Below are 52548 nucleotides of genomic sequence, written 5' to 3'. Positions count from 1 at the left end.
GGGAAAACTTACTTGGCTTCTTGTTCATCGCTCCATTCTCTCAAGAGTTGGAGCCTCCACCAAATCCGGTGTGGTTCAACCTGAGCGTCTGGGTCGCGCTTTGCATCGTCGCGGGCATCCTGCTCGGCCAAGCACTACCAAGCGCTTTTCAGGCGATCGGCCGCCTGCAATATGCCCACGTCAATCTGCCGGTCGGACTGCTGATCTGGGTGATGATCGTACCGATGCTGGTGAAGGTCGATTTCGGCGCACTCCACGAGGTGCGCCAGCACATCAAGGGCATTGGCGTCACGCTTGTCGTGAACTGGCTCGTCAAGCCGTTCACGATGGCGTTTCTCGCGTGGCTTTTCGTCAAACACCTGTTCGCGCCGATGCTGCCCGCCGCGCAGCTCGACAGCTATGTGGCCGGGCTGATCCTTCTAGCCGCAGCGCCCTGCACGGCGATGGTGTTCGTCTGGAGCCGCCTGACGGGCGGCGATCCGCTCTTTACGCTTTCGCAGGTCGCCCTCAACGACAGCATCATGGTGGTCGCGTTCGCGCCACTCGTCGGGCTGCTGCTTGGCATCTCGGCGATCACGGTGCCGTGGGCGACGCTGCTCACGTCGGTCGCGCTTTACATCGTTATCCCCGTGATCCTCGCGCAGCTCCTGCGCAAGGCGCTGCTCTTGCGCGGCGAGGCGGTATTCGAAGCGGCGATGGCAAAGATCGGCCCCTGGTCGATCGCGGCGCTGCTCGCTACGCTGGTGATGCTGTTTGCCTTCCAGGGCGAGGCTATTCTGAAGCAGCCGCTCGTGATCGTGCTGCTCGCCGTGCCGATCCTGATTCAGGTGTTCTTCAATTCAGCGCTGGCGTACTGTCTCAATCGCGCGGTCGGCGAGAAGCACAACATCGCCTGCCCTTCTGCGCTGATCGGCGCGTCGAACTTCTTCGAACTGGCCGTCGCAACAGCCATCGGCCTGTTTGGTTTCAATTCCGGCGCGGCGCTCGCGACGGTCGTGGGCGTGCTGATCGAAGTGCCGGTCATGTTGCTCGTAGTGCGCATCGTCAACCGCTCGAAGAACTGGTACGAGTGTGCCTGAACGTTACGGGAAACAACGCAATGAGCGAAGTCACCATCTATCACAACCCGGACTGCGGCACCTCGCGTACCACGCTTGCGATGATCCGTAACATGGGTATCGAACCCGTCGTCATCGAATATCTTAAGAACCCGCCGTCGCGCGAGAAGCTCGTTGAACTGATCGCGAAATCGGGGCTGAGCGTGCATGAGGTACTGCGCGAGAAAGGCGCGCCCTACGCTGAGCTGCACCTGGACAACCCGGCGCTGACAGATGACCAGTTGCTTGACGCGATGATGGTGCACCCCATTCTCATCAACCGGCCTTTCGTGGTGACGCCGATGGGCGTGCGTCTGTGCCGTCCGTCCGAGCTCGTGCTCGACATCCTGCCCGATGCGCAACGCGGTGCTTTCACGAAGGAAGACGGGGGAGGCAGTGCTCGATGCGGAGGGTAAACGTGTCCGCTCCGATAACTGATTTCGCGACGCAGCTGCCGCAAGTCGATGCGGCGTTGTTCCGCATACCGGATATTCAGCGCCTTCAGGCAACGAAATCCTCCGCGCATGCGCCCCGCATCCTGCTGCTCTATGGTTCGCTGCGAGAGCGCTCGTTCAGCCGCCTGCTAAGCGAAGAAGCCGCGCGTCTGCTCACGGCGATGGGCGTCGAGGCTCGCACCTTCAACCCAAGCGGTCTGCCGCTACCCGACGATGCGCCCGACACGCATCCCAAGGTGGCTGAACTGCGCGAACTGGTGCTGTGGTCTGAAGGCATGGTCTGGTGCTCGCCCGAGCGCCACGGCGCGATGACCGGCATCATGAAAGCGCAGGTCGACTGGATTCCGCTATCGGTCGGCGCGGTGCGGCCAACGCAGGGCAAGACGCTCGCGGTGATGCAGATCAGCGGCGGCTCGCAGTCGTTCAACGCCGTCAATCAGATGCGCCTGCTCGGGCGCTGGATGCGCATGCTGACCATCCCGAACCAGTCATCGGTGGCCAAGGCGTTCATGGAGTTCGACGAAGCTGGCCGCATGAAACCGTCGGCCTATTTCGATCGCGTCGTGGATGTGATGGAAGAACTGGTGAAGTTCACTTTGCTCACGCGCGATATCGGGCCGTACCTGGTCGATCGCTACAGCGAGCGTAAGGAAAGCGCAGAGGAACTAATGAAACGCGTGAACCAGACCAGTATTTGAACGGCACCTTTGGCCGTGGTCGAGTGTAGAGCAGCCATTCCACAGTTCAATGTCGATGTCCGGAATTGGCCGAGGCCGTGTGAAAACCCGCATCGAACGCACCGCGCGACAAACACGGGCCGCCAGATCGCCGCGTACGGGCTTCGAAGCGGTTCCGGAGGGGTAAAGCGACCCCCGAAAACCGGATAGTTTCGAGTTTTCACACGGCCTCGGCCGGAAGCGGACGGCTGGTGCCGGGCCTGCTCCGTCAACTGCTTCCGAAAACCCGCCGGCCCATCACCGTCTCGCTCATCACGCATTGGCTGAGCGTGAAGTTCGAACTGCCTGTGGCTAGAGGAAATCCGACCGCGTGCCGACTACTGTCTACGGCTTTGAGTTGTTGCGCGTCGCGGCCTGCCCGCGCCCCGCGAAGCTTCCGGTCGGCGTGCCGGTCCGCCTTTTCAAGAACGGGAACGACGTCGTGCCCGATGTGCCGCCGGGCTGGCAGCACGCCGCGCAGTTCACACGCATCGGCGCGCCGGCGCTGCCGTTTCCCAACGTCGAAGATCACGCGATCGAGCGCGTGATCGCTGCGCTCGCGCCGGTGCCGTGCGGGGTAGCGGCCGGAGGTTCAGGGAGGCGCAACAGAAAAGTCGGCCCTACGATTGATTGGGATATGAGGCATATCAAGATGCCCTGGGCTCATGACGGCAAAAATTTCTAACTGAAAGCAACCGCCGTCGGCCGAACCGCCGTCGGCCGAACCGCCGTCGGCCGAACCGCCGTCGGCCGAACCGCCGTCGGCCGAACCGCCGTCGGCCACTATTGCCTAGGCGGCCGAATGCGCTTGTCAGTTTTTTTCTTCCAGCCCTCCATTTTCTCTCTCTTTTGGAAACGAATCCCTCTGGCCTCGTACTGCTTAAAAAGCAGGTGGCTTGCATTCGCTGCCGATTGCACGGAAATGACGACTCTCAAGGCGGTGGAAGGAGTGATCGTTATCTTGCTTTCTGTTTTCAGTAGCCCGGTATTTTCCTCGACAATGAGCCGGCAATCTGTAGTCGATAGTTACGGAAGCTGCACATGGCGTGATAATGGTGATGGCTCGACCACTGTATCCTTGGTTATTAATTTTAAAGCTGCAACTGCTGAGAATATGGGTGGTGGGGGTGACTTTCGTTCGAGAACCATCATGATAAGAGGATATGATAAAAATCAAAAGATCCATGATGGTGGGCAAACGGGTTTTCCGGTCGTAAATGCTTTGAATGGAATTTCATCGAATTACGGATTAAACATCGCCTATGGTGAATGGCCAGGGACGGTTTTATATAGAGACGGGGGAGACGCCCGTGATGGTGCTTGGCACAACCCAAATGCGTTCTCCGCTGCCGTCAGCGTCACCTTTCACGGAAAGAAATGGCGAGCCGTGAGCGTGACGGCGGGCAACAAGGGATATTTGCTTGCAGCCTATGATGACACATTTGCGGAGGAGCAAACGGGTGCGGCATATTTATATCCCGAGTCCGATGGCGCTAGTTGTCAGGTTGTAGATCCGATCGATCCACCCAAACCTCCAGTGACGATTCGCATGTTCGCGCCGGACTGGGATTTGGGAGAATTACCGATGCAATATGGAGAAAAGAAATTCACGACACTCATCGATCAGCTGTGTTTTACTTATTCGGGGTTGAGTGGCGATGGTGTCGATGTGATAGTCGATGCTGATAGCAAGAATGGCGTCGTTGAAAACCAGTACCAACTGAAAAATCTGTCGGATCTTCGCAGATTGTCCCGTATCGTCTAGTGCTCGATGACGGAGCGACAGAATTCAGCCTGCCTAATCTGACGAAGTCAACCATACAATTAAATGCGTCAGGTAGGACTTGTTTTTCTCCAACTTTCAAAACATTTGTCAGACCATTTTTGAAGAAGGGCGATTATAGCGATGTATTGACCTTCACTGTTGTCGCCCCAACCTGAGGGGCGCTGCAGAGATGTCAGCCATGTTCGGCGACGACACCGAGGGCGGTCGGCGAGAAGCCGACATTCCGCGCGGCGTGGCGCGCCGGCCAGCAGTGTTTGATCCTCGCAGCATGGACCTACGAGCTGAACTGGGAACCGGGGAAGCATGTCCGCTTCCGGATCGGGGTGTCCAGTGCTCGAGGAAGACGGCCGCTGATACCGTCCAGCCTTTTGGGGGTGAATTTATGGGTAGCCTTTTTCGGAAATGCTGTCATCCTTACCTAGCAAGGCCCATGCGCCGGTCAATAGAGTCAGCTGTCGACGTGATTCGCGTGCTGCATCAACGTATGGATGTAGACCGGCATCTGTAGCGGACGGTTGGTACCGTCGTGTTGCTTCTTCGCCGTGGCTGGCCACCGCCCCCTGATCTTCCGCCAAGCTGTTGTTTCGCGGATTGGCTAGCAATGCAGACTGCCCGGGTGTGGACCTCGTCGTCCGTCTGCCAGACACAGAACGCGGCACGGACGGCGCTGCCGCGCGTGTTCCGCCGACACTGAAACGAACTTAGCACTGGAATTTCCCTCTCGCAGGATACTGCTTCCGGAGAGATGGCGCCGTTCTGCCGAAGGGGCCACAGAGCGGCTACAAGATCCACTGGAAGCCGTCGGTAGTCGATGTTATCCGCAAGCATCTCAGTTCGTCGGCGGCGAGCGCGTAGCGAGTATGGCACGGAAGGGATGGCGCTAGCGGTTATAGCGGCCCAAACACGCGCGCGAGCCGCGTGCCTGGCGCTTCGGATGCGATATCGGCCAGAGACGGCATGCAGGTCGATGTCCCTAGCCTCAGCACGAAGATTTTCAGGAGGAATCGTGGCACCGGCGACGGGACACCGTGCGTGGTGCCGTCAATCCGGTGCCTCCTCCGACGACCATGCGAAAACTCCTTCTCTTGCTAACCGACGTGGTCACCTGATCCCGACGGCCGATCGTGAGCACCTAGCGGCGATATCTTTTGCCTCCCGGCAATTTTCCGTACAATTGACGTAGCCGGCAATTTTCCGTACAGTACCTGAAGGAGGTAACAATCATGGCTACTACTCGCTTTGAAGCGCGCGTCGAGGCTGATGTGCTCTCAGTGATCCGTCGGGCCGCCGAAATCCAGGGGCGCACGATGTCGGACTTCGTCGTTTCCGCCGCGCGCGAAGCCGCGCAACGCGCCATTTCCGAGGCCGAAGTGATTCGCCTGTCGGTAGCGGATTCGGAACGCTTTGCCACGGCCATTCTGTCGCCGGCCAAGCCGACGGATGCCCTGCAGCGCGCGCTCGATCGTCACGACCACCTGTTGCGTGACGAATGACTGATGTGCCGTTGACGGTGGCCGTGCTTGACACGGCCCATGACCGAACCCAGTTTGAATGTGGCACGCCGGCACTTGATCGCTACCTACGCGAGACCGTCTCGCAGGACGTCAAGCGCCGTGTGGCTGCCTGCTTTGTGATGCTTGACCGAGAGGTGGTGGTGGGCTATTACACGCTGTCGGCCGCCAGCATTGCACTGGCCGAGTTGCCGCGCGAAGTGACACGCAAGCTGCCACGCTATCCGGCGATCCCGGCGGTGCGAATGGGCCGGCTGGCGGTCGATGGCCGATATCGGGGCAGGGGGCTGGGTGGGGCGTTGCTGGTGAATGCCTTGCGCCGGTCCGCGAGCTCGGAGATTCCCGCCGTCGCGTTGACTGTCGACGCGAAGGATGAGGGCGCCGCGGCGTTCTATCGGCACTTCGGCTTTCAGCCCCTCACGCACGATCCGTTGGCCTTGTTTTTGCCGCTGGCGACGGTGAAGTAGCGGTGGTCTTGCCCCACGTTTCGGTATCGGCCCGGCTGCGGCCGAGTTTTTCTGACACGCCATCAATGCCGATAACTCTCCTTAACGACATACCACGTGGGAAAGAGCGGGCGGGAGCGATGGCGAAGGGTTGCCACGAAGTACCCACAGGAGGACTTCCGGGATAAACCGCGAGCACAATGACGCGGAACGCCGCGCGCTGCCTGGTTGCCCTGCATCCGCACCGCTGCTGCATATTGATATATACGTGTACAGCATTGCTATCGAGCCGCGCGAGGGTGATCGCGCAGCGTAAACCCCATCGAGCAGTTGTCAGACACGTCGACGAACGAGTGCGCGCACCAGCTCGATGTGAGCGGTGGCATCGACGTACATCCCGGCGGCACGGGAGCCCGCCATCGTCGCAATTCTCGGGCGGCCGACTACGAAGAGCGCAATCGCGACGTTTCAGCGTGCGGTTGCCGCTCACGATACGGCGGCTTCGCGCGCGGCGGCCGTCGACGCGAAGTTCACGAAGGAGCGGATGGGTCATGAGGCTGACAATCGCCGTTACCGGGCTGGTCTCGTTGCCGGCACTGAGCGGCTGCGCATCGCCGTCTCGAGCTGTTCTGCAACCAGTCCCAACGGTGTGTCCGCAACTGCCGGCACCGCCGGCGTGGGCGATGGTGCCACCGCCGTCGCAGAGCTCGACCGAGCGACTGCGGAACGCATTTTCGCCGTCGCCGGCGATGACCAGCGGGAAATCGACAAATTGAAGGCGCTGCAGGACTACGTCTGCGCGATACGACCCGGCACCCTCGGGTGCGATAGCCGGTAACGTGGGATCTTCAAAGCTCGGCGTTTTTTGGCGACAGTGGTTAGATGCCCCGCGAGTCGAGTGGCGATCTCCGCGTCACGATCCGTGCCGAGGAGTGCAATATTTTCGAGCCTCCAAATGCCGGCCTCGCGTGCCCTGCACGCCGCCGCGACGAGGTCGCGCTGCACGCGCGCGATGTCCGGCGCCACTCATTTCGGACGGCATCTTCCATAGGTCCGGGTTGCCGAACGCCAGCGAGGAGGGCGCGATGATGGGCCAGCCGTGCGGCGCATCGTCGGCAAGATGGTCGTCGCCTTCCAGGGGCGATTCGCGCTCGCCTCGCGCTGGATGCCGGGCACCGCGTCGTTGGCCTTGATCGCCGCCACCGCCGGCTTCAGCGCCGCCGCCTGCAGGTCGTTCCATAGCCCGGAGTCGCCCCACGTCAGCCGACCTTCCGGCGACACGGTCGTCATCTCGACGCAGACCAGCCCCGCGCCACCCGCCGCCAGTTGCGCCAGGTGAGCGTGATGCCAAGTCCGCCGAAGTGGATTTGCGCCGCGCGTCGCGCGTGGCGTCGGTGGATCTGAAGACACCGCCGAGTTCCAGGCGCTGATGGCCACCAGCATGCGGCTGATGAAAGCCTTTATTGCCGAGGCGGTCGGACACGGAGCCCCGGATGATCCCGACGGCGTAGTGAGGTTCGTCGTGTTGCTGACCACCAGCTTCGCCGAGCGCACCACCGGCGAAGGCACCTCCGGCGCCGAGCTGGTGCGGCAGGCCGACCGATTCACCGACATGCTGGTCGCGCGCTTCGGGATTCGTTAGCGCGGGGCAAGCCGTGCCGGTGCCGATGCCCGGCATGGGTCGTGCGTCGCTTTTGGCGTTGGTTCGTCGGGTGGGGTGCGGGCAACCCATGGCTGGTGATTTTCCACCCATGGTGGCTTGTTCCGGATGAACCCCGGGGCGCCCGGGTGGACGCGGCGGTGCGCGGCATGGGCGAGAGGCGGGCTGGGTTCGAAACAACCCTGCCCCAGACGGTCCGCCGCGCGCCGCGCGCCGCGCGTTCCTGCGGAGCCGAGGACATGCGGGCGGTTCGACGATGGCATGACGCTTGCTTGAACTGCGGATGGAGGACGTACCGAGGCGGCCATTCGCCGTCCTCCTTGAATCACACCGAATGAAGCGAATTGAGACTACTGCGAGGGGAACCATGCCACCGAACGACTATGCCAGTAACGAACATCGTGCCGCGATAGATTTTCTGTCCGCCCGGAATCCGACAGGGCGACGCAATTCGATCCAACAGGCGAATGTGATCCACCCTGCGCGGACGATGGATGCGATGGCGCCAGCCAACGCCTTCTCGTCGGCCGATTTCGAGAACATGCGGGATCCGCGCGGCTCGATCCACGCCGCCAGCCTGATCAGCAGGATGCATCCAACGCAGGAGCAGATCTGGAATCCGAACATGGGACAGGGGCGTCACCAGATCCGAACCGGGCGGAACTTCAGTGTGCCGGATCGCGACAATCCCGGCCACACGTTCAACATTCGCATCCACACCAACGACAACACGTTGCAAAATCGCGACGCGAACGCGTTCTCGCATGCGGTGGTGCGGATCGAGCGCACCATCGACGGTCGCATGTTGATGGGCGGCGAGTCCCACGTCGCCGCGGTCGGTGCCAACGCCTGGCTGAGCCCGCACAACCACAACGACGCGAACATCAACGCCGCCCATATTCCGGCCAACATCTTCCGTCCGATCCGCGGCCCGCAACGGGGATGACGGCCGGCGGCGAGAATGCCGTGTGAAAGGACCCGGCCGCCCGATGATGCCGGCGCGCCGGGAACGCGGCACGATGCCGGCTGACCGGCCTCCCTCCGCCGGCCGCAAGCCTCGAGCGATGTGGCATCCATTTGTTGTCAGGCGGCTCGCGGGCGCCGCCGCCGCATCCGTGGCCGCCGCTGCGCATCCGCATTTCTGGATCTGCTACTCGGCGCATCTGCAGATGCAGGGCGACACCGTTACCGCGATCGACGAAAGCTGGCGCTTTTCCGAAGGCTTTCCGGTCCAGCTGGTCAGCATCGACACCTTGCCCGACGGCGGCCCGCTCGATGCGAAGCAGACCGTGATCTTCCGTGCTCGGGCGTTTGCCTCGCTGGCTCCGGCGCATGACTTCACCCACCTGTTCGTCGACGGCCAGGCCCAGCCGCTCGGCAATACCACCGGCTTTCGCGTGGCGATCGAGCGCGGCAAGCTGGTCTACACGTTCCGCCTGCCGCTCGGCAAGCCGATCGCGATCGGTGCCCGCAAGGTCTCGCTCGGCACCTGGCACGAGTCGCTCTTCATCGACTACGAACCCGACGGCGCCGGTGCCGTGACGCGATGAGATCTGGCTGGGTTATTCATCCCCAAGCCGGTGCAGGTGGAGACATGCAGAGAGGTAATCGACATCGCCTGTCCTGGCTCATCTCCTGAACGGAATGCATTGCCGGCGGTTGTCGCCACCTCCCGCCTCCCGTAAGCATCGCTGTCACGTCGTGTCGAGCGACATGGGCTGGGCGAGCGCGAATCCGGTCCCCGACGGCCTTCAGCTCGCCATCGCTCTGCATTCGCGGCAAACCGCATCGGCCGCCTGGTTGCGGTCCACGCACGGCTTCGGTGCTCGGCGCCCTGGTCGGTCCCAACATCAGCCAAGGGCTGCCGACATTGCCTGCATGGCCATCCATGCGAGGCAGGACTTCCGGCCATCAGCCGGCCTGGCACGGGTACCATTCAGTGGTTTTCGCGTCCGTATCGTGCGATGTCGAGGAGAGCCGCGACCCCTGGGCGAAGACCACGCAGTTTTTTTCAACGCGACTGACGACTGAAAAGATTTGACCATGCGAATTCCTCCGTTGAAGGCCATCATTGCTTTCGAGAGCATTGCACGCACCAAGAGCGTCAACCGTGCAGCTGAAGAGCTCGGCCTCACGGCTTCCGCGGTCAGCCATCAGTTGAGCAATCTCGAGTCGACGATCGGCCAATCCCTGTTTCAACGGACAGGACGCGGTCTCGTCCTGACGCCCACCGGCGAGCGCTATCTTGCGGATGTCACGGGGTCGCTGGCCGACCTCAGCCGGGCAACGGAGCGGGCTTCGAGCCGCAAGGAAGTCGACATTCTGCGCGTGCATTCGAGCCCGAGTTTCGGCCTGATGTGGCTGCTGCCGCGGCTGTCCTCGTTTCAGGAGGCGAACGGCGACGTTCAGTTGAACGTCGCCTGTTCCTACGAGAACGTATCGTTTTCGAACGGCTATTACGACATCGACATTCGCCACGGTTATGGAGAATGGAGCAACCTCGAGGTTCGCACGGTTCGGGGTGAATTCATCGCTCCGCTCGCGTCGCCGGGATACCTTGAACGGCACCCGGTCAGGACTCCCGAAGACCTTCTGGAGCAGCGGCTGGTTTATTCGGAGACGCCGCTCGTGCAATGGCGGCAGTGGTTCGGACGGGCCGGGGTGTCCGGTGCGAACAAGACGTTCGATTTTTCGTTCGACCGCTCCTACATGTCGATTGAAACCGCATCCCTCGGGCTCGGCATCGCGCTCGAAAGCGTGATGATGGCTTCGCAGAAGCTCAAGGACGGTGCGCTCGTGCAGGTCTTCGACGATAGCCAATCAGTCGAGGTAGGGGCCCATCACCTCGTTTATCCGAGCCAAAATGCCGAATTGCCTCGGGTTGCAAAGTTCCTGTCCTGGATCGAGGCGGAAATCGAACGCTGCAAGCCGGGATCTCAGGGATAACCCGGGGCTGAAAATTTCTCAGCTACGGTTGAAGGGAACTGCGTTGATGCGGGGCTCGCCGGCGGACACACTTCGCCTGCATCCAGACCATCAACGGAGACATCCACATGTTGCTCGAGAATCAAGTCGTCATCGTCACGGGCGCGGCATCGCCACGCGGCATCGGCAAGGCGACGGCAAAGGCCATGGCGGCACACGGCGCACGCATCGCGATTCTGGACCTGGACCAGGCAGATGCGCAGCGCGCGGCACGGGACCTTGGCGAAGGACATCTCGGTCTCGCGTGCGACGTGACCGACAAGGAGGCCTGCGTTGCCGCCGCGGACGCTGTCGCCGCTCAATACGGCCGAATCGACGCATTGGTCAACAACGCGGGCATTACGCAGCCGATCAAGACGCTGGAAATCTCCAGGAGCAATTTCGACGCGGTTGTCGGTGTCAGCCTGCTCGGCACGCTGTACATGTCGCAAGCGGTCATTCCGCACATGAAAAAGCAGCAGCGGGGCAGCATCGTATGCATGTCTTCGGTTTCCGCGCAACGCGGCGGCGGCATCTTCGGCGGCCCCCACTACAGCGCGGCAAAGGCGGGCGTGCTCGGCCTCGCGAAGGCCATGGCCCGTGAATTCGGCGCCGACCGTATCCGCGTGAACGCCATTACGCCGGGCCTTATCCAGACCGACATCACGGGCGACAAGCTGAGGCCCGAGATGCGCGCGGACATCATCAAGGGCATTCCGCTCGGGCGCCTCGGCGAGGCAAGCGACATCGCGCATGCCTGCCTGTTCCTGGCAAGCGACCTCTCCACGTATTTGACCGGCATTACGCTCGACGTCAACGGCGGCATGCTGATTCACTGACGTGGCGTCCACGGTCGCTTCCGACCTTGCACAAGCATACGGCGCACCTGGATCAACCGGGGCGTCATGCCGCCAAAGCGGCCCAGAGACATGGGGCCGGGCCCGTCGCGCCGACGGGCCCGGCTGACCGGAGACATTCCATGAAATCCAGACTGGCCACACCGGGAATCGGTGCCGACCTACCGGCCTCCCGCGATACAAGCAATTTCGAGGCGAGAACTTACGCGCGAGTCGCTCGGCGCCTGATTCCCTTTCTGATGCTGTGTTACCTCGGCGCGTATCTCGACCGCGTGAACGTGGGCTTCGCAAAGCTGCAGATGCTCAACGACCTGCGCTTCTCCGAGACCATTTACGGCATCGGTGCCGGCATCTTCTTCCTCGGCTACTTTCTCTTCGAAGTCCCGAGCAACCTGATTCTGCATAAAGTGGGCGCGCGAAACTGGCTTGCCCGAATCATGCTGACCTGGGCGGTCATTTCGGCGAGCTTTGTCTTCGTGAAGACGCCGACCACGTTTTACGTGCTGCGGTTCCTGCTCGGTGTCGCTGAAGCGGGGTTCGCCCCGGGCGTGATTCTCTACCTGACCTACTGGTTCCCGGCGGCCCGGCGCGCCAAAGCGCTGTCGCTGTTCTTCATGGCCATTCCTATGGCTGGCATCCTAGGCGGCCCGCTTTCGGGCTGGATCATGCACGCCTTCCAGGGCGCCCAGGGGCTTGCGGGATGGAAATGGCTCTTCATGCTCGAGGCACTGCCCTCGTTGCTCCTTGGCGTCGCGATTTTGCTGTATCTCGACAACGATATCGCCGGCGCCAAATGGCTGTCGGACGACGAAAAGGCGCTGCTGAGGCGCAACGTGGAAAACGACCGTACCGCCACCACCGAACACGTGTCCATGCGTGAGTTCGTCCGCGACCGCCGTCTCTGGCTGATGGCCGGAATCTATTTCTGCGTGGTGCTGGGGCAATACGGTCTCACTTTCTGGCTGCCGACAATCATCCGCCGCACCGGTGTCGCCGATCCGCTCTGGGTGGGCGGGCTGACCGCGATTCCCTACCTGTGCGCGATCATCGCGTTGCCGATCCTTGGAGGCAGCGCCGACAGGCGTCGCGAGCGCCGCCTGCACCTGGCGATCCCGATGCTGCTCTCCGCCGCCGCGTTCGCCGCGCTGCCGATGCTGGGCAGCGTGTGGGCGTCGATTCTCTGCGTGAGCATCGCCGCGGCCGGCATCCTCGCCTCGTCCTCCATGTTTTGGGCGCTGCCGACCGCCGTTCTCAGCGGCATGTCCGCGGCGGCCGGCATTGCCGCGGTCAACTGTTTCGCAAACCTGGCCGGTTTTTTCTCGCCCGCGATCGTCGGATGGCTGAATGACCTCACCGGCAAGGCAACGGCGGGCCTCATCTTCATTTCGACGGCCGTCGTGCTGGGCGCGGCGCTGGTGTTCTTCGTGCCCGCCAAGACGGTCAATCGCTGAACCCACTTTTTCAAGGAGACGAGCCAATGAGCACCACCGTCATCGAGGACGTGTCCCTCGCCGAGCGCGCTTACCGCATCCGCCGCAACGCCCTGCTGATGGGGGAAGTGCAGGGCCAGGGCTATATCGGCCAGGCACTCGACATCGCCGACGTTCTCGCCGTGTCGTATTTCGGCGCCATGCATTACCGGCCGACCGAACCCGACTGGGAAGGCCGCGACCGCTTCCTTTTGTCGAACGGCCACTACGCGATCGCGCTCTACGCTGCGCTGTTCGAAGCTGGCATCCTTCCCGAAGAAGAACTGGAGACCTACGGCAGCGACGACAGCCGTCTGCCGATGTCAGGGATGGCCAGCTACACCCCGGGGATGGAAATGTCCGGCGGCTCGCTCGGCCAGGGATTGACGATTGCCGTGGGCCGGTGTCTCGGACTCAAGCGCAAAGGCAGCGGGTCGTTCGTGTACACGCTGTTCTCGGACGGTGAGCTCGACGAAGGCGCCGTCTGGGAAGGTCTGCTCTCGGCGGCGCACTGGAAGCTGGACAACCTGATCGCGATGGTCGACGTAAACAACCAGCAGGCCGACGGGCCGTCGACGCAAATCATGGCGTTCGAGCCGCTCGTCCCGAAGCTCGAAGCGTTCGGGTGGTACGTGCAACGCGTGAACGGAAACGACATCAATGCCGTGAAGGCGGCCTTCGACAACGCCCGCGACTTGACGGAGCCGAAGCCCCGAATCATTGTGTGCGACACGAAGATGGGCTGTGGCGTGCCTTTCCTCGAGCAACGCGAAAAAAACCACTTCATCCGGGTCGACGCTCATGAATGGAAGCTGGCGCTGGATGCACTCGATGAAACTTTTGCAGGGAGCCAGGCATGAATTCGATCGTCGATAAAAAGCCACGCCTGAAGACTTCGGCGATGATCGCGTCCATCGCCGGCGAAGGGCAGCTCACCCGGTCCGCGCCGTTCGGTCATGCACTCGTCGAATTGGCTCGCGCGAAGGCGAATGTGATCGGCATGACGGCCGATCTGGGCAAGTACACGGACCTCCACGTGTTCGCGAAGGCGTTCCCGGAGCGGTACTACCAGATGGGCATGGCCGAACAACTGCTGATGGGGGCGGCCGCCGGTTTCGCTCACGAAGGTGCGCAGCCGTTCGTCACCACCTATGCGGTGTTCGCGACGCGACGGGCCTACGACTTCATTCATCAAACCATCGCCGAGGACAATCTCGACGTCAAAATCGTCTGTGCCCTGCCGGGCCTGACGACGGGATACGGGCCGAGCCACCAGGCCGCGGAAGACCTGGCGCTCATGCGGGCCATGCCGAACATGACGGTGATCGATCCGTGCGATGCCCTCGACATCGAGCAGATGGTGCCGGCCATCGCGGCGCACAAGGGGCCGGTGTATGCACGCCTTCTGCGGGGCAACGTGCCCGCGGTGCTCGACGAGTACGGTTATCGGTTCGAACTCGGCAAAGCCAGGATGCTGCGTGATGGCAACGACGTCCTCATCGTGTCGTCCGGCATCATGACCATGCGTGCGCTGGAAACCGCGAAAGCGCTGGCGTCGGACCGGGTGGACGTTGCGGTGCTGCACGTCCCGACCATCAAGCCGCTCGATACGGAGACCGTGATCCGCGAGGCGAAGCGGACCGGCCGCATGGTCGTCGTCGCCGAGAACCACACAGTCATCGGCGGCTTGGGGGAGGCTGTCGCAACGACCCTCCTGAGCGCCGGTGTCTCATGTACCTTCAAACAGGTGGCGCTGCCCGACGAATTCCTCGACGCGGGAGCGTTGCCGACGCTTCACGACCGCTATGGCATTTCAACGAACGTGATGGCCGCCAACATCAAACGGTGGCTGGCCTAGACGTTCGCGCATCGGCCGGCGCCCGCCATGGAAATGGCGGGCGCCGGCCGGTGGCAGCGCTCCAGGCGCCGCGTGCTCGGCGTGTCACGCGGCGCTCGGCTCGTCCCGCGATTCATCCTCCGCGTCATCTTCCTCCCCAAGCAGCGGCCATTCCAGCCCCACCAACTCCAGCATCGCCCGGATCGCATCCGACGCGTGCTTCATGTCCGACCCGCCCATTTGCCCATGGGAATACCCCGGGAACGTCTGGCATCCCGAATCGGTGAGTTCAAAGATGAACCGGGCGCTGTCCTCGGGAACGATACCGTCGCCCACCGCGGCTTTCCCCGCGCTGATGAACGGATCGGCCATCAGGTGATGGGGATCGGGCCGATACGTGAAGGCCGGTTTGTCGCCGTCGTTGGCAAGCGTCGGCTTCCCCGTGCCCACGAAGCAGTGATACGGAATCGGCGTGTCGTCCGGCGACGTCACCGTGAGCGTCGAGAAGAACGCCTGCGCCTCCTTGAGGCTTTCCGGGCTGAACTTGAAAAGGGAGAGCGCCGTCATGAACGGTGCCGTGGGCTCCGCGGTGTAGAAATCCAGCGCATGGCCGTTGCCGTCCTGGATGAACGGATGCCCGGGCGGGGGCAGCAACTCGTAGGTGGACGGAAACGCCGGCTTGTCGACCACCGACTGCACGTAGTTGACGTACTTCATCAGTTCCACGTCGGCGATCTGCTGCCCGAGCATCGCGCTCAACGCGAGCGGCGCGCCATAGTGCGGCGTCGCCAGCGTGATGAGCGCCTGGGCCTTGTCGAACCACGGCGCGGACTTCGATGCGGGATCCTCGAGCAGGCCGCGGCTCACCAGCCCGCCCATGCTGTGCCCGACGATATACAGCTTGTAGGTCTGGCCGGCGCTCGTGTAGACGTGGTCGAGTTCGGTGAGCGCCGCGCCAAGCCGCTTCGCCGAATCGCGGTTGTTTTGCCGCCAGTCGTAGGGGCAATGGTAGAAGACCTTCGGCAGCGGCTTGTCGAGCGGCTTCGTATCGCTTTCCAGCGGCGTGCAGCTCGATGAAATCGCGCTCGTGAAGCCCATCTTGTGCTGCATGAAATGGATCAGCTGGCCGTAGCACGACAGGTTTTCCGGCCCGATCCGGAAGTGGGAGACGATGTCTCCGACCGGCAGCGTCGCCTGGTCGGCCACCTCCTTGCACCGCTCGTCATCCCTGAAGACGTGAACGAGTTCCAGCGCATCGGGCCAGGCCCGCTTCTTGTTGCTGGCAAGGTTCAGTTCCGATGCGGACGTGCCGGGCACGAAGGCGATGACGATGTTATCGGTGGTTTGCATGGCGTTTCTTGAGGGTGGGAGGGTACGGCGATGCCGGCGTGTCCGCCGCCATGCCTGCATGACGAAGCACGTGGCCGGCCTGCGGATTCGTGTCGACGGGAACGGACGGGGCGTTGCCGAACCGGCATGGCGCATCCGTCAATCGCGTCGGCCCCGGTGGCAGCGGCGTTCACGAAGATGGACGAAAGGCATGGACTTCCCCGTTGGCTGGCATGGATGAATTTTCATGGCGGTAACACGATGCATGGCTGGCGATTGAAGGCTTTCGCCATGGCCGGGCACAAGGATGCCTGATCTATTTTTCAATACTATCGTGACATAAAGATAGACAGAATAAAAACGATTCGTTTATTCCGGTAATGGATTGAATTGCTTTTGCATCGACAAGGGCATTCACCGGCGAACGCGATGCCCGCGTCCGCCGCCACGTAACGTCAGGCCGGCCATCCCGGCGGCGCCCCGGGCAGGGCAGTCGTCCGCATTCCTCCGCGCCATGCCTCTGTGGAAACCCTTAGGTTAACCAAAACTTATGTCGGGGGCCGTAGTTCGTATTAGGTAGTCCTCTACAAAGCCCTTACATTGACATCCCACTTACCCATGGTCCGGTGCGTGCAAGACCTCACGCGCCAGGCCCCCGGCTCATGCCAGCCGGAGACAAGATTCGAGACATGGTTTGAACGGCGCGGCACGTCTGTCGATATCACGTCAAAGACTGGTTTCAAACGAGTGGGTTTCTTTATCCAGCTTTCAAGGAATACCGTGATGCGACTTTCCATTCAATCGCGCCTCGCATTGACGATGGGCCTGCTGTCGGTCCTGCTGCTTGCCGTCGGCCTGTTCGGCATCGTGGGCATGACGTACAGCAACGACAACAATCTCGATACCTATACGAACAAGCTGCCGAGCGCCAACTTCATCGGCGAGGCGGAGCTGAGCCTGCAGCGCGAGCGCACGGCGCTGCTGCGTGGCGCGATCGACACCTCGTCGGACACCAACATCCACGATACGGTCGAACACGAGAAGGCGTTTCGCGCGATGGCGCGCAAGGCGCTCGACGGCTACATGAAGCTGCCGCAATCGGCGCGCGAAGCCGAGCTGGCGCGCGACCTGATGGCGAAGCGCACGGCGATGGATGCGGGACTCGACACGTTCGCGCAGGCACTGGTCTCGAAGGACGCGCCGCGCATCATGCAGGCCGCGCTCGAGAACAACACGCTGTACGGCAAGTATCACGAGAGCAGCGCGAAGCTGCGCGAGCTGCAGGTGAAGGAGGCGCGCGAGGAATTCGAAACGGAGCAGCACTGGTTCGGCGTGCTGCGCGTGGTCACGTTCGCGTCGCTGGCGCTGGGCCTGCTGACCGCGATCGGGAGCTTCCTGAGCCTGCGTCGCGCGATCTCGCAGCCGCTGGGTATCGCGCTTGCGCATTTCGACCGCATCGCGCAGGGCGATCTCACGCACACGGTGGCGGTGAACTCGCACGATGAAATGGGCGCGCTGCTGCGCGGCATCGCCGACATGCAGGAGCGCTTGCGCCGGACCGTGCGCGACCTGCGCCAGGGCAGCGAGGCGATCGCGCTGGCCACCAGCGAGGTGGCGGCCGGCAACCAGGATCTCTCCGCGCGCACGGAGGCGCAGGCGGCCTCGCTCGAGGAAACGGCGGCGAGCATGGAAGAACTGACGTCGACCGTCCGCCACAACACCGACAACGCGCAGCAGGCGCGGCAGCTCGCATCCACGGCGCGCGACGTGACGGTGGCCGGCAGCCGGCAGGTGGCGGAAGTGGTGCAGACCATGGCGGGCATCAGCGAGAGCGCGGTCAGGATCGCCGACATCACCGGCGTGATCGAGGGCATCGCGTTCCAGACCAACATCCTCGCGCTGAACGCGGCGGTGGAGGCGGCGCGCGCCGGCGAGAACGGCCGCGGCTTCGCGGTGGTGGCCTCGGAAGTGCGGTCGCTGGCGCAGCGCTCCAGCACGGCCGCGAAGGAGATCAAGGACTTGATCGGCACCTCGGTCGAGCGCGTGCGCGTGGGCAACGAACTCGTCGTGCGCAACGGCAACACGATGGACGAGATCAACGAGTCGATCCAGCGCGTCTACGACATCGTCGGCGAAATTGCCGAGGCATCGCACGAGCAGAGTCGCGGCATCGAGCAGGTGAACCAGGCGATTTCGCAGATGGACGGCGTCACGCAGCAGAACGCGGCGCTCGTCGAGCAGGCCGCCGCCGCGGCGCTGTCGCTCGATGAGCAGACCGGCCGCCTGCGCGAGATCGTGAACGGCTTCCGCATCGATCGCGCGGGGAGCAGCGCGCCGGCGGCGTTCGTGCCGCTGGCGGGGCTGGCGTTGGCGGGCTGAGACGATGCGCATGGCGCGCGCGTGCTCGACGCGGCGCTGGCGCAAGCGGCTTCGGATCGGCCGCCGCCGCGCGAGCGCACGGCGCCGCTGCCGTGGCAACGCCCGATCCGTTTCGCCGACGATACCGGCATCGTCACCATGCCGTGCGTGATGGACGATCGCGTCGTCGCGCATCCGGCCTTGCGGCACCCGGCGCTCGAACGGCCGGTCGCGTTTCGCGGCGGCGTGGCGCTGGTGCCGCTGCCCGATCGGCTGCGCGAGGCGACCCATCCGCTCGCATTGGTCACGTCGCTCGGCGACGCGATCGGCATGGCGAAGGCGCAGCCGCTGATGGACTGGCTCTGGCGCACGGGGCTCCTCGATCCGGTGGAGCCGGCCGTGTCAGCCGCTCCGGCTGCGTCGCGCGCCGCCTGACGCAGGCGCTCCCGGGCTTCGCTTACTTCGAAGCCTGAATGATCACGCCGGGCTGCGCCGACGCCTCCTGCTGATACTGAAGGGCCGACGCGCGTCGCTGCGCGATCACGCGCTCGGCCGCTTCCATGTTCCGGTGCAGCCGGCCTTCGTAGCCGAACGGGTTGTAGCCGGCCTGTTCCAGTTCGACGATCTGCGCCCGCACTTCGGCGCGCGTGACGGGCTGGTTCGACTCGGCGAACGCGAGCGTGGGGGCGGCGATCAGCGCGGCAAGCGTGGCGGCGCTGACGATGGCGCGGCGGGCGGTGTAGGTGGCGAAAGTCATCGCGATCCTCGGTGGCAAGTGTCTGATGCCGAAGTCTGAGGGTTTACGTGATGAGGGTAAATGCCGGGGTCGCCGAATTAATGCCGGTGCCGGGAAACTTATCACCTCGCGCTCATGACTTCACGCCGCGCCGGGCAGCGCCTGCCCGACCAGATGCGCGAAGGCGCGGGCCGCCGTCGGGCGCGGCTCGCGGGTTGTCCGGAGATACCGGGGCAAATTCGGCGGGGCGGCGAATAAAAAAACAAACGCCGGTCCGAAACCTCGCGGGTGAGGCATAAACTGGTGTCGATGCGGCCGCGCATGGCTCATATGGCCCACGTCACGGGGCTCACGGCTTTCGGCCGCGGGCCACGACGAAGCCGGGCGGGCTGGCCCCAAGCGACCGGCTGCGTTCGGTGACGCGGGTGGAACCACGAGGCCGGCGCCGCGGCGTCCGGCGGTGCCGCCGGCCGCCTCGATCGGGGCGTGGCCCGTCGCGCCGGCGGGATGCCGGCACGCGTCCCGAGTCGCGCCTCAACCCACCAGAGCGCAAGTCCCTATGAATCTACGCAGCGTTGATCTGAACCTGCTGGTCGTGCTCGATGCGTTGCTGACCGAAAAGCACGTGACGCGGGCCGCGACGAAGATCGGGCTGAGCCAGTCGGCCATGAGCAGCGCGCTCGGGCGCCTGCGAACGCTGCTGCAGGACGATCTGCTGATCCGCAACGCGTCGGGCATGGAGCCCACGCCGCGCGCGCTGGAGCTGGAGGAGCCGCTGCGCCAGCTGCTGCGCCAGGCCGAGCGGCTGATCAAGTCGAGCAGTTCGTTCGATCCCGCCACCAGCACCCAGCACTATCGGCTGCGCATGTCGGACGTGCTCGAATATCTGCTGATGCCGGCCCTGCTCGAACAGCTCGGGCAACTGGCGCCGCAGGTGACGATCGACGTCGTGCATCTACCGCCGCGCCAGACCGTGACGGCGCTCGACGCGGACGACATCGACCTCGCGGTGAGCATGGATCTGGAGCACACCGGAGCGGTGCGCTCGACGCCGCTGTTCGAGGATCGCATGGTGTGCGTGCTGGCGCGCGAGCACCCGCATGCTGGCGACGAGATGACGATGGAGCTGTTTCTCGCGCTGCCGCATCTCAAGGTGTCGATCAGCTCGACCGACGGCCGCTACGTGGATGCCGCGCTGGCGCGGATGCAGCGCGCGCGGAACGTGGCGCTGAACGTGCCGCACTGGCTCGTGGTTCCGCACCTGCTGCGCCATTCCTCGATGATCGCGGTGATGTCCGGGCGGCTGGCCGCGCGCTTCGCGCAGGACGGGCTCGTGATCAAGGCGCTGCCGTTCGAATCGACGCGGTTCCATTGGTCGATGTACTGGCACCGGCGCCACGACAGCGTCCCCGCGCAGGCGTGGATGCGGGAGCGGATCCGCGCGGCGGCCAGCGGGCTGGCGCCGCGCGAGCCGGATCCGACTCCGGCCCTCACCCGCGCCATGTCGGCAGGCGGGTGAGGGCGAGGGGCTGCGGCTTGACGCATCGATCCTTTACTCGTCGATCACCGCCGGGCCGGTCACGACGCTTTGCACCGGCGAGAACGACGCGCCGAGCGCCTCGAACTGGGTGAGGAACTCGGGAAACGAGCAGATCACATCCTGGAAGCCGTCGAGGTGGCACGGCCGCCGGAACTTCAGCGAGGCGACGAACAGCGACATGAAGTTGCGATGGTCGCCGCAACTGGTGAGGATCTCGCCGCCTTCGTAATCGCTTCTGCCACGCGTGACGAAGCCGTCGATATCGCCCTGGCGGTTCCAGAGCAGCTTGATGTCGGCGCCGAGCTTGCTGGCCTCGGTCACCATCGACTCGATGCGCGACGACTTGTGGAGCCGCGTGACCGAGCCGCCCACCACGCGGAATTCGCCCTCCACGAACAGGCTCAGCGCGACCAGCGTCGGGATGATGTTCGGACCGTCGCTGACGTCCACCTCGTGCCGGCCGGACAGCCTGGCGTGAACGCTCGACACCAGCAGCTCCTGCGCGTTGTCGTCGTGCATCACCTTCACGCCGAGCGCCTGCACCACGTCGATGAAGATCTGCTCGCCCTGCAGCGTGTCGCTGGTGATGCCGCGGATCACGTACTCGCCGGGGAACACCGTGCAGGCGAACAGCAGGTACGACAGCGAGGTGTAGTCGGCGTTGATCCGCGAATCGAACGCGACGTACTCGCCCGGGCGCACGGAGAAGTGGCTGAACCGATCGTCCACCTCGATGTCGATCGAGGCGCGGCGCAGGAAGTCGACGGTCTGCGCGATGTAGGACTTCGACAGCACCGGCTCGCTCTGGTGGATCGTCATGGGCTGGTCCGACAGCGGCGCGAGGAACAGCAGCGCGGTGACGAACTGCGAGCTGACGTCGCCGGGCAGCTCGGCGTGCGTGCGCGAGATCCGCTGCCCCCAGTTGATCACGGGTGCCTTGCCGGCGTCGCCGATGTGCTGGATGTTCGCGCCGAGCGAGTCGAGCGCGTCGAACAGCGGCTTCATGACCCGGCGGCGCAGCGTGTGATCGCCGGTCAGGATGGTGGGCGAGCGGCGCGTGCAGGTGATGGCCGACAGCGTGCGGAACACCAGTCCCGAGCCCTTCGCGTCGATCACGAGGGTGTCGTTGGTGAACTGGCCGCCCACGCCGTCGATTTCAAGGAAGCCGTCGTGCTCGCTGATGCGCGCGCCGAGCTGCCGGCAGGCCTGCTTCATCGTATCGGTTTCGAGGCAGCGCAAGTCGTTGTGAATGCGCGAGCGGCCGGTGGCCAGGCTCGCGGTGACGATGGCGCGCTGGGTCTCCGGCTTCGACGCCGGCACGGACATCACGGGCTTCAGATGCGATGCGGGATTCACTCTCAGGTACATGATGACCTCGGTTGTCTGGATGGGGCGGGGATCGGCAATCGGCGCATCACGCGACCGCGTAGCCTGCTGACTTCATGTCCGACATCTGCTTGTTCAGGTGCGAGCCTTCCTGCACTTCGTAGAGCGAACCAAAATCGCGCTCCGCGATCGGCAGGCGATGCAGGCCGGCTTCCACGCGCGCCATGCGGGACGGCTGCCCGCGCAGCAGCCGCACGCCCGGCTCGTTGTGGGCTGCGTGCGGGCCGAAGTAGATCGGGAACGAATCGGCCGCGCGGTAGGCCGGCAGGAACGTGCGGCGCGGCAGGTTCGAGGTGTTGCGCGCCGACGCATGCAGGGTCAGGCAGTGCAGGAACAGCACGCCGCCGGACTTGACCTCCACCTCCACGGCGTCGGCCTCCACGACGTCCTGCACGGTACCGCGGAAGAAGCCGTCGATCTCATGCGAGCGAAGCCCGCGGCGGTGCGAGCCCGGAATCACGCGGAGGCAGCCGTTCTCGCGGTTCGCGTCGTCGAGGAAGATCAGCGCCGTGAGCAGATCCGAGTTGGTGTGAGGGTAATAGGAAAAATCCTGATGCCACTTCACGATGCTGCCCACCTTCGGCCCCTTCATGTTGATCTTGCTGTAGTGGAACATCACGTCGTCGCCGATCAGCTGCTGGATGCTGTCGAGCAGATCGGGGTCGGCGGCCAGCCGCTCGAACACGTCGTGCTTCTGGGTCGGCGACCAGATGCGCCGGACCGTCGAGCCGTCCTGCGGCTCCATCTCGAACGCCTTGCCGAGATTGCTCGGGTCGAGCAGCTCGTCGATCGCACGGATCGCCTCGGCGACCTTCGTCGCATCGAACACATCGTCCACCACCACGAAACCATGGTGGGCATAGAACCTGGCTTGTTGAGCAGAAATCATCACCTCTCCTTGATCGAGAAAAAAGGAAAACGAATGCCGAATTGCGTGCTGGCGCCGGTTTCGGATGGCGGGTGGCCGTCATCCCGGCGCGTGGTTGTCGCCGCTGACATGAGCGCTGCGCTGAATGAAACGAATTGCCGGTAATGCGGTGGCCGTGATTCCGAATGGCCTGTTAATCAGCATGACGAAATGATTCGATGAAAATTATCCGGATCTGTTTGCAACAAAAATGGAATGCGCCGATGAAGTTGGGGCGTGCGGAAACAAAGCCGGACAGCGTTTCGTTCAACCGTGGACGCTGCTTGCTGCACCGCGAGATCCAAGCATAAGCAGCCGTTTCGCGGATTTGAAGTTGATAATTAAAATGCCGATATCTGTCTGGTAAATGTCAATCAGGCTGAGTCGATCCGCTGCGCCATGCCTGATTTTTGAATAATGGGCAAGGGTGATGCGGCGTGATCCGGATGGGTGTCGCCTGCTTTGAATTCGATTGTCAATTTAAAAAAATCGCAATCTAAAATTTTATTTTTAGATATCGGAGGATTCGATGTTTGATTGGAATCCGGCCGCCGGAGGCGGCAATGAATGGCGCCGCGGCCGGGCCGCGCGTCAGGCTTGCTGCCGATACGGCAGCAAGCGGAAGCAACTGACCACGGTGCCCAGCAGCGCGAAGCCGCTGCCGGCCCACAGCGCGACGATCGGGCCATGCGGGCCGGCCACGTGGAAGCACAGGGCGACCAGCGCGGCGCCGAGCGTCTGCCCGAGCAGGCGCGCCGTGGCGACGATGCCGCTGGCCGCGCCGCTGCGTTCGGGCGGTGCGCTGCCCATCAGCGCCTTGAGATTGGGCGCCTGGAAGAAGCCGAAGCCAGCGCCGCACAGCACCATGCGCCAGACCAGCGCGAACGTCGACGGCGCGGGCGGCAGCGTGGCCAGCGACGCCATGCCGATCGACAGCGTCAGCAGCCCGATGGTGCCGAGCACGCCGGCCGGATAGCGATCGGAAAGGCGCCCGGCGATGGGTGCCATGATCGCCACCACGGCGGGCCACGGCGTCATCAGGAAGCCGGTGGCGACCTGGCTGTTGCCAAGCCCGATCTGCAGGAAGAATGGCAGCGAGACGAACGCGAAGCCCTGCGTGGTGAACGAGCAGACCGAGGTCAGCGCGGACAGCGAGAACACCGGGCGGCGGAACAGGTCGACCGCCAGCATCGGCGCCGGGTGGCCGGCCTGGCGCCTCAGCAGCGCATAGCCGCTCAGCGCGGCCACGCCCCATTCGGCGATGACGGCGCGCGTCACGCCGCCGTGCGCGACGGTACCGAGGCCGAGTATCAGGAGTGCGAAGAAAATCGCGCAGAGCAGCGCGGCGGCCATGTCGAAACCGTGCCGGGCGCGGTGCGTGGCCGGCAGCGTGCCGGCCGCCATCAGGACGGACGCCAGCCCCACCGGCACGTTGACGAGGAACAGCCAGTGCCACGACGCCACGGACAGGATCGCCGACGCCACGGTCGGGCCGACCGTGAACGACACGGCCACCACCAGCGCGTTCAATCCGAGGCCGCGCCCGAGCAGCCGCGCCGGATAGGAGAAGCGGATCAGCGCGGTGTTGACGCTCATGATGGCGGCCGCCCCGACGCCCTGCAGCGCGCGCGCCGTGGCCAGCGTGGGCAGCGACCACGCGAGGCCGCAGGCCAGCGAACTGGCGGTGAACAACGCGAGGCCGGCGATATACACGCGCCGGTGGCCGGCGATCTCGCCGAGCGAGGCGAACGGCAGCAACGTCGCGACCATCGCCAGCTGGTACGCGTTGACCACCCAGATCACGGAGGAATGATCGGCCCCGATGCTGGCCGCGATGGTGGGCAGGGCGGTGTTGGTGATGGCGGTGTCGAGCGTGGCCATCGCGACCGCCAGGGAAATGGCGATCAGCGCCGCGATCCGTTGGTGGGTCGGCAAGCCGTCCTGGTAGGGGAGGCGGAGCGACTGCAAGTCGTTGGCGGACATGGCGCGAGATGCGAAGAGGGAGAGCGGGTACTCTCGCACTGCATCATGAATTAATCCAATGGATGTTTGAAATGATTATATTCATCGTGTGGATGATGAATCGGGCTGGCCATGCCGAGGTGGGGTGTCGGTATCGATGCTTTCATTTTTCTTCGCGCATGCCGACGATTGCATGGCGCATCCGAAGCCGGCGGTGCGGCGGCCCGGCGTGGCAGCCGGCCGGCAACGGGCCGCGTGGCGGATATTGAGTGCGTTTCTTTTGGAGTTTGCGAGGACATTTTACTTCCGCGCATCAATGGCGTGGCCCGCTCATTTCGAACATGAAAATACTTTCGATTTCATCAAAAAAAGTTTGACGGACCCAATATTTGGTTGCATTCTCCCTGCCAATCCAAAGCCGGTGGCTGGATTTCAAGAAATCCTACAAAAAGCCGACGATATATTTAAATTCAATTTCACGAAAGGCACATGCAGTCTCAGGTGGTGGCCGCAGCAGGTTTTTCGATGGAGGCGATCATATCAATATGATTGGCAGTCCTGTATTCGTTGGGCGGCATGTGGACCAAGGAAGACCGCGCAGGGGGGATTTCATGCGGCGCGTTTCGAGAATAATGATTCGGATTGCAGACCAATATTGTTTTAGAAAAAGATTGATGACATGACGAATGCCTGATGGGTCTCGCAGCGCCCGACGAGGGGGGATCTCGTTGAATCCTTGTGAAGCCATCACCGAAAGCACTTGGCCACCTCGTGGCAAGTGATCCGTGACCGGCCGACATGGTCGGAGCCGGCCGGCCGCGGGTTGTCGTTCGAAACGTCCGGGCTTTCGAATCTCCGAAGGCCGGACACGGAAACCATTGCTTCCACTGGAGAAACAGATGCGATCGAGGACCTTGCTTGACATGCATGACATTGCTCGCGCCGCGGTGGTCCTGGGTGCGGGGCTGGGCATCGGATTGGCCGCGTTGCCGGCCGCCTACGCCGGGCAGGCAGCCGGCGCGTTCGTCGACCAGGCGCAGGTGCAGGCCGACGCCGCGGCGCAGGCCGACTGGCGCGAGAACGTCCGGCAGTTCGCGCCGCGGGGCGAAGGCTGCTATCACGCCAGCTATCCGAACCTGAATTGGGACAAGGTGGCGTGCGGCCCGGTATCGGGCTATCGATCCTCGCGCCCCAGCCTCGCGCGCCTGACCGGCGCGCAGGCGCTTCGCGGCACGTCGCAGCAGGTGGTCGGCAACGGCTCCGATTACGCGGTCCAGGCGCCGGCCGGCGCGCTGATCAGCGCCGCGGTGGGGAGCTTTCCGTCGGTCAGCGGCGTCAGCTCGGAGAAGGGCGCCAACGTGCCGTTCGGCTCCGGCGAGAGCGACGGCATCACGGGCGCGAACCAATACACGCTGCAGCTCAACACGAACCTGTACCAGGGATCGGCGGCGTGCAACGGCTATTCGGGGTGCCTCGCCTGGCAGCAGTACATCCTGGTGTCGGACGACGTGAACGCGTCCGGCACGGCGCTGACCGGCACCTCCGACGTGTTCATCCAGACCTGGCTGATCAACTACGGCCGCGACGTGGACGGCGGCAACACCAACATCTGCCCCAGCGGCTACACCGATGCCGGCGCGGACCAGGAGGGTGACGACTGCTACCGGAACAGCCCGTCGGTGGTGGTCGCCAAGCAGCTGCCGATCACCTCGCTGGCGAGCCTGAAGCTGTCGGGCAGCGCCACGGCGAACGGCACCGACACGGCCACCGTCACCTACGGCACGCAGGCCTACAGCTCGTCGGTGAAGGACAACGTGTCCGATATCGCGAGCGGCTGGACGCAGGCGGAGTTCAATGTGGTGGGCAATGCGGGCGGCTCGCGCGCGGACTTCAATTCGGGCGCCTCGCTGACCGTCAACGTCGCCGTGAGCGACGGCTCGACGGCCGCGCCGAAGTGCATCGGGCCGAGCAACGGCGGCACGACGGGCGAGACCAACAATCTCACGCTCGGCAAATGCACGGCGTCCGCGGGTTCGGGTTCGACCTCGCCGGCGATCCAGTTCACCGAAGCGGACTGACGGCGTTTATCGCGCTTCGAACCTGAAGCGCTGCTGAGGCGAGCGGGCGTTACAGCGCCCGCTTCGGCGGTCCGGCGCGCGTGATCCTCGCACTCGCCGGACCGCCCTCATGCCTGCAGCCTGAAGAAACCGACCGTCGCGTGCAGGTCGCGCCCCTGCGCGCTCAGCGATTCGGACGCCGCCGCGATTTCCTCGACGAGCGCCGCGTTCTGCTGGGTGTTCTGGTCCATCGAGGCGACGGCCTGGTTGACCTCGTCGATGGCGCGGCTCTGTTCGTCGGCCGCGGCCGCGATTTCGGTGGTGATCTGCGCGACGTTGCCAACCGCCGAATTCAGTTCCGAGATGGTCCGGCCGGCCAGCCCTATCTGGCTCGCGCCTTCGCGCACGTTGCCGACCGAGGCTTCGAGCAGCGCCTTGATTTCCTTCGCGGCGCCGGTCGAGCGTTGCGCGAGGTTGCGCACTTCGGAGGCGACCACCGCGAAGCCGCGGCCGCTCTCGCCGGCGCGCGCCGATTCCACCGCCGCGTTGAGCGCCAGGATGTTGGTCTGGAACGCGATGCCCTCGATGATCCCGACGATGCCGATGATGCGCTCCGATTCGCTCACGGCCGCCTGCATGGTTTTCGCGGCGTCGGACACGGCCTCATCGCCGCGTCGCGCGGTGGCGACGGCACCGGACGCGATCGCGTTGGCGTGCTTGGCGCGATCGGCCGCCTCGCGCACCGTGCTGGCGAGCTGCTCCATGCTGGCCGCGGTCTGCTGGATCGAGGCGGCCTGCTGCTCGGTGCGGGCGGACAGGTCGTTGTTGCCGGCGGAGACTTCGCGCGAGGCGGTTTCGAGGTGCGTGATGCTCGACGACACCTTGACGAGCACACCGTGCAGCTTCTCGACGAACGCGTTGAAGCGGCCCGCGAGCAGCCCGACCTCGTCGCTGTTGACGATCGGCAGGCGCCGCGTCAGGTCGCCGTCGCCGACCGCGATCTCATGCATCGATCCCGCGAGATTGCGCAGTGGCACCGCGATCTGCCGGCTCAGCATGACCATCGCGAACAGCGCGATCACGATCACCAGCGCACCCGTGCCGACCAGCTGCGAGGTCAGCCGGTTCGCGGCGGCCATCATCTCGGCCTGCGGTTCGAGCGCGTAGTAGCGCCAGCCGTTCTTGGGCGAGGTGTAGGCGTAGGCCTGGTAGGTGGTCGAATCGATCGTCACGGCAGTGCGGCCGTCGGTGGCCGACGCGAGCTGCTCGTAGCCGCCGCCGAGCGACTTGAAGTCCTTGAATTCGTGGCGCTTGTCGCGCGGATCGATCAGCACCTTGCCGTTGTTGTCGGTCACGATCAGGTAGCCGCTCTGGCCGAAGCGGATGCCGCTGGTGAGCTTGGCGAAGCCTTCGAGCGAAAGATCGCCCTCGAGCACGCCCAGCACCTCGCCGCCGGCGGTCTTGACCACCCGCGCGAACGGGATGATCGCGCCGCCGGAGCCGGCCGCGCTCAGGTACGGCGCGGGCCGCGCCACCCGATCGGGGGTTTCCATGGCGGCCGTGTACCAGGGCCGCTGGCGCGGATCGTAGTGGTCGCCGTTCATGGTTTCCATCGGCCACTGCACGTAGCCGCCCCAGTGCGTGCCGATGTCGAGGTAGCGCATGTTCGGATGCGCGTCGCCGAACTGCTTGAGCACCGTGAAGATGCGCTGCTCGACGCCGCCGTTGCTGTCCGGCGTCATCTTGCCGGTGTGGGTCAGGTAGTTGGTGATGGTGGCGTCGGCCGACGTCAGCTCGGGAGTTTGGGCGAGATACGTGAGGTTCTGCTCGACTTCGCTGAAGGTGCCGTCGAGCGAGCCGTCGGCTTGCGTGATGCGGGCCTGGCTCGATTGTTCGAATTCGCTGACGGCCTGGTGGCGCACGTTCAGCGTGCCGACGGTCGCCAGCACGGCGACGCTGAGAACCAGCGCGGTACCGAAGGCAAGGTTGATCTTGAAACCGATCGAATTCGATACTTTCATTCCGATTCTTCCGAGGATTGGAGTGGCAAGCCCGGAGGCAGCTTCAAGAGCCCAGCCGGCAGACGTGTTCTCGACAATGCTCGAGAATTTCTTGAGGGGTGGGAAAACCCCTATCAAGAAAAAAAGATGCAGAAGAATCAAGGCACAGGCGTGGCCTGCCGAGGCGGATCGTGGCGATGGTTGGCGCGGGATGGGGGTGCGCGGTACTGGAAATCAGGGACGCGCGAAGGGGAAAACGAGGGTGGGGAAGAGGGTGGATCCGCGGTGTGCGTGGCTTTTTATTTTTAGTAGGAAAACTAAGCAATGGACGAAGCAGGTGAGGGTCGACTCGCCTGCCTGAAACCCGGCGGCGCCCACGCGCGCCGCCGGTCCCCCTTCGCTTCAAACCTCAGAACTTGTGCCGAATCCCCACGCGCACGACGAACTGCTTGCCGTTCGACGAAATCGCGGTGGTGTCGGTGATGGCGGCCACGGCCGGGCCGCCCGTCGAGTCCTGGCCGAGCGCGCGCTGGTAGAGCGCCATCGTGTACACGTCGGTGCGCTTGGACAGCGAGTAGTCGAGCGTCAGTTCGTATTGCAGGTACTTCGCGCGATCGACCGGTGTGCCGTTCGCCTGGGTGAGCGCGTTACGGGTCACGTAGTCGGCCGCCGCGAGCGTGCGCAGCGTGGGCGAGAACTGGAACTGGAAGTTGACCTGCACGTCGTTGAAGGTCGCGGTGCTGCCGTGCGAGTAACCGGCAGCCGGGCCCTTGGCGCCGGTCGGCATCGCGTTGCTGCCGAGGTTCATGAACTTGGCGTTGGTGTAGGTGGCGCCGAGCGTGGCCGGGCCGAACGCGTAGGAGCCGCCCACGTCGATCAGCTGGAACGTGTTCGCGCTCATGAAGCCGGAGTAGATCGGCGTCATCAGCGTCTCGGGCAGGCTCGACGCGGCGGTGCTGAACATGCCGGTGCCCGGGTTGCGCGCGTTCAGGTAGGCGGCGCCGAACGCGACCGGGCCGTGATTGTAGGCCGCGCCGAGCGACCAGATCTCGTTGTTGGTGACGTTGCCGGGCGTGCCGCCGAGGCTGTACAGGCCACCGAACCGGAAGCCGCCCATGGTCGGGCTCGCGTACTTGATCGAGTTGTTCGCGTGGTAATCGATGTTGGAGTTGTCGAGGTCGCCCGGGTGCGCGCCGTACACGCCGCCGCCGAGCTGGCCGGCCGCGAGCGGGGCCGCGTAGTCGAACACCGAATCGTACTGGCGGCCGAACGTGACCGTGCCGTAGGGCGAGGCGAGGCCGACCCACGCCTGACGGCCGAACATCAGGCCGTTCTGGCTTAGCGCGCCGGTGTTGCTGTTGAAGCCGTTCTCGAGCATGAACACCGCCTTCAGGCCGCCGCCGAGGTTCTCGGTGCCGGTGAGGCCGAAGCGGTTGCCCTGCATCACGCTGCCGGCGGTCTGGTAGACGCGGCCGCCCTTGTTGTTGCTGACCATGTCGATCCCTTCATCGATGATGCCGAACAGGGTGACACTGTTTTGCGCGTGGGCGGTGCCGGCCAGTGTGCCGAGCGCGACGCACGCGATGATTGTTTTTTTCATGGGTGGGTAGTTGTCGTTGATGTGTCTCGGAACCCCGATCGGAGCATCGTCGGGCTTTTGTTCTTGTCTCCGCTGTCGGCGCGAAGCCAGGCCGCAGCCACGTATTAACCATCGAGTTAAACCAGCTGCCGCCGCCGTCGATATCGGATCGCTGGTCTCCCCTGACTCGATGGCGGCATCGAAGCTCCGTCTGGAAACGACCGATACGACGTGAAACGTTCGTACTACGTGTCAAGCACTTCGTAATGCAGATTTTGTCCCTGATGACGCAACAATTTCGAACCATGCCATCAGTCGATATTCAATTGAATCAGGGTAAATTCGAAGCGAGATGTCCTATCGCGCAGCGCAATAGCTCTGCTATGCTCTGCGCCGAGGCGTGAGTCGCGCCGTCATTTTCGCGCCACGCAAAGCTTTCCCATTTTGTGACGCACGGCCCGGGCCGCGCCCGACAGCGCCGTGGCGCATTTTGAATGCTGCGGCGCGGCCAGGCCGACTGCGCGCATAGTGGGAAACCGGCGCCAATGCGATGCGGCGAGCGCGGCCGGTGGTAGGACGGCGTAACGGATCGGCCTGTTGGCGGAATGCGACGGTGGCCTGCTCCGGATTATCGACGCCGGCCACGCGCGATTGCAACCCGCCTGGCATTGTCATCGATATTCCGATCCGCCAATCGGCCGGCTCGTGAACGGCCGGCGATTTATTGTCAGGTATTCGCATTAATTTATGCGCCGTGAAAATCGATATCGATTGATGCGGCCACGCATGCCGTCATTCACGCGACGGCGGCCCGCGATGATGCCGGATTACCGGTTACCAGGTCCGGGATAAATAAAACAGGCATACGGGTCGCCGGCACGATTCCAGCAGCGTCGTCACATCGGCGATCGAATGGGCGGGCGGATCGGCCGCGTCCGGCTCGTCGATCTCGATGAGCCATGCTTGACGGATCGCATGACCCGTCGCTCGCGTCCTCGCCCGCTCCGGCCGGGCCCGCTTCGGCTTCGTCCCATGCCGGTGCCGGTGCCGGTGCCGGCGACGCGTCGCCGGTTGACTGCGGCGGGCGCGCCGCGAGATCGCCGGTTCTCATTCGATTTGCCTTGCCAATGCTATAAACGGCCGCCGAAACCGGCCCGGATAAATCGACGGATATCGCGATGTCGCGAATGGCCGGCATCGAGAAAAAATTCAGGAATGGCGCTGATTCGATGAATCACCTCGAATGCGCGCAATCTCGGAGGCGATCATCATGCAAGGCGTCGGTGCGACCGCCGGAAAATCGGAAAACAGAGTAAATGGCGTGATTGCATGCAATCGCGGCGGGAATGCTTCTGGCTCGGCGCGGCCCGTCGCGTGAATTTCCTGAGGTGTCCGGGTTTGCATGCATGTCGCCTGTCCAACATCGATCGGCGGCCAGCGGCGCATGCATCGAACCGGCCCCATTGCATCGCCGACGAAACGCATTGCCTACGCACCGCCGCGGACCCGCGCCTGTCGCGCAGCGTTCGCCCGAATCACGTCGAATGGCGTCGGGTTTGCGCGAAACCGCCTTGCGGCAGGCGCTTTGCGCCTGCGCGTTGTCACGACCCCAAACGCGTCGCACGAACCGATTCGTCCCGCTTGCGTCGCCGGCTTCATTCGTTTCGGCGCTGCCAGATTCGCGGCGCTCAGGACATGCTCATACGCGAGGCCGTACTCTCTGGCGTGTTCGATGAATGGCGGGAATCCGTCCCGGCGGTCCATCGGCTTCGATTTCGATGGAGGCCGAGCGATGCCCACTATGTGAATCCGGTGCGAATCACCGGCCGTCACATGGATGCCTGCCATTCGAGCCGTGCCGAATGACGGCGTATTTCGCCAAGCATGGAATTGCGAATTGAGAGAGCGCAATTCCGTTTAACCCATTTCCTGGTCGAATTTCATGAATAAGAATGTGCCGAACAAGACTTACTACCGATTGACGAGTTCGCAACGGGAAATCTGGTTCGATCAGGAAGTGCAGGGCGACGCGCCGGTCTACAACATCGGCGGCTACGTGAAGATCGCCGGCAAGGTGGATCCGGCGCGCATGGAGCACGCGATCAACCTGCTGATCGACAAGCACGATGCGCTGCGCATCGTGCTGTCGCCGGTGCAGGACGAGGACGGCGTGCCGATGCAGGAGATCGAGCGCGAGATGCCGTTCACGCTGCCGTGTACCGATCTCTCGGCACTCGCCGATCCCGACGCGGCGGCGCGCGGGCGCGTGGACCGGCAGTTGGAAACGCCGTTCGTCCTGCAAGGCGGCCGGCTGTTCCGCTTCGAGCTGCTGAAGCTCGGCGAGGCGAATTTCCAGCTGGTGCTGGTCCATCACCATCTGATCATCGACGGCTGGGCCATCGGCCTGATGCTCGATTCGCTCGGCGCGATCTATGGCGAACTGGAAGCAGGGCAGGCGCCGGCGCTGTCGGCGCCGTCCTATGTGAAGTTCATCGAGCAGGATCGTCAATATCGTGAGTCGCCGAAGTTCGACCAGCATCGCGCCTACTGGCTCGACAAGTTCAGCGACGTGCCGGAGCCGCTGTTCGCGCCGCGTTTCCAGGCGGCGGCGCGCGGCGGCGTGGTGCCGAGCCGCAATCATCGCTTCAGCCTGCCGCGCGCCTACTACGAGCGCCTCGTGGCGCTGGCGCAGGCCTGCGAGGCGACCTCGTTCCACGTGATCCTCGCGGTGCTCTACGTCTATTTCGCCAGGACCGCCGGGCGCGAGGACCTGACCGTCGGCCTGCCGATCCTGAACCGCGCCAACGCCGAGCTGAAGGCCACGCTCGGCATGTTCGCCGGCGTCAGCGCGGTGCGCCTGCGCTTCGGCCACGCGCTGTCGTTCCGCGAGCTGCTGGCGGCGCTGGGCTCGCTGCTAAAGCAGGACTACCGCTACCAGCGCTTCCCGGTCAGCGAACTCAACCGCGAGCTGGGATTGTGGCGCGTGCAACGCTCGCAGGTGTTCGATATCTCGCTGTCCTACGAGCGCAACGACCACGACCTGCGGTTCGGCGAAGCGGTGGCCAGCGCCGTCAAGAGTTCGAACAACCATGAGCAGACGCCGCTGGCCGTCTATCTGCGCGAGAACCGCTTCGACGATCAGGTCTGGGTGCATTTCATCTACAACGAGGCCTATTTCGAACAGGACGAGATCGAGGCGCTGGAGCAGCGCTTCCGGCATCTGCTCGACCAGGTGCTGGCCGAGGTGGCCACGCCGGTCAACCGGCTCGCCGTCGTCACACCCGAGGAGCGCGCGCGGATCGCGAGCTGGGGCGCGGCTGATGCCGGCCTGCCGCGCGACGCGGCGGCGGACTCGACCATTCATGCGCGCTTCGAGGCGCAGGTCGAGCGCGCGCCCGATGCGATCGCGGTGGTGCATGAGGCCGAACGGCTGACCTACGGCGAACTGAACGCGCGCGCGAACCGGCTCGCGCATCACCTGATCGCGCGCGGCGTGCGGCCCGACGATCGCGTGGCGATCTGCGTCGAGCGCGGGCTGGCGCTGGTGGTCGGCGTGCTGGGCGTGCTGAAGGCGGGCGCCGGCTACGTGCCGATGGACCCGGCCTATCCGGCCGCGCGGCTGAGCCACATGCTCGGCGACAGCGCGCCGGTGGCGGTGCTGGTGCAGGCATCGAGCCGCGCCGCGCTGGGCGCGCATGCGTTCGCGACGATCGACCTCGACGATGCGGCGCTCTCGACCATGTCGGCTGACAATCCGCGGCTGCCCGAGCTGGGATCGCACCATCTGGCCTACGTGATCTACACGTCGGGTTCCACCGGCCAGCCGAAGGGCGTGGCGATGCCGCATCGCGCGCTCGTGAACCTGCTGCACTGGCAGGCCACGGGCGGGCGGCAGCAGGGCCATCGCGGCGGACGCACGCTGCAGTTCGCGGCGCTCGGCTTCGACGTGGCGTTCCAGGAGACCTTCAGCACGCTCTGCGAGGGCGCCACGCTGGAGTTGATCCCGGAGGCGCTGCGCTTCGATTTCGAGCAGTTGTTCGCGCACATCGTGGCGCGGCGCATCGAGCGGCTCTACCTGCCCTACGTCGCGCTGCAGAGCCTGGCGGAGACGGTAATCGGGCGCGGGCTCGACCTGTCGGGCTGCGTGCTGCACGAGGTGATCACGGCCGGCGAGCAACTGCGCATCACCGACGAGATCCGCCAGCTGTTCCGCCGCCTTGGCGCGCGCCTGCACAACCATTACGGCCCGTCGGAAACGCACGTCACGATCGCGTTCGCGCTGCCCGAGGACGTCGAGGCGTGGGCCACGCTGCCGCCGATCGGCCGGCCGATCGCCAACACGCAGGTCTATCTGCTGGACGCGCACGGGCAGCCGGTGCCGCACGGCGTGGCCGCGGAGATCCACATCGGCGGCGCGCAGGTGGCGCGCGGCTACCTGAACCGCAACGGGCTGACGGCCGAGCGCTTCGTGCGCGATCCGTTCGGCGACGATCCGCACGCCTGCCTCTATCGCACCGGCGACCTCGGGCGCTGGCGCGAGGACGGCAGTCTCGACTATCTGGGCCGCAACGATCATCAGGTCAAGGTGCGTGGCTTCCGCGTCGAGCTGGGCGAGATCGAGGCCCGGCTCGAGGCGCTCGACGGCGTGAAGGACGCCGTGGTGGTGGCGCGCGGCGACGCGGCCGGCGGCCGGCGGCTGGTGGCCTATTACACGGGCGCCGCGCAGCCGCCCGAGGCGTTGCATGCCGCGCTGCTGGCGGTGCTGCCGGACTACATGGTGCCGGGGCTCTACGTGCCGCTGGCGGCGCTGCCGCTGACGCCGAACGGCAAGCTCGACCGCCGCGCGCTGCCGGAGCCGGGCGCCGATGCCGTGGTGAGCCGTGCCTACGAGGCGCCGCAAAGCGAAGCCGAACACACGCTGGCGCGGATCTGGCAGGAACTGCTGGGCGTGGCGCGCGTGGGCCGAAGCGATCACTTCTTCGAGCTGGGCGGGCATTCGCTGCTGGCGGTGAAGCTGATCGAGCGGATGCGTCAGGCGGGCTTGAGCGCGGACGTGCGGGTGCTGTTCGGTCAGCCGACGCTGTCGGCGCTGGCATCGGCCGCGGTGGCGGAGACCCGGAGCGCTGAGGTGGTGGTGCCGGCGAACCGGATTCCTTCGTCATGCGAACGGATTACACCGGAGCTGCTGCCACTGGTGTCGCTGACGCAAGTCCAGATCGACCGCATCGCGGCCAGCGTGCCGGGCGGGATGCGCAACGTGCAGGACATCTATCCGCTGGCGCCGTTGCAGGAAGGGATCCTGTACCACCATCTGTCGGCGGCGCAGGGCGACCCGTATGTGTTGCAGGCGCTGTTCAGCCTGCCCGATCGCGAGCGCGTGGCGGCGTTCGTTGCCGCGTTGCAGCGCGTGATCAATCGTCACGACATCCTGCGCACGGGCGTGATGTGGGAGGGGCTGGACGAGCCGGTTCAAGTGGTATGGCGCGAAGCGACACTGCCGGTCGAGGCAATCGAACTGGACGCGTCGCAGGGCGACGTCGCCACTCAACTGCGCGCGCAATTCGACCCGCGCCATTACCGTCTCGACGTGCGGCAGGCGCCGCTGCTGCGGGTGGCCTACGCCCATGACGCGGCCCACGATCGCTGGGTGCTGGCGCTGCTGTTCCACCACATGGCGCTTGATCACACGGCGCTCGAAGTCATGCAGCAGGAAATGCTCGCCTGTCTGGACGGCGACGCCAGCCGCCTGCAGGCAGCGCAGCCGTATCGCAACTACGTGGCGCAGACGCGCTTCGGCACGAGCCGCGAGCAGCACGAAGCGTTCTTCCGCGAGATGCTGCATGACGTGGACGAGCCGACGCTGCCGTTCGGGCTGGTGGACGTGCTGGGCGACGGCCGCGGCATCGAGGAAGCACGGCTCGACGTGGATCTCGCGCTGGCCAGGCGCCTGCGCGCGCAGGCGCGGCAGCTTGGCGTGAGCGCGGCGAGCCTCTACCACCTGGCGTGGGCGCAGGTGCTGGGCAAGGTGTCGGGGCGCGAGGACGTGGTGTTCGGCACGGTGCTGCTGGGGCGAATGCAGGGCGGCGCGGGCGCGGACCGGGCGCTGGGCATGTTCATCAACACGCTGCCGCTGCGCGTGGCGGTGGGCGAGCAAGGCGTGCGGGCCGGCGTGAAGGCCACGCACGAGCGCCTGAGCGCGCTGCTGGCGCACGAGCACGCCTCGCTGGTACTGGCGCAGCGTTGCAGCGGCGTGGCGGCACCGGCGCCGCTGTTCAGCGCGCTGCTGAACTACCGTTACGGCACGGCCGGCGTCGAGGCGGCGACGCAGACGATCGCCGACGGCATCGAGGTACTCGGCGGCGAGGAGCGCACCAACTATCCGCTGATGATGTCCGTCGACGATCTCGGCGACGGCTTCATGCTCACCGCTCAGGTGGCCGAAGGCATCGGCGCGCGACGCATCTGCGCCTATCTTCAGACGGCGCTGGCCGGGCTGGTCGACGCGCTGGCGCGGCAGCCGGAACGGCCGCTGCGCACGATCGCGATCCTGCCGCCGGAGGAGCGCACGCATCTGCTGCGCACGCTGAACGCGACCCGGGCCGACTACCCGCGCGAGCAGACGATTCACGGCCTGTTCGAGGCACAGGCGGCCCGCACGCCGCACGCGCCGGCGGTGGTCCATGACGGCCGGCAATTGACCTATGCCGAACTGAACGCACACGCGAACCGGCTCGCGCATCGCCTGATCGCGCACGGCGTGCGGCCCGACGATCGCGTGGCGATCTGCGCCGAACGCGGCATCGCGATGGTGGTGGGGCTGCTGGCGATCCTGAAGTCGGGCGCCGCCTACGTGCCGCTGGACCCCGCTTATCCGGCGCAGCGCCTGCACTACATGCTGGCGGACAGCGCGCCGGTGGCGGTGCTCGCGCAGGCGGCCACGCGTGCGGTGCTCGGCGCCGCGCCGCGCGTGCCGCTGATCGAGCTACCCGATGCGCTATCGGCGAACGAGGCCCCCACCAGCAACCCGGTTGTCCCCGGCCTCAACGCACAGCATCTGGCCTACGTCATCTACACGTCCGGCTCCACCGGCCAGCCGAAGGGCGTGATGATCGAGCACCGCAACACGGTGAACTTCCTGTGCTGGGCGCATCGCGCGTTCGAGGCGCAGGAGCAGGCCCGCACGCTGTTCTCGACCTCGCTGAACTTCGATCTGGCCGTCTACGAATGCTTCGCGCCGCTCACGCGCGGCGCCTGCATCGAGGTGGTGCCCAACGTGCTCGCGCTGCGCGAGCGCGCCAGCGACGCGGGCCTCGTCAACACGGTGCCGTCGGCGCTGGCCGCGCTGCTCGACAGCGGCGCGCTGGGCGCGGCGGTGCGCACCGTCAACGTGGCCGGCGAGGCGCTGCGGCGCGAGCTGGTGGAGACGCTGTTCGCGCGCACCGGCGTGCAGCGGCTCTGCAACCTGTACGGGCCGTCGGAGACCACCACCTACTCGACCTGGGTGTCGATGCCGCGCGAGCAGGGCTTTGCCGCCCACATCGGCCGCCCGGTGTCGAACACGCAGGTCTATCTGCTCGATGCGCACGGCGAGCCGGTGCCGCCCGGCGTGGCGGGCGAGATCCACATCGGTGGCGACGGCGTGGCGCGCGGCTACCTGAACCGCGCCGAGCTGACGGCCGAGCGCTTCGTGACGGACCCGTTCAGCGACGATCCGCGCGCGCGCCTGTACCGCACCGGCGACCTCGGCCGCTGGCGCGCCGACGGCAACCTCGAATACCTCGGCCGCAACGACCATCAGGTGAAGATCCGCGGCTTCCGGATCGAGCCGGGCGAGATCGAGGCGCGGCTCGCGGCGCTGCCCGGCGTGAAGGCGGCGGCGGTGCTGGCGCGCGAGGACGCGCCGGGCGAGAAGCGGCTGGTGGCCTATTGCGCGGGCGAGGTGCGTGACGCGGAGGCGCTGCGCGCGGCGTTGCGCGAGACGCTGCCCGACCACATGGTGCCGGGCGCGTTCGTGTTCCTCGACGCGCTGCCGCTCACGCCGAACGGCAAGCTCGATCGCCATGCGCTGCCGGTGCCGGACACCGACGCTTCGGCTGGTCACGCCTACGAGGCGCCCGCGAACGACACCGAGCAGGCGCTCGCGCGGATCTGGCAGGCGCTGATCGGTGTCGAACGCGTGGGGCGCCACGATCATTTCTTCGAGCTGGGCGGGCATTCGCTGCTCGCGATCCGGTTGATCTCGCAGGTGCGCGAGCAACTGGGCGTGGAGCTGCCGCTGGCCGAGCTGTTCACGCATCCGTCGCTGAGCGCGCTGGCCGGTGTGCTCGCGCGTGCCTCGCGCAGCAGCCTGCCGCCCGTCGCGCCGCTGTCGCGCGAGCCGGGCGTGGCGCTGCCGCTGTCGTTCGCGCAGCAGCGGCTGTGGTTCCTGGCGCAGATGGCGGGCGGCAGCGAGGCGTATCACATCGTCGGCGGCCTGCGTTTGCATGGGGCGCTCGACGAAGCGGCGCTGCGGCGCGCGCTTGACGCCATCGTCGCGCGCCACGAGGCGCTGCGCACCACGTTCGTGGCCGAGGCGGGGCAGGCACGGCCGCGCATCGCCGCCGCCGGCACGGGGTTCGCGCTGCGCACGCCGGACCTGTCGGCGCTGCCGTCCGCATGCGAGCGCGAGACGGCGCTCGCGCGGCTCGCCGACGACGAGGCGCGCGCGCCGTTCGACCTCGCCGCCGGGCCGCTCGTGCGCGGCCAGCTGGTGCGGCTCGGCGCGGATCGGCATGCGCTGCTCGTGACGATGCACCATATCGTCTCCGATGGCTGGTCGATGGGCGTCTTCACGCGCGAGCTGGCGGCGTTGTACCGCGGCTATCGCGATGCCGGCCCGGCATCGACATCGGCATTGCCCGCGCTGCCGCCGCTGCCCGTGCAATATGCCGACTACGCGGCCTGGCAGCGGCGGCTGGTGGACGACGCCATGCTGCAGCGGCAGGGTGCCTGGTGGCGCGACGCGCTGCTCGGCGCGCCGGCGCTGCTGAGCTTGCCGACCGATCGACCGCGGCCCGCGGTGCAGGATTACGCCGGCGCGGCGGTACCGGTCGTGCTCGATCAAACGCTGACGGCCGGCCTGAAGGCGCTGGCGCAGCGCCACGGCGCGACGCCGTTCATGGTGCTGCTGGCGGGCTGGGCCACCGTGCTCGGCCGTCTGGCCGGGCAGGACGAGGTGGTGATCGGCGCGCCCGTGGCCAACCGCCGGCGCGCCGAGGTGCAGGAGCTGATCGGCCTGTTCGTCAATACGCTCGCGCTGCGCGTGGACTTGTCCGGCGGCGTCTCGGCCGACGCGTTGCTGCAACGGGTCAAGTCGCGCGTGCTCGACGCGCAGGCGCATCAGGACCTGCCGTTCGAGCAGGTGATCGAGGCGCTGCGCCCGGCCCGCAGCCTCGCATACAGCCCCGTGTTCCAGGCGCTGCTGGCGTGGCGCAACGTCGATACGAGCGGGCTGGCGCTGGAGGGGCTCGCGCTCGAACCGCTCACCGCCACGCATCGCAGCGCGAAGTTCGACGTGTCGCTCGCGCTCGACGAACGCGACGGCCGCATCGAGGGCGAACTCGAATACGCGAGCGCGCTGTTCGAGCGCGCCACCATCGAGCGCTATGCCGGCTACCTCGTCAGCGTGCTGCGCGCGATGGTGGCCGAGCCGGCGCAACCGGTGCTGCGCGCGCCGATGCTCGGCACGCCCGAGCGCGAACTGCTGCTCGAGGGCTGGAACCGCACGCGTGCGCCGTACCCGGCGCAGCAGCGCGTGCATCGGCTGTTCGAGGCGCAGGCACGCCAGACGCCCGACGCCGTCGCCGTGATCGACGGCGAAACGACGTGTACCTATGCCGAACTCGACGCCCGGGCCGGCCGGCTCGCGCAGCGCCTCGTCGCGGCCGGCCTGCGGCCGGGCGCGCGCGTGGTCACCGTGCTCGAGCGCGGCGCCGCGCTGGTGGCCGCGCAGCTGGCGATCCTGAAGGCCGGCGCCGCCTACGTACCGATCGATCCGCAGGCGCCGGCCGTGCGTCAGGCCTGGGTGATGCGCGATTGCGGCGCGCCGCTCGCGCTGGTGGCGCGCGCGAGCGCGGGCCTGCCCGACGAGATCGCCGCGCACGCGCTGTGCGTCGATGAGGACGACACCAACGTCACCGCCGCCACTGGCGGCATCGATCTTCCCGACGACGGCGATGCCATCGCCTACGTGATGTACACCTCGGGCTCGACCGGCACGCCGAAGGGCGTGCTGGTGCCGCATCGCGGCATCAACCGGCTGATCCTCAACAACGGCTACGCGAGCTTCGGCGCCGGCGACCGCGTGGCCTGGGTCGGCAATCCGGCCTTCGACATCAGCACGCTGGAGGTCTGGGCGCCGCTGCTGCACGGCGGCTGCCTGGTGGTGGTCCCGCATGCCAGCGTGCTGGCGCCGCAGCAGCTGCGCGCGCTGCTGCTGGCGCGACGCATCACGGTGCTGCACCTGACCTCGGGCCTGTTCAGCCAGATCGCCGGGCCGCTCGGCGACGTGCTGGGCGGCCTGCGCCTGCTGCTGGTGGGCGGCGACGCGGTCGATCCCGCGGTGGTCGCGCGCGTGCTGGCGCACCATGCGCCGCGCCATCTGCTGCACTGCTACGGGCCGACCGAGAACACCACGTTCTCGACCACCTGCGAGATCACGGCGGCCGACGCGCAGCTGCCGCGCCTGCCGATCGGCCGGCCGATCGCGAACACGCGCGTCTACCTGCTCGACGCGCATGGCCAGCCGGTGCCGCTCGGCGCGGCCGGCGAGCTTCACGTGGGCGGCGACGGCGTGGCGCTCGGCTACCTCGATCGTCCGGACCTGAGCGCCGAGCGCTTCCTGGCCGATCCGTTCGACGCCACGCCCGGCGCCCGCCTGTACCGCACCGGCGACCTCGCGCGCTACCTGCCCGACGGCCGGCTGGAATTCCTCGGCCGTAACGACCAGCAGGTGAAGATTCGCGGCTTCCGCGTGGAGCCGGGCGAGATCGAGGCGAAGCTCGCGCAATACCCGGGCGTGCGGGACGCGGCCGTGATCGCGCGACAGGATGCGCCCGGGCCGGCCGGCGAGAAACGGCTGGTGGCCTACGTGGTGCCGCGCGACGGCGCCGAGCTGCCGGCCGCCGCGCTGCGCGAGCATCTGGCCGCGGCGCTGGCCGACTACATGGTGCCGGGCGCGTTCGTCACGCTCGCCGCGCTGCCGCTCACGCCGAACGGCAAGCTCGACCGCCGGGCGCTGCCGGCGCCCGATGCCGGGGCCTACGCGAGCCGCCCCTACGAGGCGCCGCTCGGCGACACCGAGGCGACGCTGGCGCGCTTGTGGGCCGAGGTGCTGGGCGTGGAGCGGGTGGGGCGCCACGATCATTTCTTCGAGCTGGGCGGCCATTCGCTGCTCGCGCTCGGCCTGATCGCGCGGATGCGCGAGGCGGGGCTCGACGCCGACGTGCGCGTGCTGTTCGGCCAGCCGACACTGGCGGCGCTGGCCGCCGCGCTCGATGCCGCGCCTGGTGCCGCGCTTGGGGCTGGTGCCCCGGTGGCCGTGCCCGAGAACCGCATCGCGGCCGATTGCACGCGGCTCACGCCCGAGCTGCTGCCGCTCGCCCCACGCCTCACGCAGGCCGGGATCGACCGCATCGTGGCGAGCGTGCCGGGCGGCCTCGCCAACCTGCAGGACATCTATCCGCTCGCGCCGCTGCAGGAGGGCATCCTCTATCACCATCTGGCGGCCGGCGAGCACGACCCCTACGTGCTGCGGGCGCTGTTCGCCGTGGATAGCCGCGCGCGCGCCGACGCGTTCGCCGCCGCGCTGCAGGGCGTGATCGAGCGTCACGACATCCTGCGTACCGCGATCGTCTGGGCCGATCTCGACGAGCCGATGCAGGTGGTCTGGCGCCGCGCGCCGATGCCGGTCGAGACGGTCGATCCCGATCCGGCCGGCGGCGACGTGGCCGAACAATTGCGCGCGCGCCATGCGTGGCTGGATCTGGCGCAGGCGCCGCTGATGCGGTTGGTGCTCGCGCACGACGCCGCGCACGGGCGCTGGGTGGCGATGCTGGCGTTCCATCACATGGTGCTGGACCACGCCGCGCTCGAGATCGTCGAGCATGAGATCCAGGCGCATTTCGACGGCCGTGCCGATCGCCTGCCGGCACCGGTGCCGTATCGCAACCACGTCGCGCAGGCCACGCTCGGCGTGAGCCGCGAGGCACACGAGGCGTTCTTCCGCGAGATGCTGCACGAGGTCCACGAACCGACGCTGCCGTTCGGGCTGGTGGACGTGAACCAGCAGGGCGCGGCGATCGAGGAGGCGCGGCTCGAACTCGACGCCGCACTGGCGCGCCGGCTGCGCGCGCAGGCGCGGCGGCTCGGCGTGAGCGCGGCGAGCCTGCACCATCTCGCCTGGGCGCAGGTGCTTGGCCGCGCCGCCGACCGCGAGGACGTGGTGTTCGGCACCGTGCTGCTGGGCCGGCTGCAGGGCGGCGCCGGCGCCGAGCGCGCGCTCGGCATGTTCATCAACACGCTGCCGCTGCGCGTGGCGGTGGGTGATCAACCGGCGCGCGACGCCGTGCAGGCCACCCACGCGCGGCTCACGGCGCTGCTCGGCCACGAGCACGCGCCGCTGGCGCTGGCGCAGCGCTGCAGCGGCGTGGCCGCGCCGGCGCCGCTGTTCAGCGCGCTGCTGAACTATCGGCACAGCGCGCCGGTGCCGGCCGAGGGCGCCGCGCTGTGGGACGGCATCACCGCGCTGGACAGCCGCGAGCGCACCAACTATCCGCTGAGCCTGTCGGTCGACGATCTCGGCGAGGGCTTTTCGCTGAGCGCGCAAACCGTCGCCTCGGTGGGCGCGGCGCGGCTCTGCGAGCTGATGCGATGCGCGCTGGAGAGCCTTGCGCAGGCGCTAGACGCGGCGCCCGACACGCCGGTGCGCGACCTTGAAGTGCTGTCGCCGGCCGCCCGACGGCAGCTGCTGGTCGACTTCAACGACACCGGGGCCGCGTTCGAATCCGGCGCCACCGCTCACGCGCTGTTCGAGGCGCAGGCGCGCCGCGCGCCGGACGCGCTCGCGCTCGTGCAGGGCGAACGCAGCCTGTCCTATGACGAACTGAACCAGCAGGCCAACCGGCTCGCCCATCATCTGCGCGAGCTGGGCGTGCGGCCCGCCGACCGCGTGGCGATCTGCGTCGAGCGCGGCGTCGAGATGATCGTCGGCGTGCTGGCGGTGTGGAAGGCCGGCGCGGCCTACGTGCCGCTCGATCCGGCCTATCCGCGCGAACGGCTCGCCTACATGCTGGAGGACAGCGCGCCGGCCGCGGTGCTGGTGCAGGCCGCCACCGCCGGGCGGCTGGAGGCGGGCGAGGCGCGCCGCATCCGGCTCGACCAGCCCGAGGCGTGGCGCGAGGCGAGCCCGCACGATCCGCTGCCGGCTGAAGCCGCAGCGGCAGAACCGGCCAGCCCGGACGCGTCGCCGCTTGCCTACGTGATCTACACGTCCGGCTCGACGGGGCAGCCGAAGGGCGTGATGGTCGCGCATCGCGGGCTCGCCAACCTGGCCGCGATGCAGGCACGCCACTTCGCGGTGGATGCCGGCAGCCGCGTGCTGCAGTTCGCGTCGATCAGCTTCGATGCCTGCGTGTTCGAGATCGTGATGGCGCTGTGCCAGGGCGCCGCGCTGGTCGTGCCGCCCGCCGGCGTGGTGCTGGCCGGCGGCGCACTGCGCGAGGCCATCGCGCAAGGCGGCGTGACGCATGCCACGCTGCCGCCGGCGGTGCTCGCGGCGCTGCCCGACGAGGTGACGTTCCCGAGCGTGCGCACGCTGGTGGTGGCGGGCGAGGCGCTTGGCGAGCGGCTGGTGCAGCGCTGGGCCGGCGGGCGGCTGTTCGTGAACGCCTACGGCCCGACCGAGGCCACCATCTGGGCGACCTGGCAGATCTGCCGGCCCGACCAGGCGGGCGCGCCGCCGATCGGCCGGCCGATCGACAACTTCGCGATCTACCTGCTCGACACGCGGGGCCGCCCGGTGCCGCTCGGCGCGACGGGCGAGATCCACATCGGCGGCGTGGGCGTGGCGCGCGGCTACCTGAACCGCGCCGCGCTCACCGCGCAACGTTTCCGCGACGATCCGTTCCGCCCCGGCGGGCGCATCTACGCGTCGGGCGACCTCGGCCGCTGGCGCGCCGACGGCACGCTCGACTATCTCGGCCGCAACGATTTCCAGGTGAAGATCCGCGGCTTCCGCGTCGAGCTGGAGGAAATCGGCGCGCAACTGGTGCGGGCCGGCGCCGACGACGCGGCGGTGGTCGCGCGCGATGACGGGCGTGGAGAGACGCGCCTCGTCGCCTACTGCACCGGCGCGCCGATCGATGCGGAGCCGCTGCGCGAGCGCCTGCAGGCGAGCCTGCCCGCGCACATGGTGCCGGCCGCGTTCGTCTGGCTCGACGCGCTGCCGCTCACGCACAACGGCAAGCTCGATCGCCGCGCGCTGCCGCGGCCCGACGCGCAGGCCTATGCGAGCCGCGCCTATGCCGCGCCGCAGGGCGCGACCGAGGCCGCGCTGGCCACGCTGTGGCAGGCGCTGCTCGACGTCGAGCGCGTCGGCCGCCACGATCATTTCTTCGAACTCGGCGGCCATTCGCTGCTGGCGGTGCGGCTGATCTCGCAGGTGCGGCAGCGCCTGGGCGTGGAGCTGGCGCTGGGTGAGCTGTTCGCGCATCCGGTGCTGGCGGAGCTGGCCGAGGCGGTGGCGCGCGCCACGCGCAGCAGCCTGCCCGCGATCGAGCCGGCCGATCGCACTGGCGCGCTGCCGCTGTCGTTCGCGCAGCAGCGGCTCTGGTTCCTCGCGCAGGTGGAGGGCGCGAGCGCGGCGTATCACATCCCCGGCGCGCTGCGGCTGCGTGGCCAGCTCGACGCCGACGCGCTGCGCCGCGCGCTCGACGGCATCGTGGCGCGCCACGAAGTGCTGCGCACGCGCTTCGAACGCGAGGGGGGGCAGGCCGTGCAACGGATCGACGAGGCCGGGAGCGGCTTCGCGCTGAGCCTGCACGATTTATCCAATCTCTCGGCCGGGGCGCTCGACGCCGCGCTCGCCGAGCGGATCGAAGCGGAGGCGCTCGCGCCGTTCGATCTCGAACGCGGGCCGCTGATTCGCGGGCAGCTGGTGCGGCTCGGCCCCGACGATCACGCGCTGCTGCTGACGATGCACCACATCGCCGCCGACGGCTGGTCGATGGGCGTGCTCACGCGCGAGCTGGCCGCGCTCTACGAGGCCGGCCGGCGCGGCGCGCCGGCGCCGCTGCCGCCGCTGCCGGTGCAGTACGCCGACTACGCGGCCTGGCAGCGGCGCCTGCTGGACGGCGACGCGCTGCGCGAGCAGGCGGCGTACTGGCGCGACGCGCTGTCGAACGCGCCGGCGCTGCTGAGCCTGCCGACCGACCGGCCGCGCCCCGCGCGCCAGGATTTCGCCGGCGCGGCGGTGCCGGTGCGGCTCGACGCCGGGCTCAGCGCGGCGCTCAAGGCACTGAGCCTGCGCCACGGCGCGACGCTCTACATGACGCTGCTGGCGGGCTGGGCCGTGGTGCTGGCGCGCCTGTCGGGGCAGGACGAGGTCGTGATCGGCTCGCCCGCCGCCAACCGCATGCGCGCCGAGACCGAGGACCTGATCGGCTTCTTCGTCAACACGCTGGCGCTGCCGGTCGATCTGTCGGGCGAGCCGGGCGTGGCGGCGCTGCTGCGCCGCGTGCGGGCGCGCACGCTGGAGGCGCAGGCGCGCCAGGACCTGCCGTTCGAGCAGGTGGTCGAACTCGTGAAGCCGGTGCGCAGCCTCTCGCACAGCCCGCTGTTCCAGGTCATGTTCGCGTGGCAGAACGTCGAGATGCCCGCGCTCGCGCTGCCGGGGCTCACGCTCGAACCGCTGGCGCCGGTGCGCGCCAGCGCGAAGTTCGACCTGACGCTGGAGCTGGGCGAGGCCGACGGCGAGATCGTCGGCGCGCTCGAATACGCCACGGCGCTGTTCGATCGTGCGACGGTGGAGCGCCACGTCGGCTACCTCGAACGCGTGCTGCGCGAGATGACGGCGCGCGAGCAGGACCCGGCCGCCGCCCTGCCGATGCTCGGCGATGCCGAGCGGCGGCGCCTGCTGGTCACGTACAACCGCACCGAGGCGGCCTATCCGTTCGTGCCGACCGTGGCCGCGCTGGTGGAGGCGCAGGTGCGGCGCACGCCCGACGCGCCGGCGGTGGCGCAGCGCTCGCCCGACGACGGCGCCGAGTGCGTGCTCAGCTACGCGCAGCTCGACGAACAGGCCAACGCGCTCGCGCATCACCTGATCGCGCGCGGCGTGCGGCCCGGCGATCGCGTGGCGATCTGCGTCCATCGTTGCCCGGAGATGGTGGTGGGGCTGCTGGCGATCCTCAAGGCCGGCGCCGGCTACGTGCCGCTCGATCCGTCCTATCCGCCCGAGCGGCTCGCCTACATGCTGGCCGACAGCGCGCCGGCCGCGCTGCTGATGCAGCACGCCACCGCGCCGCTGCTCGAGCCCGGCGCGGTGCCGGCCGTCCTGCTCGACGCCGCCGACGGCTGGCCGCGCGCGCCGCGCCACCGCCCGGAGGTGGCGGGCCACGGCCCGGCGCAGCTGGCCTACCTGATCTACACGTCGGGCTCCACCGGCCAGCCCAAGGGCGTGGCGATGGCGCACGGGCCGCTCGTCAACCTGCTGCAATGGCAGGCCGGCGCGGTCGCGGCCGGACGCACGCTGCAGTTCGCGGCGCTCGGCTTCGACGTGGCGTTCCAGGAGATCTTCGGCACGCTGGCCGCCGGCGCCACGCTGGAGCTGATCGACGCCGACCTGCGGCTCGATTTCGCGCGGCTGTGGGCGCATATCCGCGCGCGCGGCGTGGCGCGGCTGTATCTGCCGTACATCGCGCTGCAGGCGCTGGCCGAGGCCGCCACCACCGACGGCGCCGAGCATGCGCCGGCGCTGCGCGAGGTGATCACGGCCGGCGAGCAGCTGCGCATCACGCCGCAACTGACCGCGTTCTTCACGCGCCATCCCGGCTGCCGGCTGCACAACCATTACGGCCCGACCGAATCGCACGTCTGCGTCGCGCACACGCTGCCCGACGATCCGGTTACGTGGCCGGCGCTGCCGCCGATCGGGCGGCCGGTCGGCAACGCGCGCATCTATCTGCTCGACGCGCATGGCGGGCCGGTGCCCGAGGGCGTGGCGGGTGAGATCCACATCGGCGGGGCGCAGGTGGCGCTCGGCTATCGCAATCGCGACGAGCTGAGCCGGGCGCGCTTCGTGCCCGATCCGTTCGACGGCGCGCCGGATGCGCGGATGTACCGGACCGGCGACCTCGGCCGCTGGCGCGCCGACGGCACGCTCGACTACCTCGGCCGCAACGACGATCAGGTGAAGATCCGCGGCTTTCGCGTCGAGCCGGGCGAGATCGCGGCGCGGCTCGCGCGCTGCGCCGGCGTGCGCGAGGCGGCGGTGGTCGCGCTCGAGGCTGGCACCGTGCCCGGCGACCGGCGCCTGGTGGCCTACTGGAGCGAGAGCGGGAGCGGCCAGGCGCGCGGCGCGGAGGATTTGCGCGCCGAGCTGCAGGCGAGCCTGCCCGAGCACATGGTGCCGTCCGCCTACGTGCGGCTGGCGGCGCTGCCGCTCACGCCGAACGGCAAGCTCGACCACCGCGCGCTGCCGGCGCCCGACGCGAGCGCCTACGCGAGCCGCGCCTACGAGGCGCCGCAGGGCGAGACCGAGCAGGCGCTGGCCGCGCTGTGGGCCGAGGTGCTGAAGCTCGAGACGATCGGCCGCCACGACAGCTTCTTCGCGCTCGGCGGCCATTCGCTGCTGGCGATGACGCTGCTCGACCGGATCGAGAAGGCGTTCGCGGTGCGGCTGTCGATCAGCACGCTGTTCGCGTATCCGGAGCTGTCGCGGCAGGCCCGGCAGATCGATTTTCCGCTCGCGGTGGCCTCGCCGGTGGCGATGACGCTGCCGCTCAAGGTGCGCGACGAGGGCGGCCCGCTGCTGTTCTGCGTCCATCCGGCGAGCGGGCTGAGCTGGTCCTACGTGGGCCTCGGGCGCTACCCGCAGGGGCGTTTCCAGGTGTACGGGCTGCAGGCCGCCGGCATCGAGCCGGGCACGCGGCCGGCGGAATCGGTGGAGGCGATGAGCCGCGAATACATCGACGCGATGCGCCGCGTGCAGCCGCAGGGGCCGTACCGCGTGCTGGGCTGGTCGATGGGCGGGCTGGTGGCGTTCGAGATCGCGTGCCAGCTGCAGGCGATGGGCGAGCGCGTCGATTTCCTCGGCATGCTCGACAGCTACATCCTCTACACCACCGAGGAGGTGCCCGTCGACGACCAGTACACGCTCGCCAACGTGCTGCGCACGGCCGGCCACCCGATGGAGACGGTCGAGGCGGGGCATCAGTGGACCGTGCAGGAGGTGGCCGATATCGTGCGCCGCGACGGCCAGGTGTTCGCCGATCTGACCGAGGCGCATATCCATGGCCTGGTGGCCGTGCGGCGCAACAACCTGCGGATCTCGCAGCGCTATCTGCCCGACAGCGTGTTCGAGGGCACCCTGACGCATTTCACGGCCACCGAGGAAGCCGTGCGGATGGAATCGCCGCTGACGCACTGGCGCGCCCACGTGGACGGCGAGATCCGCTCGACGCCGATCGCCTGCTCGCACGACGACATCGGCACGCCGCGCTATCTGGCGGAGGTGGCGGTGTGGCTCGACGCGATGCTGGCGGCGGCGTCGGCAGGGGGGGAGGCGGGGGCGCCGGACGCGCCGTGAGGCGCCAGGGCGCGGCTGGCAGGGCGCGGCGGGCGAGTGGGCCCGCCCGCGGCATCGTGCCCGCTGGCCGATACTCCCGCCGCGCCGCGCCGCGCCGCGCCGGCGGGCGCGGTGATCGATGCCGCGACCGGCTAGTGTCCTGTTCCGTTGTTAACTGATCTATACGACGAGCGTGCATCGTTACTTCAAGCTGCTGGGTCTGCAGCCGCACCGAAGCGAAAGCTTCAAACTCTCGACCGATCAGTTCTTCATCGAGAAACTGCGTGACGTGGTCGGCTTGTACCTGAGTCCACCGGAGAACGCGCTGGTGCTGTGCGTGGACGAGAAGAGCCAGTGTCAGGCGCTCGAGCGCACGCAACCCATGCTGCCGATGGGTTTCGCTACGTCGAAGGCGTCACGCACGATTACGTTCGTCACGGCACCACCACGCTGTTTGCCGCGCTGAACGTGCTAAACGGCGCCGTGCTCGCCACTTGCAAGCCGCGTCACCGGCATCAGGAATTTCTGTCGTTCCTGCGTGAAATCGACAAGGCTGTCCCGGCCGAACTCGACGTGCATTGCATCGTCGACAACTACAGCAGCCACAAGCATCCGAAGGTCAAGGCGTGGCTGGCCACACGCCCGCGCTGGCACATGCATTTCATTCCCACCTACAGTTCGTGGCTCAATCAGGTCGAACGCTTCTTTGCGTTGATCACCGACAAGGCAATCCGTCGTGGCTCGTTCGGCTCGGTCAAGCAACTGATCAAGCGCATCGATCAGTTCGTTTCCCACTACAACGAAGACTGCAAGCCGTTTGCCTGGACCGCGTCAGCCGATTCCATCCTCGAAAAGCTCCATCGACTTTGTTCGCGAATCAGCGGAACAGGACATTAGCTGCCCAGGTTTTCGCTCGCGGGGCCGGCCGGTGCGGAGGCGCAGCCAGGTGTTCTGCGTGGCGCGGTGGGCTCGACGGGGGAAGGGTAAAACGGCGAACGAGGTGGCCCTCGGCCGGCGCGGCGCACTCACGTGCCCGACGCGCCGCGCTCGCCGCAGCCCACACGCGGATTCGCCGAACAGCGGCCGCATCACCCCGTAGCTCGTGCGACCGGCCCGGTCCGGCCTGCGCTAACGTAGGGTTTCGTCCCACGCCACCCGATCAGCCGCCGTCATGTCCGCTCCGCCCACCGCCCCACGCTCGGCCCACGCGCATTTCGAACTCGCGCTGTCGCTGGTGCAGGAGAATCTCTACGCCGAAGCCGAGGTCGAATACCGGCAGGTGCTGCAGCTGATGCCGAGCGCCGCCGCAGCGCACAGCAATCTCGGCAACGTGCTGGAGGTGCTCGACCGTCTGGCGGAGGCCGAGACCCACGTGCGGATCGCCGCGATGCTGGACCCGAAGCTGCCCGAGGCGCACTACAACCTCGGCAGCATCACGCGCCAGTCCGGCCGCTTCGACGAGGCCGAGGAGGCCTACCGGCGCGCGCTCGCGCTGCGCCCCGACTATCCCGACGCCGCGTTCGGGCTGGCCACGCTGCTGCTCGCGCGGGGCCGCTTCGAGGAAGGCTGGCAGCGCTACGAGTCGCGCTACACGCATCCGCGTTTCGTCCACGCCGACACGCTGCGTCGGCTCGCCTGCCCGCAGTGGCGCGGCGAGCCGCTGACCGGCCGCGCCGTGCTGGTGTGGCAGGAGGACGGCCTCGGCGACATGATCCAGTTCGCCCGTTATCTGCCGATGCTCAAGGAGGCCGGCGCGCAGCAGGTGACGGTGGCCTGCATGCGCGGCCTGCATCGGCTGCTGGCCGGCGTGCACGGCGTGGATGCCGTGCTCGATCACGATGCCGTGCAGGCGCGGGACGCCCACTTCGATTGCTGGACCAGCCTGATGAGCGCGCCCGCCGGGTTCGGCACCACGCTCGACACGCTGCCCGCGCCGCTGGCCCCGCCGCTGGACGCCGCGCTGCTCGCGCAGTGGCGCGTGCCGCTCGACATGCTGGCGGGCCGGCTCAAGGTGGGCGTGGTCTGGCGGGGCAACCCGCGGCATCACAACGACGCGAACCGCTCGCTGCCGTCGCTGGCCACGCTCGCGCCGCTGTGGGCCGCGCCCGACATCGCGTTCGTCAGCCTGCAGAAGGGCGCGGGCGAGGCGCAGGCCGCGCAGCCGCCGGCCGGCCAGCCGCTGCTGGATCTCGGCTCGCTGGTGGGCGATCTGGCCGACAGCGCGGCGATCGTCGCGCAACTCGATCTGGTGATCGGCGTCGATACCGCCATGATCCATCTGGCCGCGTCGCTGGGGGTGCCGTGCTGGGTGCTGCTGCCTTCACGCGACCTGGACTGGCGCTGGATGCAGGGGCGCGAGGATTCGCCGTGGTATCCCGGCCGCATGCGGCTGTTCCGGCAGTGGGGCGACGAGGGCTGGACGCCGGTGGTGGCACGGCTCGGGCGCGCGCTCGTCGAATGGGCCGGCGAGGCCGTGCCACGTGGTTGATTGTGCTTGATGGCACGCGGGCGCCGGCCGCCGCGATTGCGCGATGCTGGCCACGGCGTACCGGAACCGCAATACCGACGTCCGATACACTGCGCAGCTGACTCGTGGAGGTGAGGTGCCGGCGATCCGGTGATTACAGGTGATATCCGGTTGAGCCGGAGCGTCGCCAGCTCTCGCACACACGGAATTGGCGTACGGGGATGGGGACGGCGGCTGGCTCCGAGTCCGAGAGGATCACGTGCCGGTGCCGCCACCCAGCGCTTTGTAAAGTGCCATCTGATTATCGAGCCGGTCGCGCTGGTTCAGTATCAGGCTGCTCTGCGCATCCCGGAGGCGCTGCTGCTGGTCGAGCCACGGTTGCACACCGCTGGCGCCTGCCGTGAAGCGCGAACGCGCGAGCGTTTCGGCCCGTTGTGCCTGCGCAAGCGACAGTTTCAATTGCCGGGCCTCTTCCTCGAGTTGCAGGCGCCTGGACAGCGCGTTCTCCACTTCGGCCAGCGCGCCATACAGCTTCTGGCGGAAGTTGACTACGGCCTCCTGGTACTCGGCACCCGACACCTTGATCTTCAGCTGCATCGTGTTCCA

General features: G+C 66.9%; 30 protein-coding genes and 3 pseudogenes (1 of these 33 only partly in view). 23 read left to right on the top strand and 10 right to left on the bottom strand.

Features of this window, described 5'->3' with window-relative positions:
* Nucleotides 1–20: 20 nt before the first annotated feature.
* The 8 genes and pseudogenes from arsB (at nt 21) to BpN12_RS08475 (ending at nt 6849) form a co-directional block, all read left to right on the top strand.
* The gene (gene arsB / locus BpN12_RS08510) at nt 21–1079 is read left to right on the top strand and encodes an ACR3 family arsenite efflux transporter (protein ID WP_246794667.1); all 1059 of its coding nucleotides are present in this window, start codon (nt 21–23) and stop codon (nt 1077–1079) included.
* Nucleotides 1080–1099: 20 nt separating this feature from the next.
* A pseudogene (arsC, locus tag BpN12_RS08505) lies at nt 1100–1535 on the top strand (arsenate reductase (glutaredoxin)).
* Nucleotides 1501–2250, top strand: a complete 750-nt coding sequence (gene arsH / locus BpN12_RS08500; RefSeq protein WP_246791995.1) for an arsenical resistance protein ArsH — start codon at nt 1501–1503, stop codon at nt 2248–2250. Before arsC ends, arsH begins: the two are co-directional and overlap by 35 nt.
* Nucleotides 2251–2599: 349 nt before the next feature.
* Nucleotides 2600–2953, top strand: coding sequence for a hypothetical protein (locus BpN12_RS33365; RefSeq protein WP_342346186.1), 354 nt, complete (start codon nt 2600–2602; stop codon nt 2951–2953).
* 237 nt (nt 2954–3190) lie between these two features.
* Nucleotides 3191–4033 carry a hypothetical protein gene (locus BpN12_RS08490; protein WP_246791994.1) on the top strand — a complete coding sequence of 281 codons (843 nt, stop codon included), beginning with the start codon at nt 3191–3193 and terminating at the stop codon, nt 4031–4033.
* A 1244-nt stretch (nt 4034–5277) separates the two neighbouring features.
* The gene (locus tag BpN12_RS08485) at nt 5278–5547 is read left to right on the top strand and encodes a type II toxin-antitoxin system TacA family antitoxin (RefSeq protein ID WP_246791993.1); all 270 of its coding nucleotides are present in this window, start codon (nt 5278–5280) and stop codon (nt 5545–5547) included.
* Complete coding sequence (locus BpN12_RS08480; RefSeq protein ID WP_246791992.1) at nt 5544–6032, top strand: GNAT family N-acetyltransferase; 489 nt, start codon at nt 5544–5546, stop codon at nt 6030–6032. The genes BpN12_RS08485 and BpN12_RS08480 overlap by 4 nt, the downstream gene beginning before the upstream one ends.
* Nucleotides 6033–6390: 358 nt before the next feature.
* The gene (locus BpN12_RS08475; protein ID WP_425306255.1) at nt 6391–6849 is read left to right on the top strand and encodes a lysis system i-spanin subunit Rz; all 459 of its coding nucleotides are present in this window, start codon (nt 6391–6393) and stop codon (nt 6847–6849) included.
* A gap of 104 nt (nt 6850–6953) precedes the next feature.
* Here BpN12_RS08475 and BpN12_RS08470 read toward each other — a convergent pair.
* Nucleotides 6954–7361, bottom strand: a pseudogene (locus BpN12_RS08470) (oxidoreductase); the annotation flags it as partial.
* 79 nt (nt 7362–7440) lie between these two features.
* Here BpN12_RS08470 and BpN12_RS08465 point away from each other — a divergent pair.
* The 8 genes from BpN12_RS08465 (at nt 7441) to BpN12_RS08430 (ending at nt 14819) form a co-directional block, all read left to right on the top strand.
* Nucleotides 7441–7653, top strand: coding sequence for a hypothetical protein (locus BpN12_RS08465; protein WP_246791991.1), 213 nt, complete (start codon nt 7441–7443; stop codon nt 7651–7653).
* 385 nt (nt 7654–8038) lie between these two features.
* Nucleotides 8039–8617, top strand: a complete 579-nt coding sequence (locus BpN12_RS08460; RefSeq protein ID WP_246791990.1) for a hypothetical protein — start codon at nt 8039–8041, stop codon at nt 8615–8617.
* Nucleotides 8618–8735: 118 nt separating this feature from the next.
* A complete protein-coding gene (locus BpN12_RS08455; RefSeq protein ID WP_246791989.1) occupies nt 8736–9221 on the top strand; it encodes a DUF1007 family protein in 486 nt (161 codons plus the stop codon).
* A gap of 493 nt (nt 9222–9714) precedes the next feature.
* A complete protein-coding gene (locus BpN12_RS08450) occupies nt 9715–10617 on the top strand; it encodes a LysR substrate-binding domain-containing protein (protein ID WP_246791988.1) in 903 nt (300 codons plus the stop codon).
* 107 nt (nt 10618–10724) lie between these two features.
* Nucleotides 10725–11474, top strand: a complete 750-nt coding sequence (locus BpN12_RS08445; protein WP_246791987.1) for an SDR family NAD(P)-dependent oxidoreductase — start codon at nt 10725–10727, stop codon at nt 11472–11474.
* A 140-nt stretch (nt 11475–11614) separates the two neighbouring features.
* Entirely contained in the window at nt 11615–12943 is a 1329-nt protein-coding gene (locus BpN12_RS08440) for an MFS transporter (protein WP_246791986.1), read from the top strand.
* A 26-nt stretch (nt 12944–12969) separates the two neighbouring features.
* Nucleotides 12970–13821 (top strand): transketolase, encoded by an 852-nt coding sequence (locus BpN12_RS08435; protein ID WP_246791985.1) that lies wholly within the window; start codon nt 12970–12972, stop codon nt 13819–13821.
* On the top strand, nt 13818–14819 hold the full coding sequence (locus BpN12_RS08430; RefSeq protein ID WP_246791984.1) for a transketolase family protein: 1002 nt from the start codon (nt 13818–13820) through the stop codon (nt 14817–14819). The genes BpN12_RS08435 and BpN12_RS08430 overlap by 4 nt, the downstream gene beginning before the upstream one ends.
* Nucleotides 14820–14903: 84 nt before the next feature.
* Here the strand turns inward: BpN12_RS08430 and BpN12_RS08425 are convergent, their stop codons facing one another.
* Nucleotides 14904–16148 carry a lipase family alpha/beta hydrolase gene (locus BpN12_RS08425; protein WP_246791983.1) on the bottom strand — a complete coding sequence of 415 codons (1245 nt, stop codon included), beginning with the start codon at nt 16146–16148 and terminating at the stop codon, nt 14904–14906.
* Between the two features lie 762 nt (nt 16149–16910).
* Here BpN12_RS08425 and BpN12_RS08420 point away from each other — a divergent pair.
* Together BpN12_RS08420 and BpN12_RS08415 are read left to right on the top strand one after the other, a co-directional pair.
* The gene (locus tag BpN12_RS08420) at nt 16911–18506 is read left to right on the top strand and encodes a methyl-accepting chemotaxis protein (protein ID WP_280529106.1); all 1596 of its coding nucleotides are present in this window, start codon (nt 16911–16913) and stop codon (nt 18504–18506) included.
* Nucleotides 18507–18527: 21 nt separating this feature from the next.
* Entirely contained in the window at nt 18528–18920 is a 393-nt protein-coding gene (locus BpN12_RS08415; protein WP_246791982.1) for a hypothetical protein, read from the top strand.
* Nucleotides 18921–18942: 22 nt separating this feature from the next.
* Here the strand turns inward: BpN12_RS08415 and BpN12_RS08410 are convergent, their stop codons facing one another.
* Nucleotides 18943–19242 carry a DUF4148 domain-containing protein gene (locus BpN12_RS08410; RefSeq protein ID WP_246791981.1) on the bottom strand — a complete coding sequence of 100 codons (300 nt, stop codon included), beginning with the start codon at nt 19240–19242 and terminating at the stop codon, nt 18943–18945.
* A gap of 538 nt (nt 19243–19780) precedes the next feature.
* Here BpN12_RS08410 and BpN12_RS08405 point away from each other — a divergent pair.
* Nucleotides 19781–20740: a LysR family transcriptional regulator gene (locus BpN12_RS08405; protein ID WP_246791980.1), complete on the top strand. Its 960-nt coding sequence runs from the start codon at nt 19781–19783 to the stop codon at nt 20738–20740.
* A gap of 33 nt (nt 20741–20773) precedes the next feature.
* On the opposite strand, the gene BpN12_RS08400 is transcribed toward BpN12_RS08405, so the two are convergent.
* The 3 genes from BpN12_RS08400 to BpN12_RS08390 all read right to left on the bottom strand — a co-directional run bounded on the left by BpN12_RS08400 (nt 20774) and on the right by BpN12_RS08390 (nt 25037).
* Nucleotides 20774–22129, bottom strand: coding sequence for a 3-phosphoshikimate 1-carboxyvinyltransferase (locus BpN12_RS08400; RefSeq protein ID WP_246791979.1), 1356 nt, complete (start codon nt 22127–22129; stop codon nt 20774–20776).
* A 46-nt stretch (nt 22130–22175) separates the two neighbouring features.
* The gene (locus tag BpN12_RS08395) at nt 22176–23036 is read right to left on the bottom strand and encodes a phytanoyl-CoA dioxygenase family protein (RefSeq protein ID WP_246791978.1); all 861 of its coding nucleotides are present in this window, start codon (nt 23034–23036) and stop codon (nt 22176–22178) included.
* Between the two features lie 609 nt (nt 23037–23645).
* Nucleotides 23646–25037 (bottom strand): MFS transporter, encoded by a 1392-nt coding sequence (locus BpN12_RS08390; RefSeq protein WP_246791977.1) that lies wholly within the window; start codon nt 25035–25037, stop codon nt 23646–23648.
* Nucleotides 25038–25939: 902 nt separating this feature from the next.
* Here BpN12_RS08390 and BpN12_RS08385 point away from each other — a divergent pair.
* The gene (locus BpN12_RS08385; RefSeq protein WP_246791976.1) at nt 25940–27094 is read left to right on the top strand and encodes a hypothetical protein; all 1155 of its coding nucleotides are present in this window, start codon (nt 25940–25942) and stop codon (nt 27092–27094) included.
* Nucleotides 27095–27201: 107 nt separating this feature from the next.
* Here the strand turns inward: BpN12_RS08385 and BpN12_RS08380 are convergent, their stop codons facing one another.
* The 3 genes from BpN12_RS08380 to BpN12_RS08370 all read right to left on the bottom strand — a co-directional run bounded on the left by BpN12_RS08380 (nt 27202) and on the right by BpN12_RS08370 (nt 32137).
* Nucleotides 27202–29094, bottom strand: coding sequence for a methyl-accepting chemotaxis protein (locus BpN12_RS08380; protein ID WP_246791975.1), 1893 nt, complete (start codon nt 29092–29094; stop codon nt 27202–27204).
* Between the two features lie 388 nt (nt 29095–29482).
* On the bottom strand, nt 29483–30673 hold the full coding sequence (locus BpN12_RS08375; protein ID WP_246791974.1) for a porin: 1191 nt from the start codon (nt 30671–30673) through the stop codon (nt 29483–29485).
* 1188 nt (nt 30674–31861) lie between these two features.
* The gene (locus BpN12_RS08370) at nt 31862–32137 is read right to left on the bottom strand and encodes a hypothetical protein (RefSeq protein ID WP_246791973.1); all 276 of its coding nucleotides are present in this window, start codon (nt 32135–32137) and stop codon (nt 31862–31864) included.
* 457 nt (nt 32138–32594) lie between these two features.
* Here BpN12_RS08370 and BpN12_RS08365 point away from each other — a divergent pair, with 457 nt between their 5' ends.
* From BpN12_RS08365 to BpN12_RS08355, 3 genes and pseudogenes are all read left to right on the top strand, one after another.
* Entirely contained in the window at nt 32595–49496 is a 16902-nt protein-coding gene (locus tag BpN12_RS08365; protein ID WP_246791972.1) for a non-ribosomal peptide synthetase, read from the top strand.
* A 157-nt stretch (nt 49497–49653) separates the two neighbouring features.
* Nucleotides 49654–50372: pseudogene (locus BpN12_RS08360) on the top strand (IS630 family transposase); the annotation flags it as partial.
* 274 nt (nt 50373–50646) lie between these two features.
* Nucleotides 50647–51963, top strand: a complete 1317-nt coding sequence (locus tag BpN12_RS08355) for a tetratricopeptide repeat protein (protein WP_246791971.1) — start codon at nt 50647–50649, stop codon at nt 51961–51963.
* A 234-nt stretch (nt 51964–52197) separates the two neighbouring features.
* On the opposite strand, the gene BpN12_RS08350 is transcribed toward BpN12_RS08355, so the two are convergent.
* A protein-coding gene (locus tag BpN12_RS08350; RefSeq protein WP_425306254.1) for an efflux transporter outer membrane subunit crosses the window boundary here: on the bottom strand, nt 52198–52548 show its 3' end. 1035 nt of this gene lie beyond the right edge of the window; only the last 351 of its 1386 coding nucleotides appear in the window; its start codon lies beyond the right edge, outside the window — the gene reads right to left on this strand; its stop codon occupies nt 52198–52200.

The organism is Burkholderia perseverans (genome assembly GCF_022870505.1).
In the GTDB taxonomy this organism is placed as follows: Bacteria; Pseudomonadota; Gammaproteobacteria; order Burkholderiales; family Burkholderiaceae; genus Burkholderia; species Burkholderia plantarii.
This window is presented reverse-complemented; position numbering and strand designations above follow the sequence as displayed.

Coding starts and splice junctions, on each gene's coding strand:
- BpN12_RS08395 (WP_246791978.1), bottom strand. CDS start 23,036: ATGATTTCTGCTCAACAAGCCAGGTTCTATGCCCACCATGGTTTCGTG.
- BpN12_RS08365 (WP_246791972.1), top strand. CDS start 32,595: ATGAATAAGAATGTGCCGAACAAGACTTACTACCGATTGACGAGTTCG.
- BpN12_RS08390 (WP_246791977.1), bottom strand. CDS start 25,037: ATGTCCGCCAACGACTTGCAGTCGCTCCGCCTCCCCTACCAGGACGGC.
- BpN12_RS08490 (WP_246791994.1), top strand. CDS start 3,191: ATGACGACTCTCAAGGCGGTGGAAGGAGTGATCGTTATCTTGCTTTCT.
- BpN12_RS08430 (WP_246791984.1), top strand. CDS start 13,818: ATGAATTCGATCGTCGATAAAAAGCCACGCCTGAAGACTTCGGCGATG.
- BpN12_RS08380 (WP_246791975.1), bottom strand. CDS start 29,094: ATGAAAGTATCGAATTCGATCGGTTTCAAGATCAACCTTGCCTTCGGT.
- BpN12_RS08455 (WP_246791989.1), top strand. CDS start 8,736: ATGTGGCATCCATTTGTTGTCAGGCGGCTCGCGGGCGCCGCCGCCGCA.
- BpN12_RS08425 (WP_246791983.1), bottom strand. CDS start 16,148: ATGCAAACCACCGATAACATCGTCATCGCCTTCGTGCCCGGCACGTCC.
- BpN12_RS08370 (WP_246791973.1), bottom strand. CDS start 32,137: ATGCGTTTCGTCGGCGATGCAATGGGGCCGGTTCGATGCATGCGCCGC.
- BpN12_RS08450 (WP_246791988.1), top strand. CDS start 9,715: ATGCGAATTCCTCCGTTGAAGGCCATCATTGCTTTCGAGAGCATTGCA.
- BpN12_RS08480 (WP_246791992.1), top strand. CDS start 5,544: ATGACTGATGTGCCGTTGACGGTGGCCGTGCTTGACACGGCCCATGAC.
- BpN12_RS08385 (WP_246791976.1), top strand. CDS start 25,940: ATGCATGACATTGCTCGCGCCGCGGTGGTCCTGGGTGCGGGGCTGGGC.
- BpN12_RS08465 (WP_246791991.1), top strand. CDS start 7,441: ATGGCCACCAGCATGCGGCTGATGAAAGCCTTTATTGCCGAGGCGGTC.
- arsH (WP_246791995.1), top strand. CDS start 1,501: ATGCGGAGGGTAAACGTGTCCGCTCCGATAACTGATTTCGCGACGCAG.
- BpN12_RS08420 (WP_280529106.1), top strand. CDS start 16,911: ATGCGACTTTCCATTCAATCGCGCCTCGCATTGACGATGGGCCTGCTG.
- BpN12_RS08355 (WP_246791971.1), top strand. CDS start 50,647: ATGTCCGCTCCGCCCACCGCCCCACGCTCGGCCCACGCGCATTTCGAA.
- BpN12_RS08435 (WP_246791985.1), top strand. CDS start 12,970: ATGAGCACCACCGTCATCGAGGACGTGTCCCTCGCCGAGCGCGCTTAC.
- BpN12_RS08405 (WP_246791980.1), top strand. CDS start 19,781: ATGAATCTACGCAGCGTTGATCTGAACCTGCTGGTCGTGCTCGATGCG.
- BpN12_RS08445 (WP_246791987.1), top strand. CDS start 10,725: ATGTTGCTCGAGAATCAAGTCGTCATCGTCACGGGCGCGGCATCGCCA.
- BpN12_RS08440 (WP_246791986.1), top strand. CDS start 11,615: ATGAAATCCAGACTGGCCACACCGGGAATCGGTGCCGACCTACCGGCC.
- BpN12_RS08410 (WP_246791981.1), bottom strand. CDS start 19,242: ATGACTTTCGCCACCTACACCGCCCGCCGCGCCATCGTCAGCGCCGCC.
- BpN12_RS08375 (WP_246791974.1), bottom strand. CDS start 30,673: ATGAAAAAAACAATCATCGCGTGCGTCGCGCTCGGCACACTGGCCGGC.
- BpN12_RS08400 (WP_246791979.1), bottom strand. CDS start 22,129: ATGTACCTGAGAGTGAATCCCGCATCGCATCTGAAGCCCGTGATGTCC.
- BpN12_RS08460 (WP_246791990.1), top strand. CDS start 8,039: ATGCCACCGAACGACTATGCCAGTAACGAACATCGTGCCGCGATAGAT.
- BpN12_RS08485 (WP_246791993.1), top strand. CDS start 5,278: ATGGCTACTACTCGCTTTGAAGCGCGCGTCGAGGCTGATGTGCTCTCA.